The sequence below is a fragment of the Collinsella sp. LCP19S3_H3 genome (assembly GCF_052119145.1).
GTDB lineage: Bacteria > Actinomycetota > Coriobacteriia > Coriobacteriales > Coriobacteriaceae > Collinsella.
This window is the reverse complement of the sequence record NZ_JBQKFW010000001.1, coordinates 115,343-173,013: the sequence shown is the minus strand read 5'-3', so window position 1 is coordinate 173,013 and position 57,671 is coordinate 115,343. Positions and strand designations below refer to the sequence as shown.

Below are 57,671 nucleotides of genomic sequence, written 5' to 3'. Positions count from 1 at the left end.
TGTACTTGTTTGGCTCGCCGAAGGTGCCGGCCTCGACAATCCAGCCGTCCTTCATGATGACGTCCATGTTGTCGGTGTTGAGCACGTGGATGTCGGCGGCGACGTCACCGTTGACGACCAGCAGGTCGGCGCACTTGCCGGCCTCGATGGAACCGGTCTCGTCCTCGATGTGGCACATCTTGGCACCGTTGAGGGTGGCGCAGGTGATGGTCTCGACCGGGGTGAAGCCGATCTTGTCGACGAACTCGTACATCTCCTCGATGGAGCAGGTGCCGTACGGGGTGACGAAGGAGAAGGAGTCAGAGCCGATCGTCATGACGACGCCGCGCTTCTTGGCCTCGCGCAGGCAGTCATAGTTGCGCTGCAGCTCCTTCTCGACCAGGGTACCCTCGTACTTGTCGTGCAGCTCGGGGACATAGACGGGAGGATAGGTGGCGTACCAGGTGGGCAGGAAGGCGATCGTCGGGGTGAAGAAGGTGCCCTGCTCGGCCATGAGGTCCATGGTGCGCTCATCGATATCGAAGCCGTGAATCAGCTGCTCGCAGCCAAAGCGAACGGAATCGTAGGCGGCGGCGTGGTTGTTGTAGCAGTGGCTCCACACGGGGATACCGACCATCTTGGCCTCTTCGACCACGGCCTGGATCTCCTCGGAGCAATAGTGCTGGTCGCGACCGGAGTCCCAGCGCCAGATGCCGCCACCGGTAGCCCAGATCTTGATGGCATCGGGGTTCTCGCGCAGGCGACGACGGACGGCCTTGCGCAGATCCCAAGGACCGTCGACCTGGTCGCCCCAGGGATGGGATTCCTTGTTGAGCTCCTGGGTGCAGTGGTGGGAGTCACCGTGACCGGCAACACGGCAGAAGCCGAGGCCGGTGGCCAGAACGCGCGGACCCTTAAAGACGCCCTTGTCGATGCAGTCGCGAATCTGGATACCAAAGCGGCCGATCTCGCAGACGGTGGTGAGGCCGTGGGTGAGGCAGTCGTAGGCCTGCTTGACGGCGACGGCCTGCTTCTCGAGGAGCGGCTGCATGACCCAATCGGTGTCATCGTCGGTCAGGTTGCCCGAGAAGTGCAGGTGGGTGTCGATCAGGCCGGGAAGGACAGTCTTGCCGGCGGCGTCGATAACCTCAACGCCCTCGGGAAGGTCCTGCATAACACCGGCGTACTCGATCTTGCCGTTATCGTCGACGAGAACGAGGGAGTTCTCGACCGGCTCGGCACCGGTACCGTCGATGAGCTTGCCGCCAACGATTGCATACTTAGTGGACATGGTTCCTCCTTATGGATCCATATAGTGGGTGAGGCCGTGTTGGGTTAAGGCCTCACAAAGCTACCCAAGTGATGCCGGGTTCGGTACGCGGGAGAGAGGGCACCGCGCACCCAATCCGCCCCGGCTCGGCGTTACTTTTTACGGGAATTGGTGAAAGCCATGAGAGCCAGGCCAATAGCCAACCAGCCGATCACGATGCTCCACTCCACCATGTTGAGGGAGGCGGGAGAGAACGGAATCACGAGCAGGCCGATGATGATGGCGCAGGCAGCGATGGCGAGGCTGATGCCAAACTTGCCGCCGGGCACCTCGTAGGGACGAGGTAGGTCGGGCTCGGTGAAGCGCATGCGCAGGCAGGCAAGAGCGACCATGCCGCAAGAGAAGATGAAGGCGAGAGCCGACACATTGGTCAGAGGGATGAGCATGTTCTTGCCCAGGAACGGACCGACGACGGTGATGATGGCCAGAACGACGCAGGCGAGCTTGGGAGCGCCGGAATTGGGATCGACCTCGGCAAACTTCTCGGGCAGCTGGCCCTTGCGGCCCATGGCGAGCATAATGCGGCTCGTGGCGCCGTAGAAGGAGTTCATCGGGCCCATGGGTCCAAGCGTGGCGATGACGAGCATGGCCAGGTACAGGAGCATGTTGATGCCCTTAAGACAGGCAAGCGCGGGAACCGGGCTCTTAACAAACTCATGCCAGTCAAGGATAGTGCCGAACGAGTAAATGCAGACCATGTAGAAGCCGCCGGCGGCCAGCAGGGCCAGGGAGATGATCTTGCCGAACTTGTTCCAGTTAAGGCCCTCGGCTGCTTCCTCAGCCTGCTGAGGAATGGTGTCGAAACCGGCGTAGAAGAACGGGGTCAGAACCAGGACCGACACGATACCGGCGAACAGGCTGGTGCCCTCAGTTGCGGCCTTACCGCCGCCAGCACCGGCGACCTGGGAGAACACAGGCATGGCGTTATTCGGCGAGCCGGTGAACAGCGAGACGCCCATGGCGAGTAGCATGCCGCAGAGCAGGGCCTTGGTCAGGAAGGCTTGGAGCTTGGCGGCCGAGCTGGCACCGCGAAAATTGAGGAAGATGACGTAGACTGCAAAGCCGAGCGCGATCAGCGTCGGGAACAGGTAAACGTCGGCGCCCAGGATGGTGTAGAGCTTGACGGCGCGCAGCCACTCAAGACCGGGCAGGCTACCGAACATCTCGGACACGAGAGTCGAAATGGCAATGGCCTCCCACGGGCACAGGATGCCGTTGCCCAGGGCCAGGAGCCAACCGGTGATGTAGCTCAGCGTACGGCCAAAGCTACGATCGACATACTCGACGATGCCGCCCGAGATGGGGATAGCAGCCGTAAGCTCACCGAAAACAGCTCCGACGGGCACGAGGAAGATTGCGCCCAAGAGGAATGCGATCATAGCGGGAACGGGACCGCCGCCCACGACCATCCAGTCGCCGACCTGCAGAACCCAACCGGTACCGATGATGGCACCGAAACCGATGGTGAAGAAGTTCCAGAGCGAAAGCGTTTTCTTCATGCCGCCGGTATCCTCGACTGCAACTTCTGCGTTCTTGTCCGCCATTGTTCCCCTCCTTTCCTTTCTGACGCCCCTTGGCGTCACCCCTTGCACGGCCTGTTTTGCCGCGCACTTTTTATTTCATGGCTTTAAGATACGGCCTTGGCACAGCAACGCCACTCGTAGCTCGACCGAAGGCAGAACTGCAAAACGAGCGGCGCCGTTTTTGGGACGAACGGCGAGGGGCGCCACTCAGTGCGGGCGTCCGTTTTGATGACGCGATTCAATCGCTCGCGGAGGGCGTCGCTTTATGGCGCCAGGCTCGCTCCCGTCCATGCCGCTTACCGAGGTTTTGGCGTATGTCCTCATTTGCTGCACGTCTTTTTTGTAGGATGGACGGGTTATACATGAGACGAGGCGGTACAAATGGCATACGAATACAACGGCTGCGGACGGCAGCGAAACGTTCGCCTTGCCGGGCGTACCACGCCAGCATCCAGGAGTGTTTCTGACAACGACGGGCCGCAGCGTCCGCAGGATCGCCCCTCGTCGTCTATGCCGCAGAATACCAGCACGCGTCAGGCGGATCGCCCATGCTCGGGCACCCGTCAACGCCGGGCCGAAGTGCCTCGGCGGCAGAAAATCGATCGGCGAAAGTCTGACAATCACATCAGCCGTTTCTTTTCGAAGCCCCGCGGCGGACGCGGCGCAAAGCAGCCACGGCCGCTGGGACGCGGCCGGGCCGCCAATCCGCAGATTCATCGTCTCTGTCTTGCTCTGTGCTCCATCATGGCATGTCTGGCCTTTGTGTATCTGGGGTCGTGTGCCTCGCATGGCTCTGCCGGCCTAGAGCCCACCGCCGAGGAAAAGCTCCTCAAAGCCCCAGTCGCACCCGGCTACTCGTTTGCTTTTTCGACCCCACGTTCGCAGTGGAGTGCCGGCACCATGCCGCATATCTACCAGATCGACCCCGCATGGTCGGAGCTGCCCTACGCCGGTGGAACCATCCGCCAAAACGGCTGCGGACCCACCTGCCTCACCATGATCTACATCTTTAAAACGGGGCGCACCGATATGACACCGGTCGATATGTGCGCCCTTTCCGAGGCGGGCAACTATGCCCCCACCGGTGCCACCGAGTGGTCGTTTATGACGAGCGGCGCCGCGCAGCTGGGGCTTAACGGGACGCAGCTCTACAACGACCGAGACTCGATGGCCCAGGCCTTGCGCTCGGGTGCCCCCGTAATCGCCGTCGTGCGTCCCGGCACGTTTACCAACGTGGGTCATTACATCGTCTTCTACGGCATTGACGACGCCGGCCACATCGGTGTCTACGATCCCAATTCGCCCAGCCGTAGCGCCCGCCGCTGGGGCGTCGTAGAAGTCCTCAACGAAATCGAAGCCATGTGGGCCTACTACTAGTCATTGGGGACAGACTTAAATGACCAATACTAGTCATTGGGGACAGACTTAAATGACCAGCCATTATATGACTAGCCACTGGGGACGGTCTTTGCAGACGACCGCTCGCGCTGCCGAAAAGGACTGTCCCAAGATGCCGGCAGAAAAGGAACGTCCCCAAGTGCCGGGTTTCCGCGGTCTTCAGCGCTTCTCATGAACAGTCACCTCAATAGCAAAAGCCCCGCAGTCGGAGCGGACTGCGGGGCTCATGAAGAGAGGCTAGTTTGTGGGCGCTTTGCCTGGCGCCCACAAGAGAGGCAACAGAGTAGAGGCTACTCGTGGATGCGGGTACCGGAGAGGCCGGCCATGGTCTCGGCGGCCTTGTCCAGGGCGCCGATGATGCAGGTGCGGCCCTTGCGGGAACGGGCGAACTTGATGGCAGCGCGGACCTTGGGCTCCATGGAACCCTTACCGAACTGGCCCTCGTCGGCCAGGCGCTCGGCCTCGTCGGCGGTGAGGTCCTCGAGCTCCTCCTGGTTGGGCTTGCCAAAGTTGATGGCGACATGCTCAACGGCGGTCAGCAGGAACAGGACGTCGGCGTCGCAGTCCTCGGCCAGCAGCTCGCCGCCCAGGTCCTTGTCGATGACGGCGGGAACGCCCTTGTAGCAACCCTTGTTCTCGTAGTCGCGGACGACGGGGATGCCGCCGCCACCGCAGGCGATGACGATGAACTCGTTGTCGAGCAGGTTGAGGATGGAGTCGGCCTCGACGATCTTCTTGGGATCGGGGGAGGCGACGACGCGGCGCCAGCCGCGGCCGGAATCCTCGACGAAGACCTTGGAGGGATCCTCGGCCATGAACTCCTTGGCCTGCTCCTCGGTGTAGAAGGGGCCGATCGGCTTGGTCGGGTTCTTGAACGCGGGATCGTCGGGATCGCACTCGATCTGGGTGACGACGGTGGCGGCGTGCCAACGCTTATAGCGCTTGTGCATCTCGCGGCCGATGCCCTGCTGCAGGTGATAACCAATGTAGCCCTGGGACATGGCGCCGCACTCGGGCAGCGGCATCTCGGGGGTGCCGATGGCGTCGTGGGCGGCGGCGAAGGCATTCTGGATCATGCCGACCTGCGGGCCGTTGCCGTGGGTGATGATGATCTCGTTACCCTGCTCGATGAGACCAAGGAGTGCGTGGGCGGTGTTGCTCACGGCCTCGATCTGCTCGACGGGGTTGTTGCCGAGGGCGTTGCCGCCAAGGGCGACGACAATACGATCGGGCTTGCCAAGAGGCTTAGACATTGCTGGAATCCTTTCTGTAAAAGGCCTACATCCCATTAATAACCCACGTCCGTGCAATACGCGAGTTTATTAAGGTTTATATTCTCTTTATCGCTCATTTTATTCATTTTGAAAACAGTTGAACGGTGAACGGTCGTTTTTACCCGTTCAGCGTAAAGTTGCCCAGCTCATGCATATCTAAGCTATTTACGTGCGACTTTATTTTGATATAGCAGGGATTAGACCAGATTATGCAAACTATATCTTTGCTAAACACAAAACAGACAGCGCAATATCTTACTCGCACTATACGAGATTCTATACATTTATAAGACGAGTATGCACCCCAACAAAAACATGGGGCTTTTCATCCAGCATAAGGAATATAGATGAGCTCAAAAAAGCAATCAGCCCCAAAGCACGGGGATAGAAGGCAACAACAGCCAAAACCTCCATCCATCCCCAAAGTGGCGCGAGGTTTTGCGGCAAAGCCGCGAAACAGCGAAGGGGACAAAAGGCCCCCTCAGCCACGTCCTTCATTCAGCCCCACAATCCGAGGACGTAGTCGTAGCAGGATCTGAGGGCTAACCTTCGCGGACATTCCGCAGGACGAAAGAACCCCCGCCGCACGTAGTGCGCAGCGGGGGTTCTTTCATGTCCGAGGACGTCCGCGAAGGTTAGCCCTCAGATCCTGCGGTGGGAGACCTAGGCCTCGTTGTACACCGTCTTGAGCTTCAGCAGGTGAGCGTAGCGGTCCATAGCGGCCTGCTCGTTCTCCTTGAAGAGCTCCTCGGCGCGCTCGGGGAAGGAACGCGTCAGCGAAGCGTAACGGGCCTCGTTCATCAGGAACTCCTGATAGCCGCCCGCGGGCTCCTTGGAATCGAGCGAGAACTTCTTGCCGGCAGCAGCCTCGGGGTTGAAGCGGAAGAGGTTCCAGTAACCGCACTCGACAGCCTTCTTCATCTCGGCCTGGCAGTTCTGCATGCCGCCCTTCTTGATGGAGTGCATCTCGCAGGGGCTGTAGCCGATGATGAGGGACGGGCCGTCATAGGCCTCGGCCTCGTGGATGGCCTTGAGAGTCTGAGCCGGGTTGGCGCCCATGGCGACCTGCGCCACGTAGACGTAACCATAGCTCATAGCGATCTCGGCCAGAGACTTCTTCTTGGTCACCTTGCCGGCAGCGGCGAACTGAGCAACCTGGCCCAGGTTCGAAGCCTTGGAGGCCTGACCGCCGGTGTTGGAGTAGACCTCGGTGTCGAAGACGAAGACGTTGACGTTGTGGCCAGAAGCCAGGACGTGGTCCAGACCACCGAAGCCGATGTCGTAGGCCCAACCGTCGCCACCGAAGATCCAGAAGGACTTCTTGGTGAGGTAAGCCTTGTCGGCGAGGATCGCCTTGGAAGCGTCGCAGCCGCACTTCTCGAGCTCGGCAACGTAGGCGGCAGCAGCAGTCTTGGAGGCCTCGACGTCGTTGACGGAGTCGATCCAAGCCTGACCGGCGGCCTTGAGCTCGTCGGACGGACCGTCAGCGGCGATGAGCTCCTGGGTGGCGGCGATCAGCTTATTCTGGACGGCCTCGTAACCGATGGCCATGCCCAGACCGTGCTCAGCATTGTCCTCGAACAGGGAGTTGTTCCACGCCGGGCCGTGACCGTCCTTGTCCTTGCAGTAAGGAGCGGTGGCAGCGGGGTTGCCCCAAATGGAGGAGCAGCCGGTGGCGTTGGAGATGAACATGCGGTCGCCGGCGACCTGGGTCACCAGACGTGCATAAGCGGTCTCGGCGCAGCCGGCGCAGGAGCCGGAGAACTCCAGGTAGGGCTGCTTAAACTGGCTGCCCTTGACGTTGGCCGCGATGAGCTCCTTCTTCTCGGAGACGTTCTTGACCATGTAGTCCCAAACGGGCTGCTGATCCATCTCCTGCTCGGCGGGAGCCATCTCGAGGGCGCCCTTGGGGCAGACCTTGGCGCAGTTGGTGCAGCCCATGCAGTCGAGCGGGGACACGGCCATGGTGAACTTCATGCCCTTGGCCTTGGGACCCATGGCGTCGAGCGTACGGGTAGCCTCGGGCGCGGCGGCAGCCTCGTCCTCGGTCATCGCGAACGGACGGATGGTGGCATGCGGGCACACATAGGCGCACTGGTTGCACTGGATGCACTTGGTCTCGTCCCAGTGAGGAACGACCACGGCGACGCCGCGCTTCTCGTATGCGGAGGCGCCCAGCTCAAACTGACCGTCGGCACAATCGACAAAGGCAGAAACGGGCAGGCTGTCGCCATCCATGCGATCGATGGGCTCGAGCAGGTTCTTGACCTGCTGGGCGATAGCGGACTTGGTCTCCTCGGAAAGCTCGACAGGAGCGGCGTCCTCGGCGGTAGCCCAGTCGGCCGGAACCTCGAACTTACGGAAGGCGGTAGCGCCGGCATCGATGGCCTTGTGGTTGGCGTCGACGATGGCCTGGCCCTTCTTCATGTAGGACTTGGTAGCCGCGTCCTTCATGTACTGCAGGGCGTCCTCGGCGGGCAGGACCTTGGCCAGCGCGAAGAAGGCGGACTGGAGCACCGTGTTGGTGCGCTTGCCCATGCCAACCTTGGCGGCCAGGTCGATAGCGTCGATCAGGTAGACGTTGACGTTGTTGTTCGCGATGTAGCGCTTGGCCACGGCGGGCATGTGCTCGGCGAACTCCTCGTCGCTCCACTGGCAGTTGACCAGGAAGGTGCCGCCCGGCTTGACGTCGCGGACCATCTTGAAGCCCTTGACGATGTAGCTGGGGTTGTGGCAAGCGACAAAGTCGGCCTTGGTCACGTAGTACGGCGAGCGGATCGGGGAATCACCAAAGCGCAGGTGCGAGACGGTAACGCCGCCGGTCTTCTTGGAGTCGTACTGGAAGTAGGCCTGAACGTACTTGTCGGTGTGGTCGCCGATGATCTTAATCGAGTTCTTGTTGGCGCCGACGGTACCGTCGCCACCCAGACCCCAGAACTTGCACTCGATGGTGCCGGGAGCTGCGGTGTTGGGCGCATCCTCGGCCTCGGGCAGGCTCAGGTTGGTCACGTCATCGACAATGCCGATGGTGAACTCGCGCTTGGGCTCGTCCTTCTTGAGCTCCTCGAAGACGGCAAACGCGGACGCGGGAGGCGTGTCCTTGCTGCCCAGGCCGTAACGGCCGCCGACGACCTTGATACCCGTCTTGCCGGCCTCGTAGAGAGCGGAGACGACGTCCTGGTAGAGCGGCTCGCCGATGGAACCCGGCTCCTTGGTGCGGTCCATGACGGCGATCTTCTGGACGGTCTCGGGGAGAACGTCCACGAAGTGCTTGATGGAGAACGGACGGAACAGGCGAACCTTGACCAGGCCGACCTTCTCACCGTGAGCGTTGAGGTAGTCGATGACTTCCTCGAGCACGTCGCAGAAGGAGCCCATGCACACGACGACGCGATCGGCATCGGGAGCGCCGTAGTAGTTGAACAGGCCGTAATCGGTGCCGAGCTTCTCGTTGATCTTCTTCATGTAGCCCTCGACGACGGCAGGGAGCTCGTCGTAGACCTTATTGCAGGCCTCGCGGTTCTGGAAGAAGATGTCGCCGTTCTCATGGCTGCCGCGGGTGTGCGGGTGCTCAGGGTTGAGCGCGTGATCGCGGAAAGCCTGGACGGCGTCCATGTCGCACATCTCGGCAAGATCCTTGTAGTCCCACATGGCGACCTTCTGGATCTCGTGGCTGGTGCGGAAGCCGTCGAAGAAGTTGAGGAACGGGGTCTTACCCTCGATGGCGGCAAGGTGAGCCACCGGCGAGAGGTCCATGACCTCCTGGACGTTGCCCTCGGCGAGCATGGCGAAACCGGTCTGGCGGCAGGCCATAACGTCGGAGTGATCGCCAAAGATGTTCAGGGCGTGGGAAGCGACGCAACGCGCGGAGACGTGGAAGACGCCCGGGAGCTGCTCGCCCGCGATCTTGTACATGTTCGGGATCATCAGGAGCAGGCCCTGAGAAGCCGTGTAGGTGGTGGTCAGAGCACCGGCACCCAGCGAACCGTGAACGGTACCGGCTGCACCCGCCTCGGACTCCATCTCGACGACCTTGACCGGGGTGCCAAAGATGTTCTTGCGACCCTGGGCCGCCCACTGGTCGACATGGTCGGCCATCGGGCTGGACGGCGTAATGGGATAAATTCCCGCTACCTCGGTGTACGCATACGAAACATATGCGGCCGCCTCGTTGCCGTCCATAGACTTAAACTTACGCGCCATATACCCCTCTCCTCTCATATAGGTATACAGGCCCCGGCGATTACCGGGATGTTGGCGTGATGGGATTTTCGCTGTTGCTTCCAGTCATCTGACAGGCGGACTCAGCAGCAGGTACATGGCGTGGAGAGAAGGCATGCCGAGGCGAGGAGGGCTGCACGCGCTCCACAGGCCCAGCTACCCGTCTTGCACATGATCGAGCGCCGCAAAGGCCGCATGCCGGATGCTCCCGGGCACGCCCCGGTGATGGGAAGCGCCCGCAACGGAAATCCGCATGCGGGTTTATTGTACCCCGCCGTCACGTGTAATTTCGACAAATATAGGCGGGCGGTAAAGGTTTACCCCGAGCGACCATCAAGGACAAAAATAATCCTTCCGTCACCGAGAGACCAAATGGCAGCTGCGGTGAAATAGGAACTGTTTTTGCCGGCCGTAGCCTTAAACAGTCCCTATTTCACCGCAACTTATTTAGGAGATGAGTCAGAGGGCGCCGAGGAGGATGGCGTAGGTTGTGGATTCTCCGAGCCTGAGCTCGTCACCGGGGTTGAGCTGAGCGGAGCGGCCGGGCTCGACCTGGGTGCAGACGTTCGTCGCGCCGTTTACCACCACGGTTCCGTTGGTGGACGACAGGTCCTCGACGTACCAGACATTTTGGTCATCGCACCACACGTGGGCATGGCGAGCCGAAACGTCATCGCCCACATCGGTGATATCGCCCTCCCCCGTCGCCAGCGCGCCGATCTCGACGCCCTCCTCACTCGGCTGAATCCAGCGCGGGGCGCTCACCACGTAGCCGTTTTGCACGCGCAGCAGTCCCAACGGGTGCGCAGGCGCCGCCTCGTGCTCGCCCGTGACCGTCGAGGTGCTCAGCGAGCGCGGCGTCGACGTGGCGCCGCCACAGGTCGCATGAGCGTAGTCGAGGGCATAGGTCACCGACGAGCGGACATCTGCCGAACAGCCCACGGCGACAAACAACACCAGGATGGCCTCGGCGCGCTCGGCGGGCATGAGCTCAGCCGCCTGCGACAGGCGCTCGAGCGCATTGCGATAGAGATTCGTGTCCTGATGGCATTCCTCGAGTGCCCGCACCATGGGCTCGCCAGCGGGGCCGCACACCATGTTGGTCACGGCCGCGGCGTCCATGGGATTGCGGCGGCGCAGGGTCAGCTGCGACATAATGCGCGCGGCCGAGGTGCCGTAATCGGCAAAATAACGTTCCTGCAGCGTGCCGACCGGCGCGCGCACGATAAAGCGCGAAACCCAAGAGCGGTCGGCAGCACGGCTCTGCGGACTACGGCCGTCGACGAGCGGGCGGCTCGAGAGCACCAGGCCGCACAGTTCGATATGGCTCAGGTGCGCTGCGTGCTTAAAGATGTCAAACATTGCCCCGCACGGGGTGAGCTCAGCTTGAGAAGCCATGGCTTAGCCCTCCTTGGTCGCAGAGATAGTGTCGGATACTTCGGCCGGCCCGCCAAAGGCGCGAGCAGCCGCGGCTCCGCCGGCAAGCGGTGTCGCCATGGAAATTTTCGCACGTCGCGCTGACACGACGGGAAGCTCAAAGGCAAACCCCATCGCCAGCAAAAACCACGTGAGCGCATAGGTTGCAATTAGGGCGGCAACGAAGCCGCTCGCTACGGCGCGCTGGGAAAACACGGTGCATGCAACCGCGATCAGCACCGGAACCTCGCAGGCAGAAAGCACCAGTACGCCATGCAGGAACCCCGTGCGACGATCGTGTGCCATGGCACCGGCAGCGATGCCCACCATGCCCGGCGGTGCCAACGCCAGTGCGGCGATAATGGCCGGCAGCTTCCCGGACCACATAAGCGGTCCCACGACGAGCGTCACATGGGCACCCGACGCCAACAGCGCAGCTGATACCACGACCACAGCCCAAATCACGCCGCATACCGCCGTCGCACCAACCATCGCCGCACGCCGGGCTGTATGCCCCGATACCTCCATCGGGCACGGCAAGAGCGGCTCGGCGCGAAGCGAGCGGGCGACATTTTGCGCATAGTGGTCGCAAAATGCCGAGAGCGCCGCCTCCACCGCAGCCGGCTCGGGACGATCTTCCTGATGGCAGGACAGGCAGGCCATGACCACGTCGAACAACTGGGCATCGACAAACGCCAGCGCATCGCGCAGATCCTCGGAATTTGGATCGAGTCCCAGCTGCTGAGCTTGTTCGGCCGCGGCAAGTGCCACATCGGGCTCGCGTCGCAGCAGTTGCGTCAAGTCGCAGCCGGGCGCGTGGGCGCCAACGGGATAATCGGGCAGCGTATCCATCTTGAGGCGATAAGGGCTGGCGATATCGCACGTCTTTTTGCGCGAGCCCGAAGTACCCGACGCACCCGGCGCTACTTCGTACGGCGCGACACCGGCGATGAGCTCGTAGACCGTACTCGCCGCTGCATAGACATCGATTGCCGGCGACATGCGAAGCATGCGCAGGTCGGGGATATCGTCGGTGAGCATCTCGGGCGGGGCGTAGGCCACCGTCGCGCGGCGCAACGTGGCATAGCGCTCGGTAAACGAAGCCTTGCCGCCGGTGCTGGCCACCGCAGAGGCGGGCTCGAGCGCCAGCGAAGAGCCAAAGTCGATCAAGCACAGGTCGAAGGTGCCTTCGGCAAGCTGTCGGTCGAGTGGCAGGCGCGCCGTGCGCACCATAATATTAGCGGGCGAGATATCGCGATGGACGAACCCCTCGCCTACCAAGCTCATGCGGCAGAGCAGATCGAACAGGTCGCGACCCAGGCGCGCCGCCACGAGCGGCGACAGACGCCCGGCATCGTCCACGGCAAGGCGCGAGCGCAGGCGAGCGAGCGTCTCGCCCTCGACCCACTCCATGACAATCGCGGGCACGCCGTCGACCTCGCCCCATCCATACAGACGGGGAAAGCCTCTAAGGCCCGAAAGGGCGCGATGGCATTCATATTCCTCGCGAAACGCCGCCTTGAACTTGGTGACCAGCGCCTCGTGGGCGACATCGTCATCAAATTCGTCGCGCGTTGGCAAGATGAGCTGCTTGAGTGCCACGGCCTCGCCCTGCGCGTTGACGGCACGCGTCACACGGCCGATACCGCCGCGGCGCATGGTGGCGTCATCGGCAAACAGCATCGTAAAACGGCGCAGGTAGGCGGGAAGCTCGTCCGGGCCCAGCGCAATGGCGGGCTCAAACCCTCCAACGCGCGCCAGGCGCAGGCCCACCATAGGGTCGCGATTTAGCGCGCACGATGTGCCAAAAGCAAGGCTATTCGTCATAGGGCGATCGCCGCCACTTTGGTATTGAAGTTGTTGAGCGCGACGTCGTCATCGCCATAATGCCCCACCCATTGGCACAGATTGGTGTAGCAACCCCATAGGTTGGCGTATTGCTGATACCACTTTGACTTGGGAGAAAACGTTTGCCGGCCAAACTCGGCACGGATGACAAACATATCGTTGGCCAGGCTGTCGCACGGTCCGGTATCGCCCGTAGCGTTATAGGTCGAAACCACGCTGTTGGCGCGGGCGACATAGCCATCGAGCATGTTGTATTTGGTCACGAGCCAGCTGTGAATACTCTCCTCCTCGGCAGCCGAGAGACCACCCGAGCCCGTGTCGCCGCCGGCACCGCCGTCCGTCGAGCCATCACTCGAAGATCCACCGCCAGAGGCGGAGCCCGAACCGGAACCGCCGCCCGACGAATCGGAGCTGGAGCCAGACGAACCCGAACCGCCGGGCTGGCCTGTCTGTTGGGCGTCCTGCCCCTTCTGCTGCTCGGCCTTATTGACGACAGAAGCCACACTGTTGTTGGAAAGCTTCGTAATGACCTTGGTGTTGGTGAGCACGATGGTCTTGCCGTTTGCCAGCGTAACCTCGTTGTCCGATGTTTCTGGACTGTCCGCATCGTCGCCACCGAACACAACATGCGAGACCACGCTCGCCCACGCATATCCGGTTGTCGTTCCCAAGTCGCTTTTGGCCTTGCGCCCAATATGCAGCTCGCGCGCAGCATACGCCTGTACCATGGACGGCACCGTCATGCCATAAGCCGAAACACCGGCTATGACCAGTACAAGCGAGCAAGACAGCAGCACGTACGCCCGAGGCGCCAGGCCCAGCCGGCGTCGCATGCGCACCGCGGCGCCATGCTTTGTCTGAGTGCTAGCGGGCCGCATGCGTTCTCCTCCAACAAAAACACGCCGCTTAAAAGCGGCGTATTCTTTCATATCCACATTTGAGTGTATCAGCGAACTCAAAAGGTTGTGCAACGAATGGGCAAATACGAGGTGAGAGTGGACCCATCCACGCGATAAGCGGATGAAAAGCAGGTTTGTTGCACAACAAATGCATGAACGCGTGCCCAATTATGAGCGCCCCGTGCGGCAGGCCGACGGGACATGCCGCGGAGCTGACGCCGCCTAGATCGCACGACGGGCCTCGATAGCACGGCCGAGCGTAAGCTCGTCAGCATACTCCAGGTCGCCGCCCACGGGCAGGCCGCTCGCCAGACGCGACACCTCGACGCCCAGAGGCTTGATGGTGCGGGCAAGGTAGCTCGCCGTGGTCTCGCCCTCAATGTTGGGGTTGGTGGCGATAATGACCTCGTGGATGTCCTCGTGGCCCAAGCGCGCCAGCAACTCGCGGATATGCAGCTGCTCGGGGCCGATCTTGTCCATGGGGCTGATCACGCCGCCCAGCACGTGGTAGAGGCCGTGGTAGCTGCCCGTGCGCTCAATCGCCTGGACATCGCGCGGCTCACCCACCACGCAGATGCGGGTGGTGTCGCGCATCGAGTCTTGGCAGATGGAGCACTCGTCAGCGGTGGCGTAATTAAAGCAGCGGCTGCAAAAATGCACTTCCTGCTTAACCTCTAGAATGGCCTCGGCCAGACGGCGCGCCTCCTCGGCGTCGGCCTCGAGCAGGTAGTAGGCGATGCGCTGGGCCGATTTGGGGCCAATGCCCGGCAGACGGCCCAGCTCATCGAGCAGTTTTTGCAGACTATGGTTGGCACTCATATATGTGCGCGTCTTAGAACGGCATGCCCGGGATGTTGAGGCCGCCGGCGATGGCGCCCATCTGCTTGTTGGCGAGCTCGTTGACGCCGCGGACGGCCTCGTTGACGGCAGCCATAATCATGTCCTGCAGCATATCGACGTCCTCGGGATCGAGCGCATCGGGGTCGATGGTAAGGTTGACGAGCTCCATCTCGCCGTTGACAGTCACCTTGACCATGCCGCCGCCGGCAGAAGCGTCGACGGTCTGGGACTTGAGGTTCTCCTGCGCGGCGGCAAGCTGCTCCTGCATCTTGCGGGCCTGCTTCATCATCTGCTGCATGTTCATACCGGCCATGATGGCTCCTTTACGTGTGGTCGCGCGACAAGCTGCAAGGGCAGCCGGGCACGGCGGGACTTTCAAACTCAAAAATCGTACCACGGCGCGGGGCATACGAGCGGGGCGGTCGCGCTAACTCAGTCGATGTACATGTCCTCTAGCGTGACGCGCCGCCCAAGACTATGCAAGGTCGAATTATGCAAGGTCGCACAACTCGGCGTATACACCCGCCCGTATAGTTACTCCACCGGCTTGAAGATGGTGGACTGGCCAAAGACACTACGGATGAGGGCTTTGGCCTCGTCCTCGGTCTGCGGGATGCTCGGGGCTGCGCCCTGGTGGCCGAAGGGACTGCCGGCGCCGGGATTGGACTCCCAAGGGGCAGCGAGAGCGTCGTCACTTGCAGGAGCGGACGTCGCAGCTGCGGGAGCTGCGGCCGAAGCGGCAGGGCTGGGCGCAGGCGCCGCGGCAGGCACGTCGAACGGAGGAAGATCTTCCCCGTTCGCATCGCCGGCGAAGCCGCCGACCATGGCGTCGTCGTAGGGTACCTGCTCGGATTCCCATGGCGCAGCCTGCGCAGACGGCTGAATCTTGGGAGCAGACGCGCACTCGGGCGCTCGGGGCGCGGGCTCGGTCGGGAGCTTGCCCGTGGCAGGAGCACCGGCAGGGTTGTCGGAGCGCAGCCAGGGGGCCTTGGCCAGGTCGGATGACTTGGGTGCAGGCGCGGCAGCGGGCTTGGACGCGGGGATCGGAGCAGCCGGTTTGGACACGGCGGGTTCAGTCACCGACGGGATCGGTGCCGCTACCGGTGCCGCTTTTGGCTGCGTCGCGCTGGCGCTCAAGGATGCAGGGGCCGCCGAGGACACGGGTTGCGGGTCCGCAGATGCCGCAGCCCGTGCAGATGGAGAAAGCTCCTCATGTTGAGGAGCCGGCCTGACACCCCCATCCAGGACATAGTCGACGGTGCGACGACCGAAGACCGCACTGACTGTCGGCAAAAACACCGCCTGTGTATCAGCACGCCCGAGCATCTTGATAGCAAATGCCGTAGGGAACGAGACCGTGAGCTTAGAACCATCGTCTGCCGTAGCGCGAGCGTTCAACAGGAGTGCCGCATAAGAAGGTTGTTGGGCCTTGACGCGCTCGACGACCTCGACCCATTTGCGCTGGAGCTCGCCGGCATCCTCTACCGCAGGGGTCTCGGCGGCGCCGGCGGCAGCAACCTGAGCGGCAGTGTTGGGCTGGGGCTTAGGCGCCGGCGCAGCGGCAGGTACGGGAGCCGAAGCGGCGGTGGGCTGGGGCATCGGAGCCGGGGCAGGCTGAGGAGCAGGCGCAGCGGGCTTGGAAGCTGACACGGACGCAGGCTGCGTCGCCGGAGCGGCGGCACCGCGATCCCAAGGCATGCCGCCCTGGCAAGCGGGCGTAGCAGTGGGAGCGGCGGATGCCACAGGGGCAGCAGCTCGGGCACCCGAGATCAGCGTCGGTTGTTGTGTCGCCACAGGTGCAGCCGCGACAGCCGCAGGCGCAGCACCAGCAGCAGCCACGCTCGCCGGCACCGCGGCGTTGGCGACCATGGCCTCCAAGCGTGCCACGCGCTCGGCCAGGGCCTCAATGGTCAGATCGGCCTCGGGACGTGCCAGGCGCGTGCAGGCGATCTCGAGCACCAGGCGCACGTCGCTCGCACCCCTCATCTCCAACGCGGCATCGTCGAGCACTGTCAGCACGCGGGCCAGACGGTCGGCCGGATGCCCGCCAAAGGCAGCGGCCTCGGCAGCAAGCGCCTCAGCCTGCTCGGCCCCGCCCTCAAACAGCTCGCCACGGGTACCGGCAACGCAGGCCACATACACGTCGCGCACGTGCGCCACCAGGTCGCGCGTCAGCTCAAGCAAGTCATTGCCCTCCTCGATCTGTGCGCGAATGAGCCCATAGAGTTCAGCAATATCACGCTCGGCGATGGCGCGGGCAAACTCGCCCAGGATCTGGTCCGAAACCTCGCCCAAAAGCGAGCGGGCATCGTCCGCATGCACGGCGCCGTTGCCAAAAACGCTCAGCTGCTCCAGCGTGGAAAGCGCGTCGCGCATGCCGCCCTTGGCATGGCGCGCCACGATGGCCAGCGCCTCGTCGTCGTAATCGAAGCCCTCCTGCTCGCACACGTAGGACAGACGATGCTCGATATCCTCGTTGCCGATGCGGTGGAAATCGAAGCGCTGGCAGCGCGAGAGGATGGTCTCCAGAATCTTTTGCGGATCGGTGGTGCACAGCACAAAGATCACGTGCGCCGGCGGCTCCTCGAGCGTCTTGAGCAGCGCGTTAAACGCCGCCGTCGTGAGCATATGGACCTCGTCGATGATATAGATCTTGTACTTGCCACGCACCGGAGCAAAGTTAACGGAGTTGATGATCTCCTCGCGCACATTGTCCACGCCCGTACGGCTTGCGGCATCGAGCTCGTAGACATCGGGGTGGTTGCCCTCGGCGATGAGCTCGCACTCTTCGCAAGTGCCGTCGGGCATGCAGCCGCTTGCGCCCTCGGCGCGCGCCGCCTCGGCATTGCGGCATAGCAGCGCCTTGGCCAGAATGCGCGCCATGGTGGTCTTGCCCGTGCCGCGCGGTCCGCAGAACAGGTACGCGTGGGACAAGCGTCCCTCGGTGATGGCGTGCTCGAGCGTCGAGACGATATGCTGCTGGCCCACCACGGAGTCGAAGGTGAGCGGGCGATACTTTCGGTACAACGATTCCATGGGTGCTCCCCCGGGTATACTGAGTCTTGTTGCCGCGACGGCCATGCGGTCGCACGGCATACTGCACTCATAATAACCCGTACGGCGAGCCCGCCGCGATAGGAGTCCAAAGAGCATGGCAGACGCAGAGAGCAACCTCGTTCCCTCCGAAGCAGCCGACCAGGTCGAGGTCGCGCTCGAGAAACAGGCAGCAGCCGACGACGGCATCCTGTACCTCAACGAGTATCAGTACGAAAACGACCTCGTCACCGACTTCGCCCGCTTGGTCGCCTCGCCCAGGCGTCGCGGCTCGCTGTATGTCGCCGCGGCAATTGCCGCGCTGCTCGGCATCGGCATGTTGGTGGCCGGCGGCAACTGGATCAAGTTTGGCGTCGTCCTGATCGTGTTCGGCGCCTTTTTGGCCTGGTGGAGCAAAAACCTGCACCACACGCTCGCCCGCGACTTTATCGACGCCGTCGAGGCCGACAAGTCCATGGGTGGCCGCTATCGCCGCGTCGCCGCCAACGAGGACGGCTTGATGGTATGGGGCAAGAGCGGCAAGTCGCAGTTCTTCCCGTTTGAGAAGCTCGACCACGTACTCGACGGCGAGCGCATCTTTGTTGCCATGTTCGCAGACCAGGGCGTGACGATCCCCAAGGACACCTTTGTTCGCGGCGACGCCGAGCAGTTTGGCTCCTTCCTTAAGGCGCGCATCAACAAAAAGCTCCGCATCGAGACCAAGAAGAAGAAAATGAAGGCCGAGAAGGCAGCAGCCGAGGCCAAGCAGGGAGACAAGGCAGACAAGCCCCAGGACAACAAGGACAAGCAGTGCAAGCAGAAGAAGGGCAAGAAGAAGCGCTAAGGCCAAGTCAGACAGGCAGCCTCGCATCCCGCTATCCTCCCCATGCACCAGAGCGTGCTACACTAGCAGCATCTATGCCACCGCGAATGGCTCGGCCCCGCGCCCGCCGCTCGCAAACGAACTTTAAACGCACGAGGGTTGGCCATGCCGCTTTTCTCGCAACATACCGCCCGGTTCTCGCCGGACGTCCCTTTGGAGGGCACCAGCTCTCGCGAGCTGCTCAAGCGGTACCAGCCGCTCGAGACGCTTGCGACCGGCGGTTTTGGCTCCATCGAGATTTGCCGCGACACGCACCTGCGTCGTCGCGTGGCCATTAAGCGCATCCCTCTTATCAACGGCTCCGGCGTGCCCGCCAGCGACATCATGGATGTACTGCGCGAGGCACATACCGCCGCCATGCTTCAACATCCCAATATCGTGCAGGTTATCGACTTTACGCATGACACCGCCTATGCCTACCTGGTCATGGAGTATGTCGACGGCATGTCGCTGGCCGAGTTTTTGCATATCGTGGACGGCCACTCGCTCACCTTTGACGAGGCAGCGACCATTGCCGACGCGTTGGGTCAGGCGCTCACCTTTGCCCATGCAAACGGCGTGCTTCATCTGGACATAAAGCCCGCCAATGTGCTCATTGACCACTCGGGCAATGTAAAGCTCACCGACTTTGGCATGGCGCGGCTGTCATCTGCCGGCGGCTTTGGCGGATCGCGCGGCGGCACCATCGGCTACATGCCGCCCGAACAGCTCGATATCGAGACCGGCACGGTCGACGAGCGCGCCGATGTCTTTGCCCTTGCCTGCGTGATCTACGAGGGCCTGTGCGGCAGCGCCCCCTTTATGGCGGCAACGCCTGCCGACTCGCTCGACCGCATCATCGGCGGCGCCACCTACCCCAGCGAGCTGATCCCGCACTTTCCCCCGGGAGCCGAGGCAGCGCTCATGAGCGCCCTCTCCCCTATGCCGCAAGACCGCCCCGATAGCATCGAGGCATTCTGCGACCAACTCCTTGCCGGCTTGGGGAGCGTGCGCGAAGGCCGTCGCAGCTTGGAGCAGATGGTAAGCGAGCTTTCGGACGACGAGCACGCGGCAGACGATATGGAGTCGCTGCCTTACGAGGATAACGCCATCGAAGTCGACCCCGCGCTCGGTTGGGCGGGCACGCGCTGGAGCTGCGCGCGCGATTACACCATGCGCGGTATCTCGGCGCTAACGTGTGCAACCTTCAGCTTTTTGCTTATGCAGACAGCGGGCGTCGCGGCGCTTCCCGGGCTGGTCGCCGCGGCCATCGCTATTGGCGCGGCGGCAGGCTTGGCACCGCAGATCGGCTCGGCTATCTCGGCCGTAGGCTTTTTGGTGCTCATGGCCAACGCCACCATGCAGGCGCAGGGCATCCTGTCGATGCTGCCGGTCGCGGTCATTTTTGCCGCCGCCATGTCCGGATGGTGGATTGCCTGGGGACGCACCGAAGCGGCCGCGAGCGCGGCACTCACCTGCACGCTTGCGCTAGGTTGTCTAACCGGCGACGCCATCCTTGCCGCCGGGGCCGCCGCGGGCTTCGCGGCGTTTTGGCTCGGCCCGGCAAGCGCCGCTGCCGCCACGGGTATAGGCGCGCTTTTTGCCCGCCTGGCCGCAGCTGCCCTCCCTACGGGAGGCGTGCTGGGGCTTGGCAATGTCGCCGCAGCGCTGGGCGACGCGTTCCTCTGGGCCGCCTTCGCACTGATCGCAGCAGCAGCCGCGGCAACGTCGCTGCTGCTCAATGCCCATGCCAAGCGCGCCGAGCAGGGGTCAAACCTCGCCGCCATCGTCGCAATTGCCGTCGCCGGTATCGGCTCGGCCGTATCGTTTTGTCTTGCACACCATATGGAAATTGCCAGCCTTGCGGGCACGGTCGTCGCCAAGGCGGCGGTTGCGGGAATCCTATCCTCTATAATCGTTGGGATATGCCTGTATTTGCTCGGATACCAAAGAACCTATACGGAGAGTGATCTTTCGTGAACTTCCTGAACATCTTCGAGGACCACGTGGCCGGCATCTTCGGTGCCACCCGTGCCCCGTTCTCCTTTAAGAAGCTTGCCAAGCAGGCTGCTCGTGACATGGAGGATCAAACTCTGGTGATCAACGGCGTCAACACCGCGCCGGCGCTCTATACCATCCTGATCGCCACCGATGACGATCCCATGCTTGCCCCGTTCTATCCCGAGCTTTCGCGCGAGGTGCGCGAGTTTGTGAAGGCGCAGGCCGAAAAACGCCGCTACGTCTTTGTCGGCGAGCCCCTTGTTCGCTTTATGATCGACCCTCAGCTGCGCGCCGGCAAGTTCTCGGTCTTTGCCGAGAACGTCGACGCTCCCACGCTCGGCCGTCTGTACGAGGAAGAGCGCGCCTATCAAAATGGCCTGGGACAGAACAGCTCGGCCACAAGCCGTGCCGCGAGCGCCCCCCGCGCCGGTCAGCAGCAGTTTGCATCGCCGCAGCAACACCCGGCCGCCATGCCCCAGCAGCAGCCGACACCCCGCGCTGCCACTCCCGACCCGCTCGCTGTGGCCGACCCCTTTGCACCCAATGTCCCCGATCCCGCAGCCCCCATCCCTGTGCCGCAAACCGTCTCGCGCGACGCACTTGCCGGTATGGGCGGAGCGGCTGCCACTGGCGCCGCCGTGGGCCTTGGCGCTGCGACCAGCATCGCCTCCAACATGGCAAGCCCCCGCGCCCCGCAGCGTCCGCTCGCCCAACTCGTCGACGTCGTGAGCGGCGAGAGCCACAACATCACCTCCGCGCAGGTGACCATCGGTCGTGAGCGCTCGGTATCCGACATCGCCCTGCGCGACCCCAACGTGTCGCGCCGTCATGCCCAGCTCACCTTTACCGGCTCTGACTGGTCGATCGAGGACCTCAACTCCACCAACGGCACGCTCGTCAACAACCGCCGCATCACGCGCTGCCCGCTGCGCAACGGCGATCTGCTAACGTTTGGCCTGAGCACCTTTGAATTTAGGGGTTAATCGCTTATGAACATCGATATCGTCCTTTTTGCAGGCCGCATCGTACTGGTCGTCCTGCTTTATATCTTCTTGTTCGCCGTCATGAAGACCGGCGTGGGGCTCGTGCGCGGCCAGCGCCGCGACTCTGCCATCTGGACGATCGATGTGGACAAGGGCCCGCGCGGCATCCGCGGTATTCACGTGGATATGCTTGGCCCCGTCATCGTCGGTCGTTCGCCGTCATCTGACATCTGCATCAACGAGCCGTTTGTCTCTGCCTCGCATGCGCGTTTTTCGCTGCAGGGCCCGGCACTTATTATCGAGGACCTCAACTCGCTCAACGGCACCCTTGTTAACGGCCGCCAGCTGGTGGAGCCCGCAACGCTGCGCGAGGGCGACGAAGTCCAGATTGGCGACGTGGTCATGAAGGTGAACCGTCGATGATCGACGAGGAGAACAAGTCCGCAACCATGTCCGAGGCGCCGGCAGCCCCCGCGGCCGTGCCGGCTCACGCCGCCCCGACGGGCCCTGCGCCCGTTGAGCCCGAGGACACCGTGTTCTCCCTGCCTCTTTCGCATGTAACGCAAGACCATCCGATGCCCATCGATGGCCAGGATGAAGATAATTCCACCGATGCCCCCATCGGCGCGCACGCCGTTGCCGATCAACCTTCGGCACCGGAAACTACACCTGCGCCGGCCCACTTTGCCGAGTCTGTCGCCGCGGCAATCGATGAGAGCGCCGCGGTGTTTTTGGCCCCCGAGCCCACGGCACCGGTGTTTCCCGTAGTTCCAGCACCCACCGCAGCGCCCGAGCCCGCATCTACACCGGCACCCGCGGCGGCATCCTCCCCCGCGGCCGCATCGGCGCCCGAGGCCGTGCAGCCTACGGCCGAAGAGATGCCCGTCGCAGCGACGGAGGACGCCTCTCAGCCCCACAGCACGCCCGCGCCCGCACACTTCGCGGCACCCGAGCCCGCAGCCGTCGCCCCGCAAGACGAAGAGCCTGCCGACCACACAACCGAAGTGCCCGCCACGTCTAAAGTCGACGACCCGAGCAACGAGGCCAACGCCGTCTCGCCCGGCGACACGGCCGAGATTGATGTCGCCGCCGTGGAGGCCAAGCTCAAGGACCCTGGTTCGACCATGAGTTTTGAGCCGCTGACCGACGAGCGCATCGAGACCGATTCGACCTACGATGCCGGCACCACCACGCAACTCATGTGGGGCGCCCGCTCCGATGTTGGCTGCGTGCGTCCGCACAACGAGGACTCCTACCTGGTACAGTCGCCGCTCTTTTGCGTGTGCGACGGCATGGGTGGTCACGCCGCCGGCGAGGTAGCCTCATCCATCGCGGTCGAGACCATCGCCAAGACGGCGCCACAGGCTGCCGACGCCGCGCGCCTAGCCGCAGCCGTCGAAGCTGCCAACGCCGCCGTCATCGAGGCCGCACTCAACGGCCTGGGCAAGCCCGGTATGGGCTGCACGGCGACCTGCGCCTATATCGAAAACGACATGCTCGCCATCGCCCACGTGGGCGACTCGCGCGCCTATCTGCTCCACGAGGGCACGCTCATCCGCGTGACCCGCGACCACTCCTATGTGGAGGAGCTCGTGGACGCTGGCGAAATTACGGCCGACGAGGCGCGCGTCCATCCCAACCGCTCGGTTATCACACGTGCGCTGGGTTCGGACCCCGCCATGTATGCCGACCACTTTACCCTGCACATCGAAGAGGGCGACCGCCTGATCCTATGCTCGGACGGCCTTTCGAGCATGATTCCCGATAGCGAAATCGAAAACATCGCCACGCAATCGTCTACGGCGCAGATTTGCGTCGACAACCTGGTGGACGCCGCGCTCGCTGCCGGCGGCCACGACAACGTGACGGTAGTCGTTGTGGACCTGGTCGACGACGGCGTCATGCGCGAGGCGAAGCGTGTTCGCCGCCGCAACGTCACCATTGCCGCCATCCTGGGCATCGCTTTTGTGCTGGCGGCAGCCATCTGGGCCTACGCGGGCGTCACCGGCTCGTATTACCTGGGCACCTACAAGGACACCGTCGCGGTCTACCGGGGCATTCCCGGCAAGCCGCTCGGCCTTAAGCTGCACTGGCTCGAGAGCACGACCGCCATCAAGCTATCCGACCTACCCGAAGACACGCAGAATCGTCTGAAAGCAGGCATTCCGCAAACGAGTGTTGACGACGCGCAGGACACTATCTCCAAGTACCGTCATCAAATCGATGAGGAACAGACCCGCCAGGTGATCGACGCGCAAACGATTCGCGACAACACCGACCAGGAATCGACTTCCAAATCGAATTCCGAAAAAACCGCCGAACAGTCCGCCGAGGCCGAAGCCTCCGATAAGAATTAGAAAGGGAGTGCCGCTTATGAGTCGCCGCAACACCGAAATGCTCTTGCTCATCGCCTCGGCGTTCCCCGTCATCTTGCTGTATGCGATGTACGTGCTCACCGCAGGCGCTTCCATCTCGTTTGAAACGCTCGCCGTGCCGATCGGTCTCTTTGCCGCCTTCGCCGCGGCGCATATCGCCGTGCGCATCCTGGCGCCCGGTGCCGATCCGGCCATCCTGCCCATCGTCTTTGTGCTTTCGGGTATCGGCATCACGTTCGTAACGCGTCTGGCACCCGCCCTCGCCATCTCGCAGCTCGTCATTCTGTTTGTCTCGGTGGCACTGATGGTGGGCACGCTCGCGATGATCAAGAATCTCGATGTGGTCATGCGCTACAAGTACACCTTTGGCATCATCGGCATCATCTTGCTGATGCTGCCCATCTTTATCGGCACCACCATCTCGGGTTCCAAGCTGTGGATTCGCATCGCCGGCTTCACCATCCAGCCCGGCGAGTTCGCCAAGATTTTTATCGTATTGTTCTTGGCCGGATACCTAGCCGAGAACCGCGAGCTACTCTCCATCTCCAATCGCAAGATCTTGGGCCTCAAGGTCCCGCGCCTGCGCCTGCTGCTACCGCTGTTCGCTGTGTGGGGTGTATGCCTTCTGGTCGTTGTCTTCGAGCGCGACTTGGGCTCCGCCGTGCTGTTCTACACCATCTTCTTGCTGATGCTCTACGTCGCCACGGGACGTTTCTCGTATGTCGTCATCGGCCTTGCGCTTTTGGCAGTGGGTGCCGTGGGCGCCTACAGGTTCCTGTCGCATGTCCAGGTACGTTTTCAGATCTGGGCCGACCCCTTTAAGGATGCCCAGGGCCAGGGCTACCAGATTGTGCAATCCCTTTTCTCGTTGGCTGACGGCGGTCTTATCGGCGTTGGCATCGGTAATGGCATGGCCAATAACATCCCCGTCGTCGAGTCCGACTTCATTTTCTCGGCCATCGGCGAGGAAATGGGCCTTTTGGGCGGCGGCGCCGTACTCGTCCTGTTTATGCTCTTTGCCGTGCGAGGCCTGACCACGGCCGCCCGCGCTAAGTCCGACCTTGCCGCATTTAGCGCCACGGGCCTCACGGCCGCCATTAGCTTCCAGGCCTTCTTGATCGTTGGCGGCGTTACCCGCCTGATTCCGCTGACCGGCGTCACCCTGCCCTTTATGAGCCAGGGCGGCTCCTCGCTGCTGGCGAGCTTTATCATTGTCGCGCTTTTGCTGCGCGCCGGCGATGAGGCCACCGGTCGCGAAGCCGAGCTCACCGGTACCGGCACCATGGCCGCTATCTCTGACGACCAGGTCGCTTCTGCCGCGGCGCATGCCGGCACGCGCTTCGCTTCTTCGTCTTCCTACGGCCGTGGCAGCCACTCCACCGGCTCGCGCATGCGTCGTCGCCTGCTCGATACGCCCGAATCTGGCGTGCTCGGCCGCGTGGCGCTCGCCAACCGCCTAACCCGCGCGGTGTTTGCCTTTACGGCCCTGTTCGCCATCCTCATCGGCAACCTCACCTATGTACAGGTCATCAAGGCCAAGGATTACCAGGATATGCCGACTAACAATCACACCATCGCCCGTTCCAAGTACATCCAGCGCGGCTCCATCATCACGTCCGACGGCGTGACGCTGGCCGAATCGCTGCAACAGGAGGACGGCACCTACGTACGCTCCTACCCTAATGGCAACCTGGCCGCCCATGTGGTTGGCTATGTGAGCCAGCAGTACGGCACCGCCGGCATCGAGAGCGTGATGAACGACACGCTCACCGGTTCCAAGGATTACTCCAGCTGGAACAACGCCATCGCGTCGCTCGCGGGCCAAAACCAGCCGGGCAACACCGCCAAGCTCACCATCGACTCCCGCATCCAGACGGCTGCCGAACAGGCTCTCAAGGGCTTTAAGGGCGCCGTCGTGGTCATGGACCCGCGCACTGGCGCGGTGCTCGCATGCGCCAGCTCGCCCACCTACGACAACACCAACATCGACGCCCTGCTGCAATCGGGCGGCGGTGAGGACGGTTCTATGTACGACCGCGCCATGGACGCCCTCTATACTCCGGGCTCCACGTTTAAGGTCGTCACGCTTTCGGCGGCACTCGAGACCGGCACCGCAAGCCTTTCGAGCACTTATCAGGCGCCCGGTTCCATGGATATCGGCAATGCACCGGTCACCAACTACGCCAATGAGAGCTACGGCACGATTAGCCTGCAGCAGGCCTTTGCCGTGTCGTCCAACGTCGTCTTTGGTCAGGTGGCAAACGAGGTCGGCGCCAGCTCGCTCGTACAGTTCGCCAACGCCTTTGGCTATGGCCAAAAGCTCGGTCAGGACCTAACCGCCACGGCGTCCATCATGGCCGACCCCTCGCTCATGACCGAGTGGGAAACCGCCTGGGCCGGCGCCGGCCAGCCCGTCGGCATGGACCACACGCCGGGTCCGCAGACCACCGTCATGCAGAACGCCGTTATTGCGGCGGCCATCGCCAACAGCGGCGTCGTCATGGACCCGTTCTTCGTTGCCCAGGTGCTCGCCCCAGACGGAACCGTGGTCAAGACCACGCAGTCCCGCTCACTGGGCCAGGCCGTCAGCGCCACCACGGCCGAACAGGTCAAACAGGCCATGCTCGACGTCGTTCAATCCGGCACCGGCACCGATGCCCAGATTCCGGGCGTCAAGGTTGCCGGCAAGACCGGCTCTGCCGAGACCGTCGGTACCAACGTCAACTCGATGTTCGTCGGTTTTGCGCCTTACGATTCACCCACGGTCGCCATCTCGGTAGCCTTGGAGGATTACGACAAGCACGACGTCAAGGCGGCAAAGATCGCCGGCATCGTCCTGACCGCGGCGCTTGCCGCCCAGGGAGCGTGATGCCCGTGATTGATGCGCAAGCATGGGGCGTGCCGCGGCCGATAACGCTAGCGGCAATGCGCCACACGGCCCCAGCGGCCTCAAATTTGGTACTACACACATCGTTGAGCGAATAGTCATGTTAGGAGCAGGAATGGAACAGAGGGTCCTCGGGGGAAGATACCTCCTCAAGGATAAGGTAGGAACAGGCGGCATGGCGACCGTCTACCGTGCACAGGACCAGGTCCTCGACCGCACGGTAGCTATCAAAATCATGCTGCCGCAATATGCCGGCGACGCCACCTTTGCCGCACGCTTTAAGCAGGAGGCCCAGGCAGCCGCCGGCCTCTCCTCCCCCTATATCGTCGGCGTCTACGATTGGGGCAAGGACGGCGACACCTATTACATCGTCATGGAATACCTGCGCGGCACCGACCTTAAGAGCGGCATCAAGAGCCACGGCGCCCTTGATCCCAAAAAGGTCGCTCAGATCGGCTCGCAGATCAGCTCCGCACTTTCGGTCGCCCACAAGCACGAGATCATCCACCGCGATATTAAGCCGCAGAACATCATGGTGCTGCCCGACGGCAACATCAAGGTCATGGACTTTGGCATCGCGCGCGCCAAGAACAGCCACCTTACGCAGGACAACAACGTTTTGGGCACCGCCCACTACGTAAGCCCCGAGCAGACCCGCGGGCAGGATCTAGGCCCCACCTCGGACATTTACTCGCTGGGCGTCGTGATGTACGAGTGCGCCACCGGCCGCGTGCCTTTCGACGGCGACGATGCCATCTCGGTCGCACTCAAGCAGGTCAACGAGCTGCCCGTGCCGCCGAGCCAGATCAACTCCGGTGTCGATGCCGATCTTGAGCGCATTATCCTCAAGTGCATGGAAAAAGATCCGGCTAACCGTTTCCAGACGGCCGACGAGCTGCGTCAGGTGCTCAACAGCTACCTGTCTGGTCGCGCCGTCAACGTGCCGGAGCCTACGCGCGTTATCGGCGCCGTTGGCGACCTGGGTGCCACCAAGACCCGAGAGCTATCCGACCAGACGCGCGCCATGGTACGCCCCGTCTCGGGCGTGAGCGGACAAAATAACGCTCGCAGCTCCGTCTCGGGTTCAACCGGCTCTTACGCCACCGAGCAGCCCAAATCCAACAAGAACAAGATCATCGCCGCCGTAGTTGCTGCGGTAGCCGTAATCGGCGTCATCGTGGCCTTTGCCACCGGACTCTTTGGCGGCGAGCAGGTCCCGGTTCCCGATGTGTTGGGTAAGGACCAGGAGACCGCCGTCGAACTGATTAAGGATGCCGGCCTTGACGTCGGAACCATTGACCAGAGCTACAACGACGACGTCGACGAGGGAAAGGTTGTCGAGCAGACTCCTAACGGTCACACCAAGAAGCCCAAGGGCACCAAGGTGAATCTGGTAATCTCCAAGGGTCCCAAGCCCTCCGAGAAGGTTGATGTCCCGCAGCTCGTTGGTCTGACCAAGGACCAGGCAGAGGCGGCGCTGGCAAGCGTTGGCCTTAAGGGCAATGCCACCGAGGAAGCCAACGAGGCCGAAAAGGGCGAAGTCTTTGAACAGGGCACCGATGCGGGCAAGGAAGTCGAGAAGGGCACGACCATTTCGTACAAAGTCTCGAGTGGACCCGACACCACCTCCGTTCCCGATCTGACCGACATGACCGAGGCTCAGGCACGCAACGCCCTCGACATGGCCGGCTTCGGCGTCGATGTGACCTACCAGGAGAACGATTCCGTCACCGAGGGCACCGTCATTAGCTGGAACCCCAGCGGTAAGCAAAAGCCCGGCGCCACGATTACCGTCGTCATCGCCAAGAAGTCCGGCAAGGCAAACGTTCCGGGCAACCTGTACGGCAAGAGTATCTCCTCCGCCGTCACCGCGCTCAACAACGCCGGATTCTACAACATCGCATTCTGCGATCAGAACGGCAACCCCGTGAGTGGTAACGAAAACGCCACCGTGACGGGCGTCTCCCCCACTGGCAAGCAGTCCACCGACAGCACGATCACGCTGACGGTTTCGATTTCTGGCTCTGGCACCGATTCAGGCGACGATTCCGGCACGACCAACTAGTCATCGAGACATTGCCCACAGCGGCTGATGCCGCAAACATATTCGCTCACAGGCGCCCGCTTGCTCCCCCGCAAGCGGGCGCTTTCTTTATCCGAAGCAGCGAAAACTACGGCATGCCTTTAAACCAGAAGAGCCCGGTACCGCAGTGGTACCGGGCTCGATATTGCTCTGGTGCCCCCAGGCGGATTCGAAAACTCCCCCGCGGGGAAATCGGTGACGCGGGTGTCGACGGCCCGAATCCGGCCCTTAGACCAGAAGAGCCCGGCACCGTGGTGGTACCGGGCTCGATATTGCTCTGGTGCCCCCGGGCGGATTCGAACCGTCGACACCCGCTTTAGGAGAGCGGTGCTCTATCCCCTGAGCTACGGAGGCATGTTGTACTAGTGTAGCAGATTTGCGCCACTGCCATGCAGCGCATAGCCACTCTTCGAAGTTACGGTGGGACAGCCTTCCGGAAAGCGTGTCCCACTATCCAGACGAATTCTGGGACGGGCTTTCCGGATGGGGCCTCTCTAGGAAACTACGACCCGAAATTTGAGCTCGAAACGGGATATGGTTTCCCAAATGAGCCTGTTCCGGAAACTGCATCCCAGAATAGGCGCTCAAACTGGGATGATATTTCCCCAGCGAATCCCGCGAAGAGCTACAGGTAGTCATTGGGGACGTTCTTTAATGACTAGTCGTATGAGAACGTCGCAGGCGACTAGTTGCCTTTGTGGAAAAGGCCTTTGATAACGGAGGGGATGCTCTTGGCGCCCTTGGCCGTCACATCGATAAAGTCGGGCGAACGCACAAGCTTATCCTCGTCGACGTACTTGCGAACTGCACGAAGCGTCTCTTTGTCGTCGCGCGTCGAAAACGTAAAGTGGCCGTTATCCTTGGTAAAGATAGCAAAACGCGTGATCTTCTTAGTGCCGCGCAAAACCTCGGCGGCAATATAGTCGACCTCGTCCCACGGAATTTGAATAAAATCCTCGGGATTGCGCTCGTTGTAATACTCGAACGCCTTATTGCCCACCATCACGTTACCGTGGCTGGTAAGCCCCATCAGGCAGGTTGCCGGTGTTGTCAGATCGACCGTGCTGTTCTGAGATTGCGCCATGCGCGCCTCGCCCTCCAAATAAAACAATCGGACCGCATCCAGTGTACCCACCGGGTGCGGTCCGTTTCAATGGCTCAAAAGCCCTTGCCTAGCAACTCTCGGTCTTAAGCCGAAGCGCGCTTACATGAAGCCGCAAACGCGACCGATGATACCGACGGCGAAGAGAGCCAGGATGATGACGATCGGGCTGACCTTCTTCTTGAGCAGCTTGCAGACGAACAGCGTCAGGCACACGGCAGCAAGGCCGGGGATGAGCTGATCGAGGTTAGCTTGAAGCGTGGTGACCTTCACCTGATCAAGGGCGGTGGCACCGACGGAGTTGTACATCGTCAGCGCTTCCTTGATGCCCTCGGCACCGGAAGGCAGGTTAGCCCAGTCAATGAAGGCGCCGGCAGACTGCGTGACCTTGGAGACGACCGGGGTGAAGGAGATGGACACCCAGCGCTCGACCAGGGCGCCGATGATGAACATACCCAGGATGGAAGCACCCTCGGTGACCTTGCCCATCAGACCGCCGGAGAGGTCCTTGGCGATGGAGGAGCCGACCTTATAGCCAAACTCCTGCGTGTACCACAGGAAGGCGTAACGGATGATGTTCCACGCGAAGAAGAACAGCAGCGGACCGGCGATGCTGCCGGACAGGGCCAGGGAAGCGCCCAGAGCGCCCAGGATCGGGCGAAGGGTGAACCAGAAGGCGGGGTCGCCGACGCCGGCGAGCGGGCCCATCATACCGACCTTGACGCCCTGAATGGCGACGTCATCGATCGGTGCACCGTTGGCGCGCTCCTCCTCGAGAGCGAGGGTAACGCCAATGACGGGGGCGGAAACATAGGGATGGGTGTTATAGAACTCCAGGTGGCGCTTAAGCGCGGAAATCTGGTCGTCCTTGCTGGTGTAGAGCTTCTTGATCGCAGGGATCATTGCGAAGCACCAGCCGCCATTCTGCATACGCTCGTAGTTCCACGAGCCCTGAAGGAACTGATGACGGAAGCAAACCTTCTTGCGGTCAGCCTTGGTGAGCTGAATCTTGTTCTCTGCCATATGTATCACTCCCCTCCTACTCGTAATCGTTCAGAATGTCGCCGAGCGGGTCACCGGAGCCACCGCCCATGCCGCCACCCTGCTTGGCCAGATCCTTGAGGCCAAGGTAGATGAGGGCAAGGGAGATGCCAATGAGACCAAGAGCGATCAGCGTGAGCTGAGGGATGGCAGCAAGGACAAAGCCGAGGATGAAGAACGGCCAGGTCTCCTTGGTGGCCATCATGTTGATGACCATGGCGTAACCGACGGAAGCGACCATGCCGCCGCCGACAGCCATGCCGCCGGACAGCCAGTCGGGCATAGCGTTAAGCGCGTTGGTAACCGCCTCGGCCGGGATGATGCACAGAAGTACTGCCGGGATGGCGATACGAAGGCCCTGCATGAGGATGGCGGCGTACTGCCAGCGCTCGATGCCGGAGAAGTCGCCCTTCTCGGCGCAACCGTCCATGGCGTGAGCGATAGCGGTAGCCAGGGTACGGCAGATCATGGTCAGGAACAGACCAGCGACCGACAGCGGGACGGCGACGGCGATGGCGGCGGTAACGGCCTTGGCCGAATCGGTGGCGCCACCGTTGAGGGCGAGCACCATGATAATCGAAGAAGCGACCGAGGCCAGAGCGGCGTCAGGCGCGACGGCGGCACCGACGTTAGCCCAGCCAAGGGCCATCATCTGGAGCGAACCGCCCAGGAGGATGCCCTCCTGAAGGTGACCGGTTACGAGACCGATAAGCGTGCATGCCACGAGCGGCTGATGGAACTGGAACTCATCCAGAATGCCTTCCATACCGGCAAGCAACGCGACAATCGCAACAAGCAGAATAGTGATTGCAGACATGTATCGGACCCTCCTTTACTATGCTTGAGCGGCCAGTTCGGCCTTAGCTTTCTTCAACATGGCGTCGAGATCCTCGGAGGAATCCGAAGGAACCTTGCGGACCTCGAACTTGACGCCCTTGGCCTTGAGGGCCTCGAGAGTCTTGACGTCGTCATCGCCCATAGCGACGGCGTTGGTGACGACGACCTTGCCCTTGGAGTGAGCCATGGAACCGATGTTGACTTCCTTGATGTCGACGCCGGCCTCGATAGCCTTGAGCAGATCCTGCGGGTTCTCAAAGAGCAGCATGGCCTTGGTGTCACCAAAGCGCGTGTCCTTGACAACCTCGGCCATCTTCTTGATGGGCACGACGTTGGCATGGACTCCCGGAGGGGCAGCCTGCTCGATCATGGTCTTGCGGAGCTCGTCGTGAGCAACGCCGTCGGAAACCACAATGATGCGGTTGGGGTTGATCTGCTTGGTCCACGTGGTGGCCACCTGACCATGCAGCAGACGGGTGTCGATACGGACGTGGGCGATCTTGATGTGCCCATCGCCGATGACCGTTCCCGGAGGGATGGCGCCTGCAGGAGCAGCGGCGGCCGTGGCCGGCTTCTTCTCCTCGGGCTCCAGAGACTCGGGCTTGACGCGCACGCCAGCCTTAGCCTCAGTCACGAGATGTTTTGCGATCGCATGTGCAGTGTTCTTTGCGTCAAAGCGCTGCGAATATGCCTCGATGAGCATAGGCAGGTTGACACCGGTGACGATAGCCCAGGAATCGTGGCCCTCGATGAGACCGCTGATCTGGTTGAACGGCGTGCCGCCCCACAGATCAACGAGGAAGAGCACCTGCTCCTGGTCCTCGAAGGAAGCGATTGCTTCCTCGACCTTGGCACGGAAGTCGTCGGGGCCCATGCTCGGCTCGAGCGAGACCACGGCCACAGACGGCTGATCGCCAAAGACCATCGAGCCCGTCTGCTTGATTCCGGCTGCCAAGTCCCCGTGGCTAGCAAGAACAATACTTACCATCACATAACCTCCTCTTTGTCTACGTATTTCCTACACGACATGAAAGGAGTATACCTGTTCGTCCTGTAAAATTATAGAGAAAAATGCGAATGATTGGATAATTTGTTTAAACGTCTAGGTTTGTTACAAGTTGATTACGTTACTGCTTTTTGACGGATTACACGCCAAGGCGTCACTTATCAAGCCATTCATTTTACAGATACAAGCAGGCTGGTCATTAATATCGATTTTAGGCAAGCGCGAATGCGCTTGTACTGCAGTTATTTTGTTTAAACAGACATAACTTGACTATTAGCGTGACTTGTGCACTAGCGTAAGTAGTCATTGGGGACGTTCTTAAACGACTAGTCAAACAAGAACGTCCCCAACGACTAGGGGCTAGACGATGTGAAGGGGGTTGGCAGCGTCGACGGCATCGGGGGCGTCGGAGAGGCCGTCGGGAGCAGCATCTGCCGGGTCCTCGTCGGGGGTCTCAATCTGCTTGATCATGACCTCCTGGCCCTGCAGCAGGTATGTCTCGCCGCCACCGCAATGGGGGCAGATCTTGCCGTGCTCGACCGTCGCATAGTCGCGGCCGCACGCCTCGCAATGCGTCACGGCCTCGACAGGCTCCACGATAAGCTCCGCGCCCTCGGTGATAGGCTTTTTATCTGCCGCCCAGCGCCAAGCGTCGAGCAGCAAGTCGGGAACGACGCCCGAGACCTCGCCCAGCAGCAGCGTGACGCTCGAAACGCGACTCACGCCATTGGCGCGCGCCACGTTCTCGACATCGCGAATAATGTGATAGACGATTCCCAATTCATGCAAGGTAGAAACCTTTCAGCAACGGTTGATGCGATGTCAGCCAAACGTCAGCGAGCGGCGATCCAGGTGCACCAGGTTGCCCCGAAACAAGGCGTCCGCTGGGCTTTTGCCCGCGGCGCCGCAGTTGAGGGGCAAGATGGGGTATCTGGGCGCCGCGCAGCGTCGGCAGTGCCGCCGTTCGTTAGAACGGCGGAGCCTCATTACTTCTTCCCGAATTTGATCTTGATGGCACGCTTGAGCGCGTACTTGCCCAAGCTGGGGAGCTTTTGCTCGTATTTAACCATCGTGGAGCACTCGGGGCGGTCGCGATCCAGATGGATGGCGTCGAACGCGCACTTGGTAGTGCACAGACCGCAGCCGATACACTTGTTGGGGTCGACGATCGAGGCACCGCAACCCAGGCAGCGGGCGGTCTCGGCGCGTACCTGCTCCTCGGTAAAGGTCTCGACGTACTCGCTAAAGGGCGCGGCCTTCTCGCGCTCGCGGTCGACATGTGCCACCTCGCGGGTCGCGTTGTCATAGCTCTCGATCACGACATCGTCGCGGTCGAGCGCGATGTAGCGGCGCTGGTTGCGGCCGATGGTGAGCGTGGAGCCCGGTTGCACAAAGCGGTGGATGGACACGGCGGCCTCGTGACCGGCAGCGATGGCGTTGATGGCAAAGCTCGGACCGGTGTAGACGTCGCCGCCCACAAAGATGTCGGGCTCGGCGGTCTGGTAGGTCTGAGGATCGGCAAGGGCACCCTGGCCGCGGCCAAGCTCCACCTTGGAGCCAGCCAGCAGGTCGCCCCACACGATGGACTGACCGATCGACATGACCACGCGGTCGGCGTCGACACGACGCAGGTCGTTCTCGTCGTACTCGGGCGCAAAACGGCCCTCGTCGTCAAAGACACGCGTGCAGCGCTTGAAGGTGATACCGCACACACGACCGGCCTCGTCCAGATGGACCTCCTTGGGGCCCCAGCCGCAGCTGATGTGGGCGCCGTCCTCAACGGCCTCGCGACGCTCCTCCTCGCTGGCGGGCATCTGGGCCTCGCTCTCCAGGCAGAATATCTCAACGTGCTCGGAACCCAGACGGCAGGCGTTGCGCGCGACGTCGATAGCCACGTTGCCGCCGCCCACCACGATGGTGCGGCCGGACAGCGCGTCGATCTTGCCACTGTTGACCTTGCGCAAAAAGTCGACGGCCACGGTCACGTCCTCGGCATCCTCGCCCGGAATACCGGCGAGGCGGCCGCCCTGGCAGCCAATGGCAACATAAAAGGCCTTAAAGCCCTGCTCGCGCAGCTCGTCGAGCGTCACATCGCGACCGACCTCCACGCCATAGCGGAACTCGGCGCCCATCAGGCGAATGACCTCGACCTCGGCCTCGATAACATCCTTCTGCAGCTTAAAGCTGGGAATGCCATAGGTGAGCATGCCGCCCGGGCGCTCATTCTTCTCGAACACGACGGGCTTGTAGCCCTTCTCGGCCAGGTAGAAAGCGCAGGACAGGCCGGCCGGACCGGCACCGATGATGGCGATCTTCTGGTCGAAGCCGCCGGCGCGCGTCGGGGTCACCACAGGTGGGACATAGCGGGTCGCGGCATCCAGATCGCGCTGGGCGATAAACTTCTTGACCTCGTCGATGGCCACGGCCTCATCCACGCGACCGCGGGTGCAGGCATCCTCGCAGCGGCGATTGCACACACGGCCGCAGATAGCGGGCAGCGGGTTCTCGCGCTTGATGAGCGCTAGCGCCTCGTCATAGCGGCCCTGCGCCGCGAGCTTCAGATAGCCCTGAACGGCAATGTGCGCGGGGCAGGCCGTCTTGCAGGGCGCGGTGCCGGAATCGTGTGTCTCGATGCGGTTGTCGTTGCGGTAGTTGGGCGACCACTTGGTGTGGTCCCACTTGGTGGCATCGGGCAGCTCCTGGCGCGGATACTCGGGCACCTGTCCGCCGGCCTTTTTGCTGCAGAGCTTCTGGCCGAGCTTGACGGCACCAGCCGGGCACACCTCAACGCAGCGACCGCAGGCTACGCACTTGTCCTTCTCGACCTTGGCGACATAGGCCGAGCGCGACAGGTTGGGCGTGTTGAACAGCTGCGAGGTGCGCAGGGCGTAGCACACGTTGACGTTGCAGTTGCAGATGGCGAAGATCTTGTTCTCGCCGTCGATATTGGTGATCTGGTGCACAAAGCCGTTGTCCTCGGCCTGGCGCAAGATGTCATAGACCTCCTCACGCGTCACATAATGGCCGCGGTCGGTCTCAACCACATAGTCGGCCATATCGCCCACGGCAATGCACCAGTCGGCGGGGTCGTCGGCACAGCCCTCGCCCATCACACGACGGCTCGCGCGGCAGCTGCAGGTGCTGGCGGCATATTTGCCCTCGTATTTGTCGAGCCAATGCTCGATATGCTCGATCGGCACCGAGGTGCTCGAAGCATCGATAGCCTTCTCGACCGGAATGACGTGCATGCCGATGCCGGCGCCTCCGGGCGGCACCATCGGCGTGGCTTTGGACAGCGGCCCCTTGGACGCCTGCTCAAAGAACTTGGCATAGACCGGATGCTCCTCGAGCTGGCCCACGCGCATGTTGAGGAACTCGGCGGAACCCGGTACCAGCATGGGCAGCACCCACTGCTTGGCGCGCTCGGGATTTTCCCAGTTGTACTCGAGCAGACCCGTGTAGCTCATGTCGTCGAGCATCTTCTCGATCTGGGCCTCGGGCATGCCGGTGAGCTTGACCATCTCGGGCAGCGTATAGGGACGGCGCATCTTCATCTTGCAGAGCACTTCGGCCTGCTCGTCGGTTGCGGCCTCGGCAAACGACCAGTACTCGTAGCCCAGCAGCACGTCGCGATGCAGCAGACGGTTGGTGCAATGCTCGCACAGCTTGACAATGGCCTCGCGCGGATGCTCCGGCAGCGGCGGCACAAACTCCGAACCGATGTCGGGCTCGGTGTAGCTAATTCCCGGTCCGTTGAGAATCATGGTTGTCCCTTCTCTTGCCGCAGCCCGACGAGGCCGCAGCGCCCCTCTTTTTTGCAGGCCGGGCATGCCCCCATGCCGTTCACCCGCCATTGTTGACATTATGTCAAAAATAGTATTGACGAACCGTCAACAATATTCAAGACTATTAGGCGAACGGTCGGGCCCAAACGGATGAAAGGCGGCAAGCGCATGAGCGATAACGCAGCGAACACCCCTGTGGCCGACACCGTCCCCACGCCCGACAGCGCGGCAAAGCGCCTGACAGGTGACGAGCGCCGTCGCGAGATTCTCGCCGCCGTGCGCGCCGTGAGCTCCGAGCTGGGCGTGTCCCATCTATCCGTCTCGGCCGTGACCAAGCGAGCCGGCTGCACGCGCTCGCTGTTCTACCACTACTTCGTCGACATGGACGCCGCCGTCACCGCCGTCATGGACGAGGCAATCGACGGTTTTATCTCCGAGCTCGAGCAGTGGAATGCCAGCCGCATCGTCGGTGATATCGAGGGCGCACTCGACACCGTCGCCCCGCTCTTTAAGCGCCTGGTTGTGAGCGGCCACGAGCTGCCGAGCACGCTCACCTCGAGCAGCGGCGCGCTCTACGGCGGCTTTCTGCACAACGTGGTCCAGCGCGTGGCGCAATACATCTGCGACACCACCGTGGTGGACTTTGTCGCCCATCATGACCTGCGCATCGACCATGTCTACGAGACGTTTTACACCCTCATCATGGGGCTGTTGATGTACATCCGCACGCACCCCGATGTGCCCGACGAGACGGTTAAGGAGATTATCGCCTCGACACTCCACATCGAGGGCTACACCGCCAAGTATTCCGAGCGCAAGCCCAGGAACTAATGACATTTGGCCAAACTGCCCGCGACGGAAGAGGGGCCGCGGGCGTATGAAAGGAGAGCAGCATGCTGTTCGATGTTTGGGGTAGCGATACCCTTATCCACTGGGCCGGCTGGGCGATGGTCTTTATCGGCTTGATCGTACTCAACGAGGTCGGCCGCCGTACCAAGCTCGGCGCGGCCATCATCTTTGGCGTGGCTCCGCTGGCCATGACCATCTACTGCATCGCCATCGCCGTCGGCGTTTCGCAGGGTGCCGAGTGGGCGCTCACCAACCCCACCCATGTATACCAGAACAGCTGGTTCCATTACGCCAAGGTATACGCGGCGCTGGCCGGCTGCTGGGGCTTCATTGCCATTAAGTACCAGTGGGGCAAGATCGGCAAGGCGCATTGGTTCCGCGCATGGCCGTTTGTGATCGTCGCCATCAACATCTTGATCGCCGTCGTGTCCGACTTTGAGAGCGCCTATCACTTCTTTGTCCTGGGCGAGTCCACCTGGGTCACCTCCGAAGGTGCTACGCAGCTGGCCGGCTGGAACAACGTGTTCAACGGCATCGCCGGTATCATCAACATCTTCTGCATGACCGGTTGGTGGAGCGTCTACGCCTCCGAGGACAAGACCGACATGCTGTGGCCCGACATGACCTGGGTCTACATCATCGCCTACGATATCTGGAACTTCTGCTACACCTACAACTGCCTGCCCACCCACTCCTGGTTCTGCGGCTTTGCGCTGCTGCTGGCGCCCACCGTCGCCGCCTTTATCTGGAACAAGGGCGGCTGGATCCAGAACCGCGCCTTTACGCTGGCCATTTGGTGCATGTTTGCCCAGGCGTTCCCCTACTTCCAGGAGGAGTCCATCTTTGTGACGCACTCCACGCTCGACCCCGGCGCCGCCACCGCGGTCTCGATCGTCGCACTGGTCGCCAACATCGCCGCGATCATCTACGTCGCCTACCGTGCCAAGAAGCTCGGCCGCAACCCCTACAAGCAGGATGTCTTTGAGGGCACCAGCGATTGGGAGAAGGCCACTGCCCGTCGCGCCAAGGTTGATTACGCGCACGCCGAGTAACGCGCCTGACGCAAACATCGCTTGAGCACGAAGCGGCATAGCCGGCTCCGCGCAACTCAACGCACTGCAGAGTCCCCGAAACGTGATTCGTTCGCGTTCCGGGGGCCTTTTGCTGCCGCGAGGATGCGGCTGAACGATACGCTCGGGTTAAATCGGATCTTATATTTCGCATGCGCTTTATATGGCTCCATTTTTGGGTACAGTGTTGAGCCGATATTGCATTGGGGGATATATGAGCGATGAGACACGTGGCCGCGAGGATGCGGCCCAGGATGCGGAAGCATGTGCCGAGGCCCTGGAGAGCCTTGACCGGATTGCGCTAGACGAGCTCTCGTTGAGCGATTTGGCCGTCGACGCGCAGGACGAGGTGCGCGAAGGCACTGAGGACGAAGGCAGCGACGCCAAAGACGCTTCTGACGAGGCCGAAGCCGAAGAGGACGATAGCAAGGACGACGTCCAGTCGGAATCCGCCTCGGGAGAAGAGACCGCCCTGCTTGGCAGCTTGCCTGCCGATGACTCGCTCACCCGCGAGCTTCCTGGCCTGGGTTCTGCGCCGGCCGTCGACGAGACCATCGCCATGGGCGATATTCCCCTGCCGTCCGTTCCCTCGGCACGCGAAGCCGAGGCTCGCCATCACAAGATGTCGCCCAAGCGACGCAATTTGATGGTTGCCGGCGTCGTTGCCGCCGCGCTCGTTGCCGGCGGCGCGGGCTATGCCGCTTGGAACGGATACCAACAAGAACAGGCTGCCGTCGCTGCCGTCAACGCCCACACCATGATGTCGGTGCAGATTGGCGTACATGCCGCAGGGCTCGACTGTTCCACCGGCTCCAAGATTCCCGTGCAGGTGAGCGGGCAAGACTCTGACGGCTCCTCCGTGAGCGAGACGCTCTATGTTGATGAGCACGGTCGCGGTATTAAGCTGCTGCCTGGCGACTATACGCTCTCCATCGCTGGGTCCCCCATCGCAGCCGACGGTACCATTTACACCGTGCCAACCACCAAGACGCAGGTTAGCGTAAAGAGCGACGGGCAGGACCTGAGCGCTCAGGCATCCTTTAAGCTTAAGGTACCTTCGGCAGACACGGTGACCGACGACCAGATCGATGCCGCGGCCAAGTACGCCGAGGAGGGCGGCGCGAGCTCTGCCGCGGTCGCAAAGGTGCTCCAGCAGGCGGCAACCGCGCGCCGTGACGCCGCCGTCAATGCCATGAGTTCCCGCGAGGCGCAGGCGGCCCGCGACGCCGATGCCCGGCATAAGGCAACGAACCTGTATCAGCTCGATATTCCCGTTGAGTGGTACGGCAAAGTCGCGACTTGGCAAAACGGCAATACGCTGTGCATCTATCTTGCCAGCGACAGCAATACGCCGATCGTGACGCTTGTCGCAGTGCGCGACGGCGAGAGCTTTACGCCCGATAAGGGCGATACGGTTTTAGGTGCGGCAAGCCTTGGCAACGGCTACACGGTCTACGCCAGCGGCCCCGTCTATCCGTATGTGGTGCCCCAGACCATCAACGGGCGCACACAAGACCCCGTGTCGACCTACCCCATGGACACGGCCATCGATCTTGTCGAGCTTACAACCGGCAACCGCTATACCTATAGCCAGATCAAGAACGTACTGGTCGGCAAAGACGGCAAGGCCGACGCTGCCACCAAACTCGAGACCGACTACCTCGCCCAGATTCTGATGCCAAGCATCAAGGCCCAAGACTAGCCGGCCGCAGCGAGGGTAGCTAATTTGGGACGGGGCTTTTTTAGCTGCCCCGACCGTTAATCGACTAAACCAGCACATTACCAGCCGGGGCAGCTAAAAAAGCCCCGTCCCAAATTAGCTACCCTGCAGGAGTTAGCGCCACGAATCGGCTTCGAACATCGGCTCGCGCTCGGGGCGGCGATCGCTGTAGGGATCGTAGCCGTCGTCGTCCTCGTTCTCGGCACGGATGTAGGGGTCGCGCGGCTTGGGTGCCGGCTTAGGCGCAGGCTTGGGTGCGGCGGGCGCTGACTCAGGCGCCGGTGCGTTCGTCTCGTTCTCGTCTTTCATCTGCATAGCTCCTTGCCATGTACTCATGTTCAACACCATCGATTGTCGCACGAAAAAGGGCGGCGGACCCAATTGGATCCGCCGCCCTTGGCGTTTGGCTCAAAAGGTAGATTTTAAGGCATGGCCCAACAATCTACTCGGCGTCGGGCACCTCGTAGGTGGCAGACGGCGTGTTATCGCACACGACGGTAAAGGCACCGTCCTTGTCGGCATCGACCGTCACCTGATCGCCCTCGCGCACCGTGCCGTCGATGATGGCGGCGGCGATGGCGTCCACGACCTCGCGCTGGACCAGGCGCTTGAGCGGACGGGCACCGAACACGGGGTCCAGGCCGCCCACGGCGAGCATCTGCTTGGCCGCCGGGGTGATGGCAAGCGTCATGCGCTCCTTGGCCAGACGTGCGCGGACGTCGGCAAGCTGAATGTCGACGATCTTCTCGATCTGCGCCATGCCAAGCGGATGGAACACCACGATATCGTCGATACGGTTGAGGAACTCGGGGCGGAAGGTCTGAGCCATGGCGGCGTCGACCTGATGGCGCATCTCCTCCTCGTCCTTACCGGACAGATCGGCGATGGCCTTGGAGCCCACGTTAGACGTCATGATGATAATCGTGTTCTTGAAGGACACCTGGCGACCCTGGCCATCGGTCAGGCGGCCGTCGTCGAGCACCTGCAGCAGCACGTTAAAGACATCCGGATGGGCCTTCTCCATCTCGTCGAGCAAGATTACGGAGTACGGGCGACGGCGCACGGCCTCGGTGAGCTGTCCACCCTCGTCGTAGCCCACGTATCCCGGGGGCGCACCGATCAGACGCTGAACGCTGAACTTCTCCATGTACTCGGACATGTCGATACGCACGAGCGCGCGCTCGTCATCGAACAGGCACTCGGCCAGCGCCTTGGCGAGTTCGGTCTTGCCCACACCGGTGGGGCCCAGGAAGAAGAAGCTGCCGATGGGCTTGTCCGGATCGGAGAGGCCCGCACGGCTACGGCGCACGGCCGCGGCGACGGCGGAGACGGCCTCATCCTGGCCGATGACGCGCTTATGCAGCTCGCCTTCCAAGCCCTTCAGCTTGTCGAGCTCACCCTGCATCATCTTGGAGACGGGCACACCGGTCCAGGCGCTCACGACCTCGGCGATCTCGTCGGAGGTCACCTGCTCGTTGAGGCCTTCACCGTCCTGCTGCTTTTGTGCCTCGAGCGCGGCCTCGGAATCCTGAATCTGCTGCTGCAGACCCGGAATCACGGAGTAACGCAGCTCGGACGCACGGCCCAAGTCTCCGATGCGCGTTGCACGTTCCTCTTCGCTCTTGGCCTCATCGAGCTGGCCCTTGAGCTCCTGCACATGGTCGATGGCGTTCTTTTGGTTGAGCCAACCGGCCTTTTGCACGTTGAGCTTTTCCTGGACCTCGGCGATTTCCTGGCGCAGGGTCTCCAGACGCTCCTTGGAGGCGTCGTCGGTCTCCTTCATGAGCGCCTGTTCCTCGATCTGCAGCTGGGTGAGCTGACGCGTGGTGGCGTCGATCTCGACCGGCATGCTGTCGAGCTCCATGCGCAGACGGCTTGCGGCCTCGTCGACCAGGTCGATGGCCTTGTCGGGCAGAAAGCGGTCGGCGATGTAGCGATCGGAGAGATCGGCGGCGGCCACGAGCGCGCTATCGGTGATGTGCACGCCGTGGAAGATCTCGTACTTCTCCTTGAGGCCACGCAGAATCGAGATGGTGTCCTCGACGGTAGGCTCGCTCACCATAACGGTCTGGAAACGACGGGCGAGCGCCGCGTCCTTCTCGATGTACTTGCGGTATTCGTCGAGCGTGGTCGCACCGATCGCGTGCAGGTCGCCGCGGGCGAGCGCAGGCTTGAGGATGTTGCCGGCGTCCATGGAGCCCTCGGTGGCACCCGCGCCCACAATGGTGTGGAGCTCATCGATGAACAGGATGACCTTGCCTTCGGACTTTTGCACTTCCTTGAGCACGGCCTTCAAGCGGTCCTCGAACTCGCCGCGGTACTTGGCACCGGCGACCAGCGCGCTCATGTCGAGCTCGATGAGGTCGCGGTCGCGCAGCGTGCTCGGCACGTCGCCGGCCACGATACGCTGGGCGATGCCCTCGACGATGGCCGTTTTACCGACACCCGGCTCACCGATGAGCACAGGGTTGTTCTTGGTGCGACGGGACAGGACCTGGATAGTACGACGGATCTCGTCGGTACGGCCGATAACCGGATCGAGCTTGCCGGCACGGGCCAGGTCGCAGATGTTGCGGCCGTACTGCTCCAGTGCCTCAAACTGGGTCTTGTCCTCGGCGGACGTCACGCGGTCATCGCCACGCAACTCCTCGTAGACCTGCTCGATACGCTCCTTGGTAACGCCGGCGTCGCGCAGCACGCGGCCCGCCTCACCTTTGTCCTCGGCAAGCGCCATCAGCAGATGCTCGGTCACTACAAAGCTGTCGCCCATCTTGGTGGCCTTTTTCTCGGCCTTCTCGATGACGCGGACGAGCTCGTTGGACAGGCCCATCTGCTGGCCCTCGCCCGAAACCTTGGGTGCGCGGTCGATGGCATCTTGCGTGGAGTGTGCAAGCTGGGCTGGGTCGGCGCCGATGCGCTCGATAATCACGGAGATATTGCGCTCGCCGGCACCGAGCAGGGCGGACAGCAGGTGAATCGGCTCCACCGCGCCGGCCTGTGCGTCGGCAGCCGTGCTCATGGCGGTCTGCAACGCCTCGCGCGACGTCATTGCTAGCTTATCGATTCTCATAGAATCACCTCTCTTGGGGCGGCCGCCCTACGGGGCGGCTTCACGTTGTCCGAGAAGTATTGTTGCCAGCTTTGTACGATCTTATACACAAATCTAAGTCTCTATATATAAGATTTTCTGAGTGATTGATGGATAGGGAGCGGGCACGCTCACCCGCTGCGGTCTCGTCCCCTTACTATCTCAATCTGTAACATCTAGCGGCTGTTTATGGCTCCAGATGTTACAAATCAAGATGAAATGGCCAGCGTCACCCGTTTGTCTCAATCTGTAACATCTACTCGGCAAATAGAGCTCTATCTGTTACAAATCGAGACGAACAGAAGACACCTGAATCGAAAATCTAAATCTGTAACACCAGGCCCACTTTTAGCAGCCAAGATGTTACAGGTCGAGACAAACCGAGAACCGCCACAAAGGTGCCTGTCCCCTTTGTGGCGGTTCTCGACAAAAAAGAAGCCGCCCCATTAACAGAGGCGGCATCAAGCAAGTCTATTTATTAGCGTCCCTCAAGACCCAACGAGAACGTCGCGGTAGCCCCTGCCACACCTTTCCCTCGGGCGACCCTCGCGAAGCGCGTGAGCGGGCGGGAAAGGATAAGCCCCGGGCGGACAATTAAGTGCGTTACTCGGCAGCGGCCTTGAACTTGTTGTAGTTGATCAGGCAGCCGGCCTTGACGATGGCACGCTCCTCTGCCGTCATATCGGCAATATAGAGCTCAATCTGCTCGACCGTGCCGTCGGCGCGCACTACGTACGCGGCGATGTTCTGCAGATCGCCGTCGAGCGCAGCGCGGATACCCGGCACAAAGACGTAGTCGCCCACCTCAAAGTTGGGCTCGGCCTCCATCTGGAAAGGCACCATGCCCCAGTTCATCACATTGGAACGATAGCGCTTGGTGGCGTACTCGTGGACGATGTTGGCCAGACCGCCAATCACGCGCTGGCAGCTCGCAGCCTGCTCGCGGGCAGAACCGTCACCGGGCTTCTTGGCATAGAGCATGGAGCCGTACTCGGTCGCCTTGGCATCGGCCACGACGCCGGCGCCGGCCAGCGCCTCAAACACGCCGGCAAGCTCGGCATCGAGTGCCGCCAGATCGCCCGCCGCCTCGCCGGCAACGCGGCGCTTCTCCACGGCGTCGACCTCCTTGGAACGACCCACGTAGGCCGGATCGCGGCGGCTGAGCGTAAACTCTGCCAGGCCCAGCGGGTTGGAGCGGAAGGAGCTCGTCTCGCCCGAGGGAATGAGCTCGTCGGTCGTGGTGACCGGGTCCATGATCTTGGAGCACACCTTGAGCAGGATATCGTCGCCGAGAGGCTCCATCGCGGGCCACGGCTTGATGTTGGGGCCTTCGACCAGCTCATCGGCAGGCTCGGCCTTGCCAAAGCCCCAGTACACGCGCTTTTTGTACGGCGCGTCGTCAAAGGTGTACTCGCAGGCCTCGTCCCAAGTCTCCTCGGGCAGGTCGGTCGCCGGCGTCAGGACGCCGCCGTTGGCAGCCGTCGCCGCAATGGAGCGAGCGTCCATTAGGGCCACGGCGCTCAGCTGACCATTGCCCGGCTTGGAACCCTCGCGGTTGGGGAAGTTGCGCGTGGTGTGGCGGATGGACAGGCCGTTGTTGGCAGGCGTGTCGCCGGCGCCAAAGCACGGACCGCAGAACGCCGTGCGCACGATCGCGCCGGCCTCCATAAGGTCGTAGATATAGCCACGGCGCGTAAGTTCGAGTGCCACGGGCTGGCTCGTGGGATAGACCGATAGCGAGAACTCGCCGCAGCCGGTGTTGGCGCCCTTGAGCACGCGGGCAGCTTGGACCACGGAGTCGTAGTTGCCGCCCGAGCAGCCGGCGATAACGCCCTGTTGCACGTGAAGCTTGCCGTCGACGATCTTGTCGAGCAGGCTAAAGTGCGTCTTGCCCTCGCCGATCTTGGCGGCCTCGAGCTCCACCTCATGCAGGATGTCCTCGAGGTTCTCGTTGAGCTCCTCGATCTCAAAGCCGTTGGAAGGATGGAATGGCAGCGCGATCATGGGCTTGATGCTCGACAGATCGACCTCGACGCAACCGTCGTAGTAGGCGACATCGGCGGGCTTGAGCTCGCGGTAGTCGTCGCCGCGACCGTGCATGGCCAAAAACGCGTGCGTGTCCTCATCGGTGGCCCAGATGCTCGACAGGCAGGTGGTCTCGGTGGTCATGACGTCGACGCCGTTGCGGTAATCGGTCGTCATGCTCGCGATGCCGGGGCCCACAAACTCCATGACCTTGTTCTTGACATAGCCCTTGGCAAAGACGGCACGGATGATGGCGAGCGCCACGTCGTGCGGGCCGACGCCGGGACGCGGGGCGCCCGTGAGGTAGATAGCGACGACGCCGGGATAGGCAACGTCGTAGGTGTCGCGCAGCAGCTGCTTTGCCAGCTCGCCGCCGCCCTCGCCCACGGCCATGGTGCCCAGGGCGCCATAGCGGGTGTGCGAGTCGGAGCCCAGGATCATCTTGCCGCAACCGGCGAAGTTCTCGCGCATAAAGGAGTGGATGACGGCGATGTGCGGCGGGACGAAGATGCCGCCGTACTTCTTAGCCGCGGAAAGGCCAAAGACGTGGTCGTCCTCGTTGATGGTGCCGCCCACGGCGCACAGCGAGTTATGGCAGTTGGTGAGCACGTAGGGCAGCGGGAACTGCTCCATGCCCGAGGCGCGCGCCGTCTGGATGATGCCGACGAAGGTGATGTCGTGGCTCGCCATGGCATCGAAGCGAATCTTGAGCGCCTCGGGGTCGCCGGACGTATTGTGTGCCTGGAGGATCGAATACGCGATGGTGCCGCGCTTGGCATCCTCGGGCGTCTGCGTAATACCGCGCTCGGCAGCCTCGGCCGTAGGCACAACCTCGCTGCCGCCGCGCAGGTAGATGCCGTCCTCGTACAGCTTGACCATACTGTCTCCCACTCTGCCCAAAAGATTTGGGCGCATAGCATGCATTCGTTCAATATCGTGCCATAGAACGGTTGCGAGTGGGTTACGAATCTGCACGTTCACTTTATCTCGGTAAAGTACAGGACGAGCCCGATGTGGGTCAGCAGAATTGGTGCAAGAGCGTCCCTTTCGACTAGTCATTTAAGAACGTCCCCAATGACTACCCATAACAACACCGATGTTTTGGCAACGACAGCGAGCGGGCCCCAATGACTACCAACGACTACCGCATCCGGAGCAAGGCAACGCCGCAGGTAGAGGACGGACAGCGAGCGGGCCGCATTTCCAAAGTGAGGAACGTCCCCAAGTGCCGCATCCGGACCATGGCAACGCCGCAGGTAGAGGACGGACAGCGAGCGACGTCCAGAGCGAACAAGTTGGCATGAAAAAGGCAAGGCATAGACCTTCTGGTCATGCCTTGCCTTTTGAATGACAAATTGTCGCCCTGGGCGGCGCGCAGCGTCGGCCGGTCCGCCGTTCGTTAGAACGGCGGAACCTAGAGATCCCCGCCGGCTCCCAGTAGCTTGCGCATGACCTGTTCGGGATTAACCGAGCCATCGCGCGGGGCCAGGGAGGTGATCTTCTTCTGCATCTTGTACTCGTGCAGCTCGTCCTCGAGCTGGCGCATGCGGGCGCGGAGCTTTTCGTTCTCGCGCTCGCGCTCCTCGGCACGCTCCTTCATATCGAGGATGCGCACCACGCCGGCAAGGTTGATGCCCTCGTCGGTCAGCTGGTTGATGAGCTCCAGGCGCTCGATATCGGCACGCGAATACAGGCGCGTGTTGCCGCCCGAGCGCTGGGGGTTCACCAGACCCTTGGACTCGTAGACGCGCAGAGTCTGCGGATGCATGCCGGTCAGCTCGGCCGCCACGCTGATCATGTACAGCGGTTTGTTCCTATTGTCCTCGTCCATGCTACCTGACCCCTTTCCGTCTCGTTATCGTCCATCATAAGCCCGCGGGCGTGGGCGTGCACCGCGACCGCCCTAGAACGTCGCCTTGTAACGGTTGACCTTCTCGCGGTAGTCGCGCGTGTCGGCCTCGCGCAGCTTGGTCATGGCATCGCGCTCGTCATCGGATAGGTTCGTGGGAACCTGTACCTTGATCTCGACGAGCAGCGCGCCCGTACGGCCACGGTGCTTAACGTCGGGCGCCCCCATCTCCTTAAAGCGAAACTTCTTGCCCGTCTGGGTACCCGCAGGCACTTTCAAACGGACCGTCGCACCGCCGGGCGTGGGCACGTCCACCGTGCAGCCGAGCGCCGCCTCGTAGACCGAGACCGGTACCTCCATGGTCACGTCGGCGCCTTTGCGCTTAAACAGCGGGTGCTCCTCCACATGCGTGGTCACGACCAGGTCGCCGCGCTCGCCGCCGGCGACGCCATACTCGCCGCGACGCTTGTAGCGTAGCTTGCCGCCGTCGACCGCGCCCGCGGGCACCGAGACCGTAATGGTCTGCTGCTCGCCTGTCGAGGGAATGCGATAGGTGACCTTGTGCGTCACGCCGCGAAACGCGTCCTCGGCCGTCACATCGACGGTCAGCGACAGGTCGCCGCCCTTGCGAGCGCGGCTGCGACCCGCGCCGGCACCGGCAGCGCCCGCAGCCCCGGCAAAGCCCGAGCCCCAATCGCTGCCCCAGGCGCCGTTGCCGCTAAAGATGCTGTCGAAGATGTCGCCCCAGCCGCTGGCACCCGCGCCGGCACCGTAGCCGCCGCCATACGCGCCGCCTGCGCCCGGCATGCCGCCAAACATGAGCATCTGGTCGTACTCTTTGCGCTTCTTCTCGTCCGAAAGCGTCTCGTAGGCCTCGCTGATCTCCTTGAACTTGGCCTCGTCGCCGCCGGCGTCAGGGTGATATTTTTGCGCGAGCTTGCGAAACGCGCTCTTGATCTCTTTGTCGGAGGCGCTCTTGGATACGCCCAGGATGTCATAGAAGGTTTTGCCTGCAGCCATCGTAGCTCCTCTCCTGTTTTATCCGTCGCCCAGCGGGCGGCGGTTCATGCTTTCATATGGCACTAGGCCAGAAAGGGCCCCGGGTGTTGCCCCGGGGCCCTTCTCAATTACTCCTCGGCGCTCTCGGCCGTATCGGCCGCAGCATCCTCGGGCGCCGCTTCGGGCTCCGGTGCGGGGCGCTTTTCGCCACCGTAGGTCACCGTCACCATCGCGGAACGCAGGATGCGGTCCGCCATGCGGTAGCCCTTCTGGTACACGTCGTTGACGGTCTCGTCGTACTGCGACGAGTCCTCGACGCGACCCACAGCCTGGTGCTCGAGCGGATCGAACGCCTCGCCCTTGGGGTCGATGGGCTCAACGCCCTCGTGCGCAAACACATCGAGTAGCTTGGCATGCACCGCGTCGACGCCGTCGACGAACTGCTTAAAGTCGTCGGCAAGCTCTTGGCTGCGGGCATGGTCGATCGCGCGCTCGATATCGTCGACCACCGGCAGCAGCGCAGTGACAAGCTTCTCGGTCGCGCGCTCACGCTCGGCGATACGCTCGCTGGCGGTGCGGCGACGGAAGTTCTCCCAGTCGGCCTGCAGACGGGCGGTGCGCTCGGTGGCGTCCTTCGCCTTGTCCTCGGCAGCCTTCTGAGCCTCTGTCGCAGCATCGAGCTCATTGCGCACGTCGGCAAGCTCCTTCTGGGCCTGCTCGAACTTGAGCTTAAAGTCGTTGTCGGCGGCTTCCTCACCGGCGCGGATAGCGGCTTCCACCATCTCGTCCTCGGTCATCGTCGCCTCCTTGTTGGAATCCTCTACCTGGTTCTCGACAGCCTCGGCGGCCTCGGCCTCGTTGGCCTCGGTATCGTCGACGGCCTCTACGGGAATCTTCACGTCCTTCTCCTCAGAGTCAACGGGGGCGGCTCCAACGGCAGCCGCCTCCGTGCGAGCTTTACGGGCGGACATGATTACTTGTCCTCGTCGTCCACAACCTCGTAGTCAGCGTCGACGACGTCATCGTCGGCAGGCTGGGCGCCGGCGGCACCGTCGGTCTGCTGCTGGGCGTCGGCGTAGACAACCTGAGCCAGCTCGTAGGCCACGGACTGCAGGGACTCGCCGGCGGCCTTGATGGCCTCGACGTCAGAGCCCTCGAGCGCCTTCTTGGCATCGGCGATAGCGGCCTCGGCCTTGGACTTCACGTCGGCGGAAACCTTGTCGCCCAGCTCGTTGAGGGTCTGCTCGGTGGAGTAGCACAGGCTGTCGGTCTGGTTGCGGACCTCGACCTCTTCCTTCTGCTTCTTGTCCTCCTCGGCATGAGCCTCGGCGTCCTTGACCATACGATCGACTTCTTCGTCGGACAGAGCGGTGGAGCCGGAGATGGTGATCTGCTGCTCCTTGCCGGTGCCCTTGTCCTTAGCGGAGACCTTGACGATGCCGTTGGCGTCGATGTCGAAGGTGACCTCGATCTGCGGCACGCCGCGGCGGGCAGCCGGGATACCGGTCAGCTGGAACTTACCGAGCGACTTGTTGTCGCGGGCAAGTTCGCGCTCGCCCTGGAGCACGTTGATCTCGACGCTGGTCTGGTTGTCGGCAGCGGTGGAGTAGACCTCGGTCTTGGAGGTCGGAATCGTGGTGTTGCGGTCGATCATCTTGGTCATGATGCCGCCCATGGTCTCGACGCCCAGCGACAGCGGGGTAACGTCGAGCAGCAGGATGCCCTCGACGTCGCCGGTGAGCACGCCGCCCTGGACGGCAGCGCCGTCGGCAACGACCTCGTCGGGGTTCACGGACATGTTGGGCTGCTTGCCGGTCATGGTCTTGACGAGCTCCTGGACGGCGGGCATACGGGTGGAGCCGCCGACGAGGATGACCTCGGTCAGATCGGAGAGCTTAAGGTTAGCGTCGCGCAGGGCGTTGGTGACAGGCTGCTTGCAGCGCTCGAGCAGGTCGCGGGTGATCTTCTCGAACTCGGCGCGGGTCAGCGTGTAGTTGAGGTGCAGCGGGCCGGACTGGTTCATGGTGATGAACGGCAGGTTGATAGTGGACTGCTGGGCGGCGGAGAGCTCCTTCTTGGCGTTCTCGGCGGCCTCCTTCAGACGCTGCAGGGCCATGGGGTCCTGACGCAAGTCGACACCGTTCTCCTGCTGGAACTTATCGGCCATCCAGTCGATGACGCGCTGATCCCAGTCGTCGCCGCCCAGGTGGTTGTCGCCCGAGGTGGACAGAACCTCAAACACGCCGTCGGCGAGGTCGAGGATGGAGACGTCGAAGGTACCGCCGCCCAGGTCGAAGACCAGGATGCGCTGGTCGGAGCCCTGCTTGTCCAGGCCATAGGCCAAAGCGGCAGCGGTCGGCTCGTTGACGATACGCTTAACGTTGAGGCCGGCGATCTTACCGGCGTCCTTGGTGGCCTGACGCTGGGCGTCGTTGAAGTAGGCCGGGACGGTGATGACGGCGTCGGTGACGGTCTCGCCCAGATACTTCTCGGCGTCGGCCTTCATCTTTGCGAGCGTCATGGCGCTCACCTGCTCGGCGGTGTATTCCTTGCCCTCGATGTCGACGACGGCACGGCCACCCTGGCCCTCCTTGACCTCATACGGCACGGTCTTGAGCTCGGAGGTGCACTCGGAGTACTTGCGGCCCATGAAGCGCTTGATGGAGAACACGGTGTTCTTGGGGTTGGTGACCGCCTGGTTCTTAGCGGCCTTGCCCACGACGCGGTCGCCGTCGGCACGGAAGCCCACGACAGACGGGGTGGTGCGGTCGCCCTCGGCGTTCACGATGATGGTCGGAGAACCGCCCTCGAGAACGGCCATTGCGGAGTTAGTAGTACCAAGGTCGATACCAAGAATCTTGCCCATTAGAAATTCCCTCTCTCTTGTGCGTTTGCACCGACTCGGCGGTCTGCCAAGCGGTCTTTCGGTTTGTCTTTCAGGATGTAGTGTATCCCCTTATGGACCGGAATATACAAAATCTAAGTCAATTCATATAAGATTTCTTATCACTTAGAGTTTAGGTTCTCGAATGCGCAGGTAGATGCGCTGATTGAGTTCTCGGCAAATCTATCGAGATCTATGTAGAGATGGCTGAGGTTTGGGCCGGGGGTGCCTGGGGCTGCTTTGCGGAAAGCTCGTCCCGGTTTGAGCGTGGATTCCGGGTCGTAGTTTCCGTCTGAAGGCTCAACCGGAAACCGTATCCCGTTTTGAGAGCTGATACCGGGTCGTAGTTTCCGCTAGCGGGCCCAACCGGAAACTGCGACCCGTTTTTCGACCAGATAACGGGATGCGCTTTCCGAAAGCCCACTCAATTGCTCAATAATTCGAGTCACCTTTAGTTAACATTTGCACAGCTCACCAGCCTCACCTGTGCGTTTCTTAGTAAGCCTTGGCATACTCGGCGAATGGTATGAAGATGCCGGCCAGAGGGTATTGCAAACGGTCGCTCACGTGGTATGTTTTTGCCCGAATCAAACCGGCGCGCATCGCCTGTAGCGTCGGTCAACAGAGAGGAAACTACCATGGCTCATCCCGTAATTGATGCCGACGAGTGCATCGCTTGTGGCGTTTGCGTCGACTCCTGCCCCGCTGGCGTTCTGGAGCTCCAGGACGTCGCTACCGTTGCTGACGAGGACTCCTGCGTCGCCTGTGGCGCTTGCCAGGACGCTTGCCCCGCCGGCGCGATCACCGAGATCGTCGAGGAGTAACAACTCCCCCACTTGCACACTCACAAGTACACCGTGCACAAAAAAGGAGGCCTCCGCATCGCCGCAGAGGCCTCTTTTTTGTGCGGATAGCTAATTTGGCACCGTCGCAGGTTGAGCATAAGTCAGCGAAAACGCCCCTAAGCGAGCAAGGTGACGTGAAAGAGAAGGGAAGCGTACTTTTGTACGCGACCGACGATTGAACGTCAGATTGCCGCTTAGGGGCGTTTGCAGCGTCGGCTACGATAGATCGTCTTCGTAGGGCATCAGGTCTGCCAGATAGCCCCTCTCCTTGAGCATAGCCTCGATCTCGTCGAGGGTTTGCTCATCCTCTGCCGCGATGCGATGGAAGTGATAGCCGCTCGTCACCGTTAGTAGTGGAAAGCTCTTGCCGCTCTCGATATCGTGCAGGTAGCGCTCAACATCGCGACGATTGCGGATGTCCAGGTCGGCCGTGATCTTACCGTACACGCGGTGGTTGACGATTACGTTGAGCACGGCGCCTCCGGCGTCGACGATACTCGTGAGCTCATCGCCTGCCTGCTCCACGCTATGGCGAACCTTGACCAGGCGCGTGGGCACGGCGGGGCTGCTGGGGGCCTCCTGCAGCACGTAGCCGCGATTGGTCGCCACGATATCGTGCCCATCGGCGCGCAGCAGGGCGATGTCTTGCACGACAACCTGGCGGCTCACACCCACCTCGCGAGCAAGCGTACTGCCGGAGACGGGGTCTTTGGCTCGTTCGAGCACGCCCATGATGGCACGGCGACGCTCGCGGGCGTCCATTATTTACCGTCCAGCAGACGCAGGTGCTTAAGCGAGAGGTCGAGAATCGGCGCAGAGTGCGTCAACGCCCCCGAGCTAATAAAGTCAACGCCCAGGTCGGCAAGCGCACGGATATTGCTGGCATCCACGTTGCCCGAACACTCGGTCTTGGCGCGACCGGCAATAAGCTCAATCGCGGCAGCCATGTCATCGTGGGTCATGTTGTCGAGCATGATGATGTCGGCGCCGGCCTCCACGGCCTCGCGCACCATGTCCAGGTTCTCGCACTCGATCTCGACCGTCGCGGTAAACGATGCATGGGCGCGCGCCATCTCGATCGCACGCGTCACGCCGCCGGCGGCATCGATGTGGTTGTCCTTGAGCATGACGGCCGTCGACAGGTTGTAGCGGTGGTTGCTGCCGCCGCCGATCTCGACCGCGGCCTTCTCGAAGACGCGCATACCCGGCGTGGTCTTGCGCGTGTCGACGAGCACGGTCTTGGTGCCCTCGAGCGCCGCAGCCATCTGGTGCGTATAGGTAGCGATACCGCTCATGCGCTGCAGGTAGTTGAGCGCCACGCGCTCGCCCGAAAGCAGCACGCGCGCATCGCCGCGTACCTGGCCCACATGGTCGCCGGCGTGCACCTCGTCGCCATCGGCAACGTCAAACAGCACCGAGCTCTGCGAATCCAGCAGCTCAAAGGTGCGAGCGAACACATCCAGGCCCGCGATGATGCCATCGGCCTTGGCGATGAGCTCCACCGTGGCGGGACGCGCCGTGGGGCACACGCTCGCCGTGCTCACGTCCTCAAACGTAATGTCCTCGCGCAGAGCCTGCAGAATCAGATCATCGACGACGAGCTTCATGGTAATGGGGTTCATGGTCTACTCCTCCACGGCCTGCGTGCCGGCGGCACGGGCCAAATCATCGATTGCCAGGGTGTCGGCGCTCAGGGCGCGATGACGGCCGTCGAGCGCGGGCTCGCCCGCCTGCTCCACGGCGAGCGACTGGCCGGTACGCATGTGCCACGCGGCGCGACGACCCCAGACCAGCGCCTCGAGCAGGCTGTTTGATGCAAGGCGGTTCTTGCCGTGAACGCCGTTGCAGGCCGTCTCGCCGGCGGCGTAGAGCTCGGGCATCGAGGTGCGGCCGTCCTTGTCGACCCACACGCCGCCCATAAAGTAGTGCTGCGTGGGTGTGACGGGGATGGGCTCGTCCAAGATGTCGCGGCCGTCCTCCAGGCAGCGTGCGCGAATGTTGGCAAAGTGTCCGGTTACCACGTCGCGCTCAACGGGGGCAAAGCTCAGCCACTCGTGCTCGGTACCATCCTGCTTCATCTGCTCGCGGATGGCGGCAGCGACCACATCGCGCGGCTGAAGCTCATCGGTAAAGCGCTCGCCGGCGGCGTTAAGCAAAATCGCGCCCTCGCCGCGGCAGCTCTCGCTGATCAGGAAGGTGCGGCCCGGCTGCGGCGAGAACAGTCCCGTGGGGTGAATCTGCACGTAGTCCAGGTGCTCCATCTTAATGCCGTGCTCCTGGGCGATGTAGCAGGCATCGCCGGTGAGCTGCGGGTAGTTGGTCGAGTGGTCGTATACGCCGCCGATACCGCCTGTCGCCCACAGCGTGTGGCGGGCATGGATCTTAAACGGCTCGCCGGCATGCACTCCGTCGGCGGCATTTGCCAGCTCGTCGGCGGGGCGAACCGAGTTGTCCTCGTCCACGGGAACGGCGACGACGCCGATGCACGCCGTGGCGCCATCACGCTCGCCCGTCAGGATGTCGGTCATGGCCACGTGCTCCAAAATCTGCACGTTATCCAGCTTGCGAACGGCCTGGAGGAGCTTGGTCGTGATCTCCTTGCCCGTAATGTCGGCATGGAAGGCGATGCGCGGGCGACTGTGCGCACCCTCGCGGGTAAAGTCGAGGCTGCCGTCGGCCTTGCGCTCAAAGTCCACGCCCATGGCCAGCAGGTCGTTGATGACCGAGCGGCTCGAGCGGATCATGATGTCGACGCTCTCGCGGCGGTTATCGTAGTGGCCGGCGTGCATAGTGTCCTCAAAGAAGGCGTCGTAGTCAGAGCCTTCGGGAAGCACGCAGATACCGCCCTGCGCGAGCATCGAATCGCACTCGTCGACAGCGCCCTTGGAGAGCATGATCACGCGCGTGCTCGTCGGCAGATTGAGGGCCGCGTACAGGCCCGCCACGCCGCAACCGGCAATGACGACGTCGCACTCCATGTCGGGGCATTGTTTGGTTTCCACAGGAATCCTCTCCCTTGTAATGTGACATAAGGGATGGTCCCTCATGTCACATCGTTCTAGCGAGCCGCGTATTCGAGCATGCGGTCGAGCGTGAGCTTGGCCTGGTCGGCGGCCTCATCCGACACGCCAATCTGCACCTCGCCCTCGCCCGTCTCCAGGCAGCGCACGAGCTTTTCGAGCGTGATGAGATCCATGTTGATGCAGGTGGGCTGCACCGCGGGGAAGTAGAACTTTTTGCCGGTGCCCTGACAGCGGCGCTCGAGCTCGTAGAGCACGCCGCGGACCGTCACGATGATGAACTCGCTCGCGTCCGACTCCTCGGCATACTTGATGATGCCGGCAGTGGAGCCGATGTAGTCGGCCTCGGCCAGGACGTCGGCCTTGCACTCGGGGTGCGCCAGCACGAGCGCGTCGGGGTGCGCCTCCTGAGCGTCGACAATCTGCTCGACGGTGATGATGTGATGGCGCGGGCAGTAGCCGTTGTTGAGGATGACGTGCTTTTGGGGCACCTGCTCGGCCACAAAGCGGCCCAGGTTCTGGTCGGGAATGAACAAGATGTGCTGCTGCGGCAGCTCGGAGACGATCTTGACGGCGTTAGAGCTGGTAACGCACACGTCACTCCAGCTCTTGATCTCGACCGTCGAGTTGACGTAACACACCACGGCCAGGTCGTCGCCATATTCGGCGCGCGCCGCGTCGACCGTCTCGTGCTTGACCATGTGCGCCATGGGACAGTCCGCGCCCGGCTCGGGCAGCAGCACGGTCTTGGTGGGATTGAGTAGCTTGGCGCTCTCGCCCATAAACTCCACGCCGCACAGCACGATAGTCTGCTGCGGCAGGCTCTTGGCGAGCTTTGCCAGGTAGAAGCTGTCGCCGACGAAATCGGCCACAGCCTGAACCTCGGGCGCCACATAATAGTGCGCCAGGATCACTGCGTCACGTTGGGTTTTTAGCTGATGAATGGCCTCGACGAGCTCTGCGGGCACCAGTGCCGCGCGCTCCGTTGCCGTCGTTGCCGATGCCAGGCCGGCCGCGATATCGCGTGCAAGCTCCGATGCATCCATGTTCGCGCTCTGTGCCATCAAGGCCCCTCTCTTTTGGCGAATCTTGGGGCTTTAGTATGACACCTGGCTTTACAGCTGACAAGACAGCTGTAAAGCCAGGTGTAAAGTTGGAATAAGGATTCAATCTTGGGGCGGGTCCATTTTCGAACTGGCAAGCTGAGGACAGTCGAGCTCTCGATAACGCAGGAGGCATCTTTGGACGGCCGCCGCGCATGGTCGACGGCATGCCCGTAGCCGGGCACACCGGACACGGCTTTGGCACCAGGAGCATTAAGCTTGCCGTCGAGCGCATGAACGGCAACTGCCAGTTTCGCATTCACGGCGATCGGTTTGAGCTTCGCGCAGTGATGTAAGGGCGCGACAAGTCGGCGCCGCGCTCGACCCATCAGGACCGCCTTGCCGGCGCCAGTCCGCTACAGCGGCGCGGCGGCCGGGGTCAGCTGCTTGATGTAGGCCCACATGCGCTGCTTGGCGGCTCTGTCAGTGAGCGCGGCCTCAAAGCCGTCGAGCGCGAGTACGCGACGACCCTGCACGTGGGCGACCAAGCCGGGCTTGAGCATGGCGGTATCAAAGTCGTCGATTGCCACGAGCATGTCTGCGTAGGTCTCGCGCATGGTATCGGCCGCGCGATCGTCCAACAGCAGGACCGCCTCGGGGTCCAAGGCCTCGAGCGCCTCGCGGAACAGCTCGCACGGCAGGTCCTCGCCCGCCGCAACCGCCCCGTCGCCCGCGCCGGCAACACTTGCCAGCACGCAGAAATCCTCGGGCGCGTAACCGATGGCGCCGAGCGCCTTACGCAACGCGGCGCCGTCTGGACCGGCAGCCAGCTCGCCACCCGCACGCTCGGCATCGTCTAAATCACCTTTTACCAGCACAATCGGCGAGCACGCGTTACCCGCGATACGCACGCCGCGACCCGCGAGCGATGCGAGCTCCTGCTCGGCCGCCTGGGCGATGGCTTCTTTTTTCTGGCTTTGTGACGTGGGCATGCGCTCTCCAATCGTTTGAATGCCCACCATTATATAAAAGAGCCGCCCGCGAGTGGTTGCATTGCGGGCCGTTGGGTATAAGCACGGTCGTACTGAGTTTTACGCGGCCGAGCCGCGTCGCACTATGGAGGTCACCATGGCTGACATTAAGCAGATTACCCCCGAGAATTTCGATTCCGTCGTTAACGGCAGCCTTCCCGTGCTGGTTGATTTTTGGGCACCGTGGTGCGGTCCCTGCCGTTCGCTCTCGCCCATTGTTGACGAAGTGGCCGACGAGCTGGCCGGCAAGATTACCGTCGCCAAATGCAACGTCGACGACAATCAGGACCTGGCCATGAAGTTTGGCGTTATGAGCATCCCCACGCTGGTTGTCTTTAAGAACGGCGAGGAAATCGACCGCTCCGTCGGTGCGCTGCCCAAGGCCAGGCTGCAGGCGCTGCTTGAGAAGCACCTGTAATACGCCGGTCATTTGTTGCCGTCCATGAGTGGTTTTGTGCCGCTCGCCGGAGAGCCGGGTGTTGCGCCCGCGACCACGGATAGTATGGTAATCACAAACAGCCCCCA

Annotated in this window: 42 protein-coding genes and 1 tRNA gene (1 of these 43 cut by a window edge); 14 read left to right on the top strand and 29 right to left on the bottom strand. The window is 62.2% G+C overall.

The annotated features are described in order from the left end of the window. Both ACTQZF_RS00710 and ACTQZF_RS00705 read right to left on the bottom strand, forming a co-directional pair. A protein-coding gene (locus tag ACTQZF_RS00710; protein ID WP_154518625.1) for a metal-dependent hydrolase family protein crosses the window boundary here: on the bottom strand, window positions 1–1,270 show its 5' portion. It extends 8 nt beyond the left edge of the window; only the first 1,270 of its 1,278 coding nucleotides appear in the window; its start codon is at window positions 1,268–1,270; the stop codon falls past the left edge of the window. Between the two features lie 131 nt (window positions 1,271–1,401). Further along, entirely contained in the window at window positions 1,402–2,853 is a 1,452-nt protein-coding gene (locus ACTQZF_RS00705; protein ID WP_427719517.1) for an APC family permease, read from the bottom strand. A 723-nt stretch (window positions 2,854–3,576) separates the two neighbouring features. Between ACTQZF_RS00705 and ACTQZF_RS00700 the strand changes: the two genes are divergently transcribed. Next, window positions 3,577–4,209, top strand: coding sequence for a C39 family peptidase (locus ACTQZF_RS00700; protein ID WP_441554264.1), 633 nt, complete (start codon window positions 3,577–3,579; stop codon window positions 4,207–4,209). A 311-nt stretch (window positions 4,210–4,520) separates the two neighbouring features. On the opposite strand, the gene arcC is transcribed toward ACTQZF_RS00700, so the two are convergent. The 8 genes from arcC to dnaX form a co-directional block, all read right to left on the bottom strand. Then, the gene (gene arcC / locus ACTQZF_RS00695; protein ID WP_006235166.1) at window positions 4,521–5,483 is read right to left on the bottom strand and encodes a carbamate kinase; all 963 of its coding nucleotides are present in this window, start codon (window positions 5,481–5,483) and stop codon (window positions 4,521–4,523) included. A 684-nt stretch (window positions 5,484–6,167) separates the two neighbouring features. Further along, a complete protein-coding gene (gene nifJ / locus ACTQZF_RS00690) occupies window positions 6,168–9,707 on the bottom strand; it encodes a pyruvate:ferredoxin (flavodoxin) oxidoreductase (RefSeq protein WP_441554262.1) in 3,540 nt (1,179 codons plus the stop codon). A 477-nt stretch (window positions 9,708–10,184) separates the two neighbouring features. After that, window positions 10,185–11,123, bottom strand: coding sequence for an FHA domain-containing protein (locus tag ACTQZF_RS00685; RefSeq protein WP_441554261.1), 939 nt, complete (start codon window positions 11,121–11,123; stop codon window positions 10,185–10,187). Window positions 11,124–11,126: 3 nt separating this feature from the next. Then, window positions 11,127–12,968: a serine/threonine protein kinase gene (locus ACTQZF_RS00680; protein WP_441554260.1), complete on the bottom strand. Its 1,842-nt coding sequence runs from the start codon at window positions 12,966–12,968 to the stop codon at window positions 11,127–11,129. Next, entirely contained in the window at window positions 12,965–13,867 is a 903-nt protein-coding gene (locus tag ACTQZF_RS00675) for a hypothetical protein (RefSeq protein ID WP_441017341.1), read from the bottom strand. Before ACTQZF_RS00675 ends, ACTQZF_RS00680 begins: the two co-directional genes overlap by 4 nt. Before the next feature lie 243 nt (window positions 13,868–14,110). Beyond that, window positions 14,111–14,707, bottom strand: a complete 597-nt coding sequence (gene recR / locus ACTQZF_RS00670) for a recombination mediator RecR (RefSeq protein WP_099432550.1) — start codon at window positions 14,705–14,707, stop codon at window positions 14,111–14,113. A 13-nt stretch (window positions 14,708–14,720) separates the two neighbouring features. Then, window positions 14,721–15,041, bottom strand: coding sequence for a YbaB/EbfC family nucleoid-associated protein (locus ACTQZF_RS00665; RefSeq protein ID WP_427719331.1), 321 nt, complete (start codon window positions 15,039–15,041; stop codon window positions 14,721–14,723). Window positions 15,042–15,262: 221 nt separating this feature from the next. Next, a complete protein-coding gene (gene dnaX / locus ACTQZF_RS00660) occupies window positions 15,263–17,764 on the bottom strand; it encodes a DNA polymerase III subunit gamma/tau (RefSeq protein WP_441554259.1) in 2,502 nt (833 codons plus the stop codon). A gap of 115 nt (window positions 17,765–17,879) precedes the next feature. On the opposite strand from dnaX, the gene ACTQZF_RS00655 reads away from it, so the two are divergent. The 7 genes from ACTQZF_RS00655 (at window position 17,880) to pknB (ending at window position 28,934) form a co-directional block, all read left to right on the top strand. Further along, complete coding sequence (locus tag ACTQZF_RS00655; RefSeq protein ID WP_441554258.1) at window positions 17,880–18,605, top strand: hypothetical protein; 726 nt, start codon at window positions 17,880–17,882, stop codon at window positions 18,603–18,605. A 144-nt stretch (window positions 18,606–18,749) separates the two neighbouring features. Further along, window positions 18,750–20,603: a serine/threonine-protein kinase gene (locus ACTQZF_RS00650; protein WP_441554257.1), complete on the top strand. Its 1,854-nt coding sequence runs from the start codon at window positions 18,750–18,752 to the stop codon at window positions 20,601–20,603. Further along, a complete protein-coding gene (locus ACTQZF_RS00645) occupies window positions 20,600–21,607 on the top strand; it encodes an FhaA domain-containing protein (protein WP_427719325.1) in 1,008 nt (335 codons plus the stop codon). The genes ACTQZF_RS00650 and ACTQZF_RS00645 overlap by 4 nt, the downstream gene beginning before the upstream one ends. Window positions 21,608–21,613: 6 nt before the next feature. Next, window positions 21,614–22,030, top strand: a complete 417-nt coding sequence (locus tag ACTQZF_RS00640; RefSeq protein WP_055250779.1) for an FHA domain-containing protein — start codon at window positions 21,614–21,616, stop codon at window positions 22,028–22,030. Beyond that, on the top strand, window positions 22,027–23,964 hold the full coding sequence (locus tag ACTQZF_RS00635; RefSeq protein WP_441554256.1) for a Stp1/IreP family PP2C-type Ser/Thr phosphatase: 1,938 nt from the start codon (window positions 22,027–22,029) through the stop codon (window positions 23,962–23,964). Before ACTQZF_RS00640 ends, ACTQZF_RS00635 begins: the two co-directional genes overlap by 4 nt. Window positions 23,965–23,980: 16 nt before the next feature. Beyond that, complete coding sequence (locus ACTQZF_RS00630; RefSeq protein WP_441554255.1) at window positions 23,981–26,851, top strand: FtsW/RodA/SpoVE family cell cycle protein; 2,871 nt, start codon at window positions 23,981–23,983, stop codon at window positions 26,849–26,851. Between the two features lie 133 nt (window positions 26,852–26,984). After that, a complete protein-coding gene (gene pknB, locus ACTQZF_RS00625) occupies window positions 26,985–28,934 on the top strand; it encodes a Stk1 family PASTA domain-containing Ser/Thr kinase (RefSeq protein WP_427795137.1) in 1,950 nt (649 codons plus the stop codon). 296 nt (window positions 28,935–29,230) lie between these two features. Here pknB and ACTQZF_RS00620 read toward each other — a convergent pair. The 7 genes from ACTQZF_RS00620 to ACTQZF_RS00590 form a co-directional block, all read right to left on the bottom strand. Beyond that, window positions 29,231–29,306, bottom strand: a tRNA-Arg gene (locus tag ACTQZF_RS00620). A gap of 331 nt (window positions 29,307–29,637) precedes the next feature. Then, window positions 29,638–30,036: a DUF956 family protein gene (locus ACTQZF_RS00615; protein ID WP_441554254.1), complete on the bottom strand. Its 399-nt coding sequence runs from the start codon at window positions 30,034–30,036 to the stop codon at window positions 29,638–29,640. A 120-nt stretch (window positions 30,037–30,156) separates the two neighbouring features. Then, complete coding sequence (locus tag ACTQZF_RS00610; protein ID WP_154518429.1) at window positions 30,157–31,077, bottom strand: PTS system mannose/fructose/sorbose family transporter subunit IID; 921 nt, start codon at window positions 31,075–31,077, stop codon at window positions 30,157–30,159. Between the two features lie 16 nt (window positions 31,078–31,093). Next, entirely contained in the window at window positions 31,094–31,912 is an 819-nt protein-coding gene (locus ACTQZF_RS00605) for a PTS mannose/fructose/sorbose transporter subunit IIC (RefSeq protein WP_055285302.1), read from the bottom strand. A gap of 18 nt (window positions 31,913–31,930) precedes the next feature. After that, the gene (locus ACTQZF_RS00600) at window positions 31,931–32,920 is read right to left on the bottom strand and encodes a PTS sugar transporter subunit IIB (protein WP_154518426.1); all 990 of its coding nucleotides are present in this window, start codon (window positions 32,918–32,920) and stop codon (window positions 31,931–31,933) included. Between the two features lie 378 nt (window positions 32,921–33,298). Next, the gene (locus ACTQZF_RS00595; protein WP_441554253.1) at window positions 33,299–33,727 is read right to left on the bottom strand and encodes a hydrogenase maturation nickel metallochaperone HypA/HybF; all 429 of its coding nucleotides are present in this window, start codon (window positions 33,725–33,727) and stop codon (window positions 33,299–33,301) included. Window positions 33,728–33,924: 197 nt separating this feature from the next. Then, the gene (locus tag ACTQZF_RS00590) at window positions 33,925–36,702 is read right to left on the bottom strand and encodes an FAD-dependent oxidoreductase (protein ID WP_441554252.1); all 2,778 of its coding nucleotides are present in this window, start codon (window positions 36,700–36,702) and stop codon (window positions 33,925–33,927) included. A gap of 189 nt (window positions 36,703–36,891) precedes the next feature. Here ACTQZF_RS00590 and ACTQZF_RS00585 point away from each other — a divergent pair, with 189 nt between their 5' ends. From ACTQZF_RS00585 to ACTQZF_RS00575, 3 genes are all read left to right on the top strand, one after another. Continuing rightward, complete coding sequence (locus tag ACTQZF_RS00585; protein ID WP_441554251.1) at window positions 36,892–37,554, top strand: TetR/AcrR family transcriptional regulator; 663 nt, start codon at window positions 36,892–36,894, stop codon at window positions 37,552–37,554. Window positions 37,555–37,616: 62 nt separating this feature from the next. Then, window positions 37,617–38,624 carry a DUF5692 family protein gene (locus ACTQZF_RS00580; RefSeq protein ID WP_441554250.1) on the top strand — a complete coding sequence of 336 codons (1,008 nt, stop codon included), beginning with the start codon at window positions 37,617–37,619 and terminating at the stop codon, window positions 38,622–38,624. A 232-nt stretch (window positions 38,625–38,856) separates the two neighbouring features. Beyond that, entirely contained in the window at window positions 38,857–40,344 is a 1,488-nt protein-coding gene (locus tag ACTQZF_RS00575; RefSeq protein WP_441554249.1) for a hypothetical protein, read from the top strand. Between the two features lie 132 nt (window positions 40,345–40,476). Here ACTQZF_RS00575 and ACTQZF_RS00570 read toward each other — a convergent pair whose 3' ends face one another. The 7 genes from ACTQZF_RS00570 to dnaK all read right to left on the bottom strand — a co-directional run bounded on the left by ACTQZF_RS00570 (window position 40,477) and on the right by dnaK (window position 51,189). Further along, entirely contained in the window at window positions 40,477–40,671 is a 195-nt protein-coding gene (locus ACTQZF_RS00570) for a hypothetical protein (protein WP_441554248.1), read from the bottom strand. A 133-nt stretch (window positions 40,672–40,804) separates the two neighbouring features. Next, the gene (gene clpB / locus ACTQZF_RS00565) at window positions 40,805–43,432 is read right to left on the bottom strand and encodes an ATP-dependent chaperone ClpB (protein WP_441554247.1); all 2,628 of its coding nucleotides are present in this window, start codon (window positions 43,430–43,432) and stop codon (window positions 40,805–40,807) included. 621 nt (window positions 43,433–44,053) lie between these two features. Continuing rightward, on the bottom strand, window positions 44,054–46,354 hold the full coding sequence (locus tag ACTQZF_RS00560) for a hydratase (RefSeq protein ID WP_441554246.1): 2,301 nt from the start codon (window positions 46,352–46,354) through the stop codon (window positions 44,054–44,056). 535 nt (window positions 46,355–46,889) lie between these two features. Further along, window positions 46,890–47,306 carry a heat shock protein transcriptional repressor HspR gene (locus ACTQZF_RS00555; RefSeq protein ID WP_154518128.1) on the bottom strand — a complete coding sequence of 139 codons (417 nt, stop codon included), beginning with the start codon at window positions 47,304–47,306 and terminating at the stop codon, window positions 46,890–46,892. 72 nt (window positions 47,307–47,378) lie between these two features. After that, window positions 47,379–48,344: a DnaJ C-terminal domain-containing protein gene (locus ACTQZF_RS00550; RefSeq protein WP_154518131.1), complete on the bottom strand. Its 966-nt coding sequence runs from the start codon at window positions 48,342–48,344 to the stop codon at window positions 47,379–47,381. 107 nt (window positions 48,345–48,451) lie between these two features. Then, window positions 48,452–49,294, bottom strand: coding sequence for a nucleotide exchange factor GrpE (locus ACTQZF_RS00545; RefSeq protein WP_441537702.1), 843 nt, complete (start codon window positions 49,292–49,294; stop codon window positions 48,452–48,454). A 2-nt stretch (window positions 49,295–49,296) separates the two neighbouring features. After that, window positions 49,297–51,189, bottom strand: coding sequence for a molecular chaperone DnaK (gene dnaK / locus ACTQZF_RS00540; protein ID WP_154518137.1), 1,893 nt, complete (start codon window positions 51,187–51,189; stop codon window positions 49,297–49,299). A 590-nt stretch (window positions 51,190–51,779) separates the two neighbouring features. Between dnaK and ACTQZF_RS00535 the strand changes: the two genes are divergently transcribed. Then, the gene (locus ACTQZF_RS00535) at window positions 51,780–52,031 is read left to right on the top strand and encodes an indolepyruvate ferredoxin oxidoreductase subunit alpha (RefSeq protein WP_158564522.1); all 252 of its coding nucleotides are present in this window, start codon (window positions 51,780–51,782) and stop codon (window positions 52,029–52,031) included. Between the two features lie 237 nt (window positions 52,032–52,268). Here the strand turns inward: ACTQZF_RS00535 and ACTQZF_RS00530 are convergent, their stop codons facing one another. From ACTQZF_RS00530 to nadA, 4 genes are read right to left on the bottom strand one after another with little or no spacing between them, the layout of a single operon-like run. After that, window positions 52,269–52,814, bottom strand: coding sequence for a transcription repressor NadR (locus tag ACTQZF_RS00530; RefSeq protein WP_441537703.1), 546 nt, complete (start codon window positions 52,812–52,814; stop codon window positions 52,269–52,271). Beyond that, entirely contained in the window at window positions 52,814–53,674 is an 861-nt protein-coding gene (nadC, locus tag ACTQZF_RS00525) for a carboxylating nicotinate-nucleotide diphosphorylase (protein WP_427719300.1), read from the bottom strand. The genes ACTQZF_RS00530 and nadC overlap by 1 nt, the downstream gene beginning before the upstream one ends. A 3-nt stretch (window positions 53,675–53,677) precedes the next feature. After that, the gene (locus ACTQZF_RS00520) at window positions 53,678–55,054 is read right to left on the bottom strand and encodes an L-aspartate oxidase (RefSeq protein ID WP_441554245.1); all 1,377 of its coding nucleotides are present in this window, start codon (window positions 55,052–55,054) and stop codon (window positions 53,678–53,680) included. A gap of 56 nt (window positions 55,055–55,110) precedes the next feature. Then, window positions 55,111–56,136 carry a quinolinate synthase NadA gene (gene nadA, locus ACTQZF_RS00515; protein ID WP_441554244.1) on the bottom strand — a complete coding sequence of 342 codons (1,026 nt, stop codon included), beginning with the start codon at window positions 56,134–56,136 and terminating at the stop codon, window positions 55,111–55,113. 194 nt (window positions 56,137–56,330) lie between these two features. Here nadA and ACTQZF_RS00510 point away from each other — a divergent pair, with 194 nt between their 5' ends. Next, the gene (locus ACTQZF_RS00510; RefSeq protein ID WP_441554243.1) at window positions 56,331–56,471 is read left to right on the top strand and encodes a hypothetical protein; all 141 of its coding nucleotides are present in this window, start codon (window positions 56,331–56,333) and stop codon (window positions 56,469–56,471) included. A 60-nt stretch (window positions 56,472–56,531) separates the two neighbouring features. Here the strand turns inward: ACTQZF_RS00510 and ACTQZF_RS00505 are convergent, their stop codons facing one another. Further along, window positions 56,532–57,107: a hypothetical protein gene (locus ACTQZF_RS00505; RefSeq protein WP_427794076.1), complete on the bottom strand. Its 576-nt coding sequence runs from the start codon at window positions 57,105–57,107 to the stop codon at window positions 56,532–56,534. A gap of 136 nt (window positions 57,108–57,243) precedes the next feature. Here ACTQZF_RS00505 and trxA point away from each other — a divergent pair, with 136 nt between their 5' ends. After that, complete coding sequence (trxA, locus tag ACTQZF_RS00500; RefSeq protein ID WP_154518161.1) at window positions 57,244–57,564, top strand: thioredoxin; 321 nt, start codon at window positions 57,244–57,246, stop codon at window positions 57,562–57,564. Window positions 57,565–57,671: the final 107 nt, after the last annotated feature.

What these genes read in the sequence shown, in the direction of transcription:
- ACTQZF_RS00705 (WP_427719517.1), bottom strand. Translation starts at nt 2,853, where the DNA reads ATGGCGGACAAGAACGCAGAAGTTGCAGTCGAGGATACCGGCGGCATG.
- ACTQZF_RS00700 (WP_441554264.1), top strand. Translation starts at nt 3,577, where the DNA reads ATGGCATGTCTGGCCTTTGTGTATCTGGGGTCGTGTGCCTCGCATGGC.
- arcC (WP_006235166.1), bottom strand. Translation starts at nt 5,483, where the DNA reads ATGTCTAAGCCTCTTGGCAAGCCCGATCGTATTGTCGTCGCCCTTGGC.
- nifJ (WP_441554262.1), bottom strand. Translation starts at nt 9,707, where the DNA reads ATGGCGCGTAAGTTTAAGTCTATGGACGGCAACGAGGCGGCCGCATAT.
- ACTQZF_RS00685 (WP_441554261.1), bottom strand. Translation starts at nt 11,123, where the DNA reads ATGGCTTCTCAAGCTGAGCTCACCCCGTGCGGGGCAATGTTTGACATC.
- ACTQZF_RS00680 (WP_441554260.1), bottom strand. Translation starts at nt 12,968, where the DNA reads ATGACGAATAGCCTTGCTTTTGGCACATCGTGCGCGCTAAATCGCGAC.
- ACTQZF_RS00675 (WP_441017341.1), bottom strand. Translation starts at nt 13,867, where the DNA reads ATGCGGCCCGCTAGCACTCAGACAAAGCATGGCGCCGCGGTGCGCATG.
- recR (WP_099432550.1), bottom strand. Translation starts at nt 14,707, where the DNA reads ATGAGTGCCAACCATAGTCTGCAAAAACTGCTCGATGAGCTGGGCCGT.
- ACTQZF_RS00665 (WP_427719331.1), bottom strand. Translation starts at nt 15,041, where the DNA reads ATGGCCGGTATGAACATGCAGCAGATGATGAAGCAGGCCCGCAAGATG.
- dnaX (WP_441554259.1), bottom strand. Translation starts at nt 17,764, where the DNA reads ATGGAATCGTTGTACCGAAAGTATCGCCCGCTCACCTTCGACTCCGTG.
- ACTQZF_RS00655 (WP_441554258.1), top strand. Translation starts at nt 17,880, where the DNA reads ATGGCAGACGCAGAGAGCAACCTCGTTCCCTCCGAAGCAGCCGACCAG.
- ACTQZF_RS00650 (WP_441554257.1), top strand. Translation starts at nt 18,750, where the DNA reads ATGCCGCTTTTCTCGCAACATACCGCCCGGTTCTCGCCGGACGTCCCT.
- ACTQZF_RS00640 (WP_055250779.1), top strand. Translation starts at nt 21,614, where the DNA reads ATGAACATCGATATCGTCCTTTTTGCAGGCCGCATCGTACTGGTCGTC.
- ACTQZF_RS00635 (WP_441554256.1), top strand. Translation starts at nt 22,027, where the DNA reads ATGATCGACGAGGAGAACAAGTCCGCAACCATGTCCGAGGCGCCGGCA.
- ACTQZF_RS00630 (WP_441554255.1), top strand. Translation starts at nt 23,981, where the DNA reads ATGAGTCGCCGCAACACCGAAATGCTCTTGCTCATCGCCTCGGCGTTC.
- pknB (WP_427795137.1), top strand. Translation starts at nt 26,985, where the DNA reads ATGGAACAGAGGGTCCTCGGGGGAAGATACCTCCTCAAGGATAAGGTA.
- ACTQZF_RS00615 (WP_441554254.1), bottom strand. Translation starts at nt 30,036, where the DNA reads ATGGCGCAATCTCAGAACAGCACGGTCGATCTGACAACACCGGCAACC.
- ACTQZF_RS00610 (WP_154518429.1), bottom strand. Translation starts at nt 31,077, where the DNA reads ATGGCAGAGAACAAGATTCAGCTCACCAAGGCTGACCGCAAGAAGGTT.
- ACTQZF_RS00605 (WP_055285302.1), bottom strand. Translation starts at nt 31,912, where the DNA reads ATGTCTGCAATCACTATTCTGCTTGTTGCGATTGTCGCGTTGCTTGCC.
- ACTQZF_RS00600 (WP_154518426.1), bottom strand. Translation starts at nt 32,920, where the DNA reads ATGGTAAGTATTGTTCTTGCTAGCCACGGGGACTTGGCAGCCGGAATC.
- ACTQZF_RS00590 (WP_441554252.1), bottom strand. Translation starts at nt 36,702, where the DNA reads ATGATTCTCAACGGACCGGGAATTAGCTACACCGAGCCCGACATCGGT.
- ACTQZF_RS00585 (WP_441554251.1), top strand. Translation starts at nt 36,892, where the DNA reads ATGAGCGATAACGCAGCGAACACCCCTGTGGCCGACACCGTCCCCACG.
- ACTQZF_RS00580 (WP_441554250.1), top strand. Translation starts at nt 37,617, where the DNA reads ATGCTGTTCGATGTTTGGGGTAGCGATACCCTTATCCACTGGGCCGGC.
- ACTQZF_RS00575 (WP_441554249.1), top strand. Translation starts at nt 38,857, where the DNA reads ATGAGCGATGAGACACGTGGCCGCGAGGATGCGGCCCAGGATGCGGAA.
- ACTQZF_RS00570 (WP_441554248.1), bottom strand. Translation starts at nt 40,671, where the DNA reads ATGAAAGACGAGAACGAGACGAACGCACCGGCGCCTGAGTCAGCGCCC.
- clpB (WP_441554247.1), bottom strand. Translation starts at nt 43,432, where the DNA reads ATGAGAATCGATAAGCTAGCAATGACGTCGCGCGAGGCGTTGCAGACC.
- ACTQZF_RS00560 (WP_441554246.1), bottom strand. Translation starts at nt 46,354, where the DNA reads ATGGTCAAGCTGTACGAGGACGGCATCTACCTGCGCGGCGGCAGCGAG.
- ACTQZF_RS00555 (WP_154518128.1), bottom strand. Translation starts at nt 47,306, where the DNA reads ATGGACGAGGACAATAGGAACAAACCGCTGTACATGATCAGCGTGGCG.
- ACTQZF_RS00550 (WP_154518131.1), bottom strand. Translation starts at nt 48,344, where the DNA reads ATGGCTGCAGGCAAAACCTTCTATGACATCCTGGGCGTATCCAAGAGC.
- ACTQZF_RS00545 (WP_441537702.1), bottom strand. Translation starts at nt 49,294, where the DNA reads ATGTCCGCCCGTAAAGCTCGCACGGAGGCGGCTGCCGTTGGAGCCGCC.
- dnaK (WP_154518137.1), bottom strand. Translation starts at nt 51,189, where the DNA reads ATGGGCAAGATTCTTGGTATCGACCTTGGTACTACTAACTCCGCAATG.
- ACTQZF_RS00535 (WP_158564522.1), top strand. Translation starts at nt 51,780, where the DNA reads ATGTTTTTGCCCGAATCAAACCGGCGCGCATCGCCTGTAGCGTCGGTC.
- ACTQZF_RS00530 (WP_441537703.1), bottom strand. Translation starts at nt 52,814, where the DNA reads ATGGACGCCCGCGAGCGTCGCCGTGCCATCATGGGCGTGCTCGAACGA.
- nadC (WP_427719300.1), bottom strand. Translation starts at nt 53,674, where the DNA reads ATGAACCCCATTACCATGAAGCTCGTCGTCGATGATCTGATTCTGCAG.
- nadA (WP_441554244.1), bottom strand. Translation starts at nt 56,136, where the DNA reads ATGGCACAGAGCGCGAACATGGATGCATCGGAGCTTGCACGCGATATC.
- ACTQZF_RS00510 (WP_441554243.1), top strand. Translation starts at nt 56,331, where the DNA reads ATGGTCGACGGCATGCCCGTAGCCGGGCACACCGGACACGGCTTTGGC.
- ACTQZF_RS00505 (WP_427794076.1), bottom strand. Translation starts at nt 57,107, where the DNA reads ATGCCCACGTCACAAAGCCAGAAAAAAGAAGCCATCGCCCAGGCGGCC.
- trxA (WP_154518161.1), top strand. Translation starts at nt 57,244, where the DNA reads ATGGCTGACATTAAGCAGATTACCCCCGAGAATTTCGATTCCGTCGTT.